Annotated in this window: 52 protein-coding genes and 2 pseudogenes; 17 read left to right on the top strand and 37 right to left on the bottom strand. The window is 68.9% G+C overall.

All coding sequences use genetic code 11. From position 1 onward, the window contains the following. A pseudogene (locus tag Q0W90_RS02935) lies at positions 1 to 615 on the top strand (hypothetical protein); the annotation flags it as partial. Here the strand turns inward: Q0W90_RS02935 and trmD are convergent. The 6 genes from trmD to Q0W90_RS02905 form a co-directional block, all read right to left on the bottom strand. Continuing rightward, complete coding sequence (gene trmD, locus Q0W90_RS02930) at positions 612 to 1,337, bottom strand: tRNA (guanosine(37)-N1)-methyltransferase TrmD (RefSeq protein ID WP_297598066.1); 726 nt, start codon at positions 1,335 to 1,337, stop codon at positions 612 to 614. The pseudogene Q0W90_RS02935 and the gene trmD sit on opposite strands and share 4 nt — an antisense overlap. 12 nt (positions 1,338 to 1,349) lie before the next feature. Next, complete coding sequence (rimM, locus tag Q0W90_RS02925) at positions 1,350 to 1,886, bottom strand: ribosome maturation factor RimM (protein ID WP_297700848.1); 537 nt, start codon at positions 1,884 to 1,886, stop codon at positions 1,350 to 1,352. A gap of 21 nt (positions 1,887 to 1,907) precedes the next feature. Next, positions 1,908 to 2,150, bottom strand: coding sequence for an RNA-binding protein (locus tag Q0W90_RS02920; protein ID WP_003878715.1), 243 nt, complete (start codon positions 2,148 to 2,150; stop codon positions 1,908 to 1,910). Positions 2,151 to 2,158: 8 nt separating this feature from the next. Next, positions 2,159 to 2,698 carry a 30S ribosomal protein S16 gene (gene rpsP / locus Q0W90_RS02915; RefSeq protein WP_297773074.1) on the bottom strand — a complete coding sequence of 180 codons (540 nt, stop codon included), beginning with the start codon at positions 2,696 to 2,698 and terminating at the stop codon, positions 2,159 to 2,161. Positions 2,699 to 2,862: 164 nt separating this feature from the next. Further along, positions 2,863 to 3,282 (bottom strand): nuclear transport factor 2 family protein, encoded by a 420-nt coding sequence (locus Q0W90_RS02910; RefSeq protein ID WP_297598260.1) that lies wholly within the window; start codon positions 3,280 to 3,282, stop codon positions 2,863 to 2,865. Positions 3,283 to 3,358: 76 nt separating this feature from the next. Then, complete coding sequence (locus tag Q0W90_RS02905; protein WP_297598229.1) at positions 3,359 to 3,835, bottom strand: carboxymuconolactone decarboxylase family protein; 477 nt, start codon at positions 3,833 to 3,835, stop codon at positions 3,359 to 3,361. 129 nt (positions 3,836 to 3,964) lie between these two features. Here Q0W90_RS02905 and Q0W90_RS02900 point away from each other — a divergent pair, with 129 nt between their 5' ends. Continuing rightward, on the top strand, positions 3,965 to 4,840 hold the full coding sequence (locus tag Q0W90_RS02900) for a D-alanyl-D-alanine carboxypeptidase family protein (RefSeq protein ID WP_297598231.1): 876 nt from the start codon (positions 3,965 to 3,967) through the stop codon (positions 4,838 to 4,840). Between the two features lie 36 nt (positions 4,841 to 4,876). On the opposite strand, the gene Q0W90_RS02895 is transcribed toward Q0W90_RS02900, so the two are convergent. From Q0W90_RS02895 to ffh, 4 genes are all read right to left on the bottom strand, one after another. Then, entirely contained in the window at positions 4,877 to 5,506 is a 630-nt protein-coding gene (locus Q0W90_RS02895; RefSeq protein WP_297598233.1) for a TetR/AcrR family transcriptional regulator, read from the bottom strand. Between the two features lies 1 nt (position 5,507). Further along, the gene (locus Q0W90_RS02890) at positions 5,508 to 7,337 is read right to left on the bottom strand and encodes an amidohydrolase family protein (RefSeq protein ID WP_297700846.1); all 1,830 of its coding nucleotides are present in this window, start codon (positions 7,335 to 7,337) and stop codon (positions 5,508 to 5,510) included. Between the two features lie 105 nt (positions 7,338 to 7,442). Then, entirely contained in the window at positions 7,443 to 8,519 is a 1,077-nt protein-coding gene (locus Q0W90_RS02885; protein ID WP_297773081.1) for an amidohydrolase family protein, read from the bottom strand. A gap of 127 nt (positions 8,520 to 8,646) precedes the next feature. After that, complete coding sequence (gene ffh / locus Q0W90_RS02880; RefSeq protein WP_297773070.1) at positions 8,647 to 10,209, bottom strand: signal recognition particle protein; 1,563 nt, start codon at positions 10,207 to 10,209, stop codon at positions 8,647 to 8,649. Positions 10,210 to 10,365: 156 nt separating this feature from the next. On the opposite strand from ffh, the gene Q0W90_RS02875 reads away from it, so the two are divergent. Both Q0W90_RS02875 and Q0W90_RS02870 read left to right on the top strand, forming a co-directional pair. Then, the gene (locus Q0W90_RS02875; protein ID WP_297598239.1) at positions 10,366 to 11,157 is read left to right on the top strand and encodes an alpha/beta fold hydrolase; all 792 of its coding nucleotides are present in this window, start codon (positions 10,366 to 10,368) and stop codon (positions 11,155 to 11,157) included. A gap of 102 nt (positions 11,158 to 11,259) precedes the next feature. Further along, positions 11,260 to 13,017, top strand: a complete 1,758-nt coding sequence (locus Q0W90_RS02870) for a DEAD/DEAH box helicase (protein ID WP_297773068.1) — start codon at positions 11,260 to 11,262, stop codon at positions 13,015 to 13,017. Between the two features lie 9 nt (positions 13,018 to 13,026). Here Q0W90_RS02870 and Q0W90_RS02865 read toward each other — a convergent pair whose 3' ends face one another. The 7 genes from Q0W90_RS02865 to Q0W90_RS02835 form a co-directional block, all read right to left on the bottom strand. Further along, positions 13,027 to 15,486: a [protein-PII] uridylyltransferase gene (locus Q0W90_RS02865; protein ID WP_297773066.1), complete on the bottom strand. Its 2,460-nt coding sequence runs from the start codon at positions 15,484 to 15,486 to the stop codon at positions 13,027 to 13,029. Positions 15,487 to 15,531: 45 nt separating this feature from the next. Next, on the bottom strand, positions 15,532 to 15,870 hold the full coding sequence (glnB, locus tag Q0W90_RS02860; protein WP_003878721.1) for a nitrogen regulatory protein P-II: 339 nt from the start codon (positions 15,868 to 15,870) through the stop codon (positions 15,532 to 15,534). Continuing rightward, positions 15,867 to 17,345: an ammonium transporter gene (locus Q0W90_RS02855; protein WP_297598253.1), complete on the bottom strand. Its 1,479-nt coding sequence runs from the start codon at positions 17,343 to 17,345 to the stop codon at positions 15,867 to 15,869. The genes glnB and Q0W90_RS02855 overlap by 4 nt, the downstream gene beginning before the upstream one ends. 101 nt (positions 17,346 to 17,446) lie before the next feature. Beyond that, positions 17,447 to 18,712 carry a signal recognition particle-docking protein FtsY gene (ftsY, locus tag Q0W90_RS02850; protein ID WP_297773063.1) on the bottom strand — a complete coding sequence of 422 codons (1,266 nt, stop codon included), beginning with the start codon at positions 18,710 to 18,712 and terminating at the stop codon, positions 17,447 to 17,449. A 52-nt stretch (positions 18,713 to 18,764) separates the two neighbouring features. Next, on the bottom strand, positions 18,765 to 22,364 hold the full coding sequence (gene smc, locus Q0W90_RS02845) for a chromosome segregation protein SMC (RefSeq protein WP_297773061.1): 3,600 nt from the start codon (positions 22,362 to 22,364) through the stop codon (positions 18,765 to 18,767). Positions 22,365 to 22,598: 234 nt separating this feature from the next. Then, positions 22,599 to 22,892: an acylphosphatase gene (locus tag Q0W90_RS02840; RefSeq protein WP_297773059.1), complete on the bottom strand. Its 294-nt coding sequence runs from the start codon at positions 22,890 to 22,892 to the stop codon at positions 22,599 to 22,601. After that, complete coding sequence (locus tag Q0W90_RS02835; protein ID WP_297698034.1) at positions 22,879 to 23,328, bottom strand: OsmC family protein; 450 nt, start codon at positions 23,326 to 23,328, stop codon at positions 22,879 to 22,881. The genes Q0W90_RS02840 and Q0W90_RS02835 overlap by 14 nt, the downstream gene beginning before the upstream one ends. 52 nt (positions 23,329 to 23,380) lie before the next feature. Here Q0W90_RS02835 and Q0W90_RS02830 point away from each other — a divergent pair, with 52 nt between their 5' ends. Continuing rightward, a complete protein-coding gene (locus tag Q0W90_RS02830) occupies positions 23,381 to 24,157 on the top strand; it encodes a PIG-L family deacetylase (RefSeq protein ID WP_297698036.1) in 777 nt (258 codons plus the stop codon). Between the two features lie 21 nt (positions 24,158 to 24,178). Here Q0W90_RS02830 and mutM read toward each other — a convergent pair whose 3' ends face one another. The 4 genes from mutM to sepIVA form a co-directional block, all read right to left on the bottom strand. Further along, complete coding sequence (mutM, locus tag Q0W90_RS02825; protein ID WP_297698039.1) at positions 24,179 to 25,027, bottom strand: DNA-formamidopyrimidine glycosylase; 849 nt, start codon at positions 25,025 to 25,027, stop codon at positions 24,179 to 24,181. Positions 25,028 to 25,042: 15 nt separating this feature from the next. After that, positions 25,043 to 25,756 carry a ribonuclease III gene (gene rnc / locus Q0W90_RS02820; protein WP_297698041.1) on the bottom strand — a complete coding sequence of 238 codons (714 nt, stop codon included), beginning with the start codon at positions 25,754 to 25,756 and terminating at the stop codon, positions 25,043 to 25,045. Continuing rightward, the gene (locus Q0W90_RS02815) at positions 25,753 to 26,352 is read right to left on the bottom strand and encodes a DUF177 domain-containing protein (protein WP_297773056.1); all 600 of its coding nucleotides are present in this window, start codon (positions 26,350 to 26,352) and stop codon (positions 25,753 to 25,755) included. Before Q0W90_RS02815 ends, rnc begins: the two co-directional genes overlap by 4 nt. A 69-nt stretch (positions 26,353 to 26,421) precedes the next feature. After that, complete coding sequence (gene sepIVA, locus Q0W90_RS02810) at positions 26,422 to 27,159, bottom strand: cell division protein SepIVA (protein ID WP_297698044.1); 738 nt, start codon at positions 27,157 to 27,159, stop codon at positions 26,422 to 26,424. A 436-nt stretch (positions 27,160 to 27,595) separates the two neighbouring features. On the opposite strand from sepIVA, the gene Q0W90_RS02805 reads away from it, so the two are divergent. After that, positions 27,596 to 28,762: a permease gene (locus Q0W90_RS02805; RefSeq protein WP_297773053.1), complete on the top strand. Its 1,167-nt coding sequence runs from the start codon at positions 27,596 to 27,598 to the stop codon at positions 28,760 to 28,762. A 6-nt stretch (positions 28,763 to 28,768) separates the two neighbouring features. Here Q0W90_RS02805 and Q0W90_RS02800 read toward each other — a convergent pair whose 3' ends face one another. The 6 genes from Q0W90_RS02800 to Q0W90_RS02775 form a co-directional block, all read right to left on the bottom strand. Beyond that, a complete protein-coding gene (locus tag Q0W90_RS02800) occupies positions 28,769 to 30,478 on the bottom strand; it encodes a thiamine pyrophosphate-requiring protein (protein ID WP_297596133.1) in 1,710 nt (569 codons plus the stop codon). Between the two features lie 112 nt (positions 30,479 to 30,590). Then, entirely contained in the window at positions 30,591 to 31,076 is a 486-nt protein-coding gene (coaD, locus tag Q0W90_RS02795) for a pantetheine-phosphate adenylyltransferase (protein ID WP_297596135.1), read from the bottom strand. A 178-nt stretch (positions 31,077 to 31,254) separates the two neighbouring features. Beyond that, on the bottom strand, positions 31,255 to 31,809 hold the full coding sequence (rsmD, locus tag Q0W90_RS02790) for a 16S rRNA (guanine(966)-N(2))-methyltransferase RsmD (protein ID WP_297596137.1): 555 nt from the start codon (positions 31,807 to 31,809) through the stop codon (positions 31,255 to 31,257). A 10-nt stretch (positions 31,810 to 31,819) separates the two neighbouring features. Next, a complete protein-coding gene (locus Q0W90_RS02785; protein WP_297773050.1) occupies positions 31,820 to 32,452 on the bottom strand; it encodes a vitamin K epoxide reductase family protein in 633 nt (210 codons plus the stop codon). After that, positions 32,449 to 33,216: a DsbA family protein gene (locus Q0W90_RS02780; protein WP_297773046.1), complete on the bottom strand. Its 768-nt coding sequence runs from the start codon at positions 33,214 to 33,216 to the stop codon at positions 32,449 to 32,451. The genes Q0W90_RS02785 and Q0W90_RS02780 overlap by 4 nt, the downstream gene beginning before the upstream one ends. A 95-nt stretch (positions 33,217 to 33,311) precedes the next feature. Continuing rightward, entirely contained in the window at positions 33,312 to 34,430 is a 1,119-nt protein-coding gene (locus tag Q0W90_RS02775; RefSeq protein WP_297773044.1) for an alpha/beta hydrolase, read from the bottom strand. 149 nt (positions 34,431 to 34,579) lie between these two features. Between Q0W90_RS02775 and Q0W90_RS02770 the strand changes: the two are divergent. Next, positions 34,580 to 34,810: pseudogene (locus Q0W90_RS02770) on the top strand (oxidoreductase); the annotation flags it as partial. 5 nt (positions 34,811 to 34,815) lie between these two features. After that, positions 34,816 to 35,661 carry an aldo/keto reductase gene (locus Q0W90_RS02765; RefSeq protein WP_297596145.1) on the top strand — a complete coding sequence of 282 codons (846 nt, stop codon included), beginning with the start codon at positions 34,816 to 34,818 and terminating at the stop codon, positions 35,659 to 35,661. Between the two features lie 17 nt (positions 35,662 to 35,678). Here the strand turns inward: Q0W90_RS02765 and Q0W90_RS02760 are convergent, their stop codons facing one another. Genes Q0W90_RS02760 through Q0W90_RS02750 form a run of 3 tightly spaced genes read right to left on the bottom strand, consistent with a single transcriptional unit; the run spans position 35,679 to position 40,260 of the window. Next, positions 35,679 to 36,392 carry an HNH endonuclease family protein gene (locus tag Q0W90_RS02760; RefSeq protein WP_297596147.1) on the bottom strand — a complete coding sequence of 238 codons (714 nt, stop codon included), beginning with the start codon at positions 36,390 to 36,392 and terminating at the stop codon, positions 35,679 to 35,681. After that, the gene (recG, locus tag Q0W90_RS02755; protein WP_297773041.1) at positions 36,389 to 38,608 is read right to left on the bottom strand and encodes an ATP-dependent DNA helicase RecG; all 2,220 of its coding nucleotides are present in this window, start codon (positions 38,606 to 38,608) and stop codon (positions 36,389 to 36,391) included. Before recG ends, Q0W90_RS02760 begins: the two co-directional genes overlap by 4 nt. A 2-nt stretch (positions 38,609 to 38,610) precedes the next feature. Next, positions 38,611 to 40,260: a DAK2 domain-containing protein gene (locus tag Q0W90_RS02750; protein ID WP_297773078.1), complete on the bottom strand. Its 1,650-nt coding sequence runs from the start codon at positions 40,258 to 40,260 to the stop codon at positions 38,611 to 38,613. Positions 40,261 to 40,594: 334 nt separating this feature from the next. On the opposite strand from Q0W90_RS02750, the gene rpmB reads away from it, so the two are divergent. Then, complete coding sequence (rpmB, locus tag Q0W90_RS02745; RefSeq protein ID WP_297596151.1) at positions 40,595 to 40,786, top strand: 50S ribosomal protein L28; 192 nt, start codon at positions 40,595 to 40,597, stop codon at positions 40,784 to 40,786. Between the two features lie 23 nt (positions 40,787 to 40,809). On the opposite strand, the gene Q0W90_RS02740 is transcribed toward rpmB, so the two are convergent. After that, complete coding sequence (locus tag Q0W90_RS02740; RefSeq protein ID WP_297698054.1) at positions 40,810 to 41,631, bottom strand: mycofactocin-coupled SDR family oxidoreductase; 822 nt, start codon at positions 41,629 to 41,631, stop codon at positions 40,810 to 40,812. 2 nt (positions 41,632 to 41,633) lie between these two features. Then, positions 41,634 to 42,524, bottom strand: a complete 891-nt coding sequence (locus Q0W90_RS02735; RefSeq protein ID WP_297596155.1) for an SDR family NAD(P)-dependent oxidoreductase — start codon at positions 42,522 to 42,524, stop codon at positions 41,634 to 41,636. Positions 42,525 to 42,619: 95 nt separating this feature from the next. Here Q0W90_RS02735 and Q0W90_RS02730 point away from each other — a divergent pair, with 95 nt between their 5' ends. Genes Q0W90_RS02730 through Q0W90_RS02715 form a run of 4 tightly spaced genes read left to right on the top strand, consistent with a single transcriptional unit; the run spans position 42,620 to position 46,346 of the window. Then, a complete protein-coding gene (locus Q0W90_RS02730; RefSeq protein WP_297596157.1) occupies positions 42,620 to 43,063 on the top strand; it encodes a nuclear transport factor 2 family protein in 444 nt (147 codons plus the stop codon). 22 nt (positions 43,064 to 43,085) lie between these two features. Beyond that, positions 43,086 to 44,276, top strand: coding sequence for a sulfotransferase (locus Q0W90_RS02725; RefSeq protein WP_297773038.1), 1,191 nt, complete (start codon positions 43,086 to 43,088; stop codon positions 44,274 to 44,276). Beyond that, positions 44,269 to 45,513 (top strand): hypothetical protein, encoded by a 1,245-nt coding sequence (locus Q0W90_RS02720; RefSeq protein ID WP_297773036.1) that lies wholly within the window; start codon positions 44,269 to 44,271, stop codon positions 45,511 to 45,513. The genes Q0W90_RS02725 and Q0W90_RS02720 overlap by 8 nt, the downstream gene beginning before the upstream one ends. A gap of 2 nt (positions 45,514 to 45,515) precedes the next feature. After that, positions 45,516 to 46,346, top strand: coding sequence for an oxidoreductase (locus Q0W90_RS02715; protein ID WP_297773034.1), 831 nt, complete (start codon positions 45,516 to 45,518; stop codon positions 46,344 to 46,346). Positions 46,347 to 46,390: 44 nt separating this feature from the next. Here the strand turns inward: Q0W90_RS02715 and Q0W90_RS02710 are convergent, their stop codons facing one another. From Q0W90_RS02710 to Q0W90_RS02700, 3 genes are read right to left on the bottom strand one after another with little or no spacing between them, the layout of a single operon-like run. Next, complete coding sequence (locus tag Q0W90_RS02710) at positions 46,391 to 47,320, bottom strand: NADP-dependent oxidoreductase (RefSeq protein WP_297596183.1); 930 nt, start codon at positions 47,318 to 47,320, stop codon at positions 46,391 to 46,393. 5 nt (positions 47,321 to 47,325) lie between these two features. Then, positions 47,326 to 48,009: a uracil-DNA glycosylase gene (locus Q0W90_RS02705; RefSeq protein WP_297596165.1), complete on the bottom strand. Its 684-nt coding sequence runs from the start codon at positions 48,007 to 48,009 to the stop codon at positions 47,326 to 47,328. Between the two features lie 41 nt (positions 48,010 to 48,050). After that, entirely contained in the window at positions 48,051 to 48,998 is a 948-nt protein-coding gene (locus Q0W90_RS02700; RefSeq protein WP_297596166.1) for a thiamine-phosphate kinase, read from the bottom strand. A 116-nt stretch (positions 48,999 to 49,114) separates the two neighbouring features. Here Q0W90_RS02700 and Q0W90_RS02695 point away from each other — a divergent pair, with 116 nt between their 5' ends. Continuing rightward, positions 49,115 to 49,699 carry a DUF3515 domain-containing protein gene (locus Q0W90_RS02695; RefSeq protein ID WP_297698062.1) on the top strand — a complete coding sequence of 195 codons (585 nt, stop codon included), beginning with the start codon at positions 49,115 to 49,117 and terminating at the stop codon, positions 49,697 to 49,699. 146 nt (positions 49,700 to 49,845) lie between these two features. On the opposite strand, the gene Q0W90_RS02690 is transcribed toward Q0W90_RS02695, so the two are convergent. Continuing rightward, entirely contained in the window at positions 49,846 to 50,991 is a 1,146-nt protein-coding gene (locus tag Q0W90_RS02690) for a D-alanine--D-alanine ligase family protein (RefSeq protein ID WP_297596170.1), read from the bottom strand. Between the two features lie 27 nt (positions 50,992 to 51,018). After that, positions 51,019 to 52,074, bottom strand: a complete 1,056-nt coding sequence (locus Q0W90_RS02685; RefSeq protein WP_297596172.1) for an NAD(P)H-dependent glycerol-3-phosphate dehydrogenase — start codon at positions 52,072 to 52,074, stop codon at positions 51,019 to 51,021. A 169-nt stretch (positions 52,075 to 52,243) separates the two neighbouring features. Here Q0W90_RS02685 and cofC point away from each other — a divergent pair, with 169 nt between their 5' ends. The 3 genes from cofC to Q0W90_RS02670 all read left to right on the top strand — a co-directional run. Beyond that, entirely contained in the window at positions 52,244 to 52,915 is a 672-nt protein-coding gene (cofC, locus tag Q0W90_RS02680) for a 2-phospho-L-lactate guanylyltransferase (protein ID WP_297773029.1), read from the top strand. Positions 52,916 to 53,002: 87 nt separating this feature from the next. Next, positions 53,003 to 55,204 (top strand): RNA degradosome polyphosphate kinase, encoded by a 2,202-nt coding sequence (locus Q0W90_RS02675; protein ID WP_297773027.1) that lies wholly within the window; start codon positions 53,003 to 53,005, stop codon positions 55,202 to 55,204. 83 nt (positions 55,205 to 55,287) lie between these two features. After that, positions 55,288 to 56,168 (top strand): NUDIX hydrolase (locus Q0W90_RS02670; protein WP_297773025.1); only part of this gene is annotated, 881 nt, incomplete at its 3' end.

The following is a 56,168-nucleotide window of genomic DNA, read 5'->3' as shown; positions in this document are numbered from 1 at the left end:
TCGGTGGCCAAGCTGTTCATCGCCGACGATCTGCTGCTGCACGAGGCCGCGGGGAAGACCTCCCTGAGCGCCGACGACCGCCAGGCGCTCGACATCATGCTGCAGTCCTCCGACGACGGCGCGGCCGAGAGGTTCTGGGGCCAGGGCGGTGGGGCCGCCATCGTCTCCGAGGTGGCGGCCCGCTACGGGCTGGCGTCCACCACCCCGCCCAGCGACGGGCGCTGGTGGAACACGATGAGCTCGGTGACCGATCTGATCCGCTATTACGAGATGCTGCTGGACGGGTCGGGGGGCCTGCCCGCCGACGAGGCCAAGATCATCGTGAGCGACCTGGCCCAGTCCACCCCGAACGGACTCGACGGGTACCCGCAGCGGTTCGGCATTCCCGACGGCCTGTACGCGGAACCGGTCGCGGTCAAACAGGGCTGGATGTGCTGCATCGGCAGCGACTGGATGCATCTGTCGACGGGCGTCATCGGGGCCGATCGCCGCTACATCATGGTGGTGCAGTCTTTGCAGCCCTCCGACGACGCCACCGCGCGGGACACCATCACCCGGGCGGTCAAGACGATATTTCCCGAGGGGCGCATCGACACGCCGGCGCGCGGCCTCTAGCGGATCGCATCGTCGCCGGGCTCACGCCAATGGCCGGGATCAAGCAGCTCCGGGCGGCGTTCGCGAGTGCGCCGCAGCGAGATCTCCCGGCGCCATGCGGCGATTCGCGCATGGTCACCGGAGAGCAACACCTCGGGGACTTCTAACCCGCGCCAGCTCGGGGGCCGGGTATAACTGGGGCCCTCCAGGCGGCGGTGCAGCGCCGGCGAGTGCGAATCATCATCGCGCGAGGCAGGATTGCCGAGGACTCCGTCGAGTAACCGCAGCACGGCCTCGATCATCACCACGGCGGCCGACTCCCCGCCCGGCAAAACATAGTCGCCGATCGAGACCTCTTCGACCCGCATCCGCCGCCCGGCATCCTCAATGACCCGCTGGTCGATGCCCTCGTAGCGGCCGCACGCGAACGCCAGGTGCTTCTCGGCGCTCCAGCGCGCGGCGGTGGCCTGCGTGAACAGGGCACCCGCCGGCGTGGGAACAACCAAAAGTGTTTCACCGGAACAGATTTCATCGAGCGCATCGCCCCACACCGGCGCCTTCATCACCATCCCCGGACCGCCGCCGTAGGGGGCATCGTCGACCGAGCGGTGCACGTCGTGCGTCCAGTTCCGCAGGTCGTGTACGACCAGCTCGACCAGACCGGACTGAATCGCCTTGCCCGGCAAGGATTGCCGCAGCGGGTCCAGGTAGGCCGGAAAGATCGTGACGACGTCGATTCTCATTTCCAAGGCCCCCTACAGATCCAGCAGGCCTTCGGGCGGATCGATCTCGACGATGCCGTCGTCCAACGACACCGAGGTGACGATCGCGGTCACGAACGGCACCAACAGTTCCCGCCCTTCGTCGCCGGCCGCACCTGTCTCGCACCGCACCGCCAGAAGCTCACCGGCCGCGGTGTGCAGCACCTCGGCGACGACGCCGACCTGTTCGCCGCCGGTGGTGCGGACGCGCAGGCCTTCGAGCTGATGGTCGTAGTAGGTGTCCGGCTCGTCGATGTCGGGCAGGTCACCGGAATCGACGACGAACACGCTGCCGCGCAGCGCGTCGGCGGCATCGCGATCCGCGACGCCCGCCAGCCGCACCAGCAGCCGTCCGCCGTGCTCGCGCGCGCTCTCGATGACACAGCTGCGCTCCCCGCCACCACGAGACAGCTTGGCGCGCAACGTGTTACCCGGCGAGAACCGGGCGGCCGGATCGTCGGTGCGGATTTCGACCACCAGTTCGCCGCTGATGCCGTGGGCTTTCACCACGCGCCCGACGGTCAACTCCAAAAGAGCTCCATGAGCAGCGGCCTACTGGTCGGTGTCCACCACGTCGACGCGGATGCCGCGACCGCCGATACCGGCGACCAGCGTGCGCAAGGCGGTCGCCGTGCGACCCCCGCGGCCGATCACCTTGCCCAAATCGTCGGGGTGGACGTGGACCTCGACCGTGCGACCCCGGCGGCTGGTCACCATGTCCACCCGAACGTCGTCGGGGTTGTCGACAATCCCGCGTACCAGGTGCTCAACAGCGTCAACGACAACGGTGCTCATCGCCGCGGTCAGCTTTCGGTCGTGGACTCGGCCTGCCCGGCGCCCTCGGCGGGCGTCTCGGCCGGTTTGGTCTCAGCAGCGGCCTCAGCGGGGGCCTCGGGGGCGGTCTCAGCAGCGGCCTCCGGGGCGGCCTCGGCGGCCTTCGCGGTCTTCTTGGCCCCTGACGCCTTCTTCTTCGGCTTCGCGGCCTCGGTGGTCGGTCCGCCCTCCGCCTCGGCCAGCGCGGCGTTGAACAGCTCCAGCTTGCTGGGCTTGGCCGGCTTGACCTTCAACCGGCCCTCGGCGCCGGGCATACCCTTGAACTTCTGCCAGTCGCCGGTGATCTTCAGCAGCTTGAGGACGGGCTCGGTGGGCTGCGCGCCCACGGACAGCCAGTACTGGGCGCGCTCGGAGTTGATCTCGATGAGGCTCGGGTCTTCCTTCGGGTGATACCGGCCGATGACCTCGATGGAGCGGCCGTCGCGCCGGGTCCGTGCGTCGGCGACGGCGATGCGGTACTGGGGATTGCGGATCTTGCCAAGCCGGGTGAGCTTGATCTTCACAGCCATGGTTAAGCGACTTCTCCTGTGTGTGTCACGCTGCAATTCAGCGATCGGGGCGGGATGCCCGGATCCGGTTTTGCCTCGCGTGTGTCTGACCACCAGTCGATGCGTAATCGATCGGCGGACAGCCGCCCATTGTGCCAGACCAGGAGCGGTGAGCTGAAATTCGCTCACATCACTTTCTGGAAGACCTTGGTCTCGACCCGCCGCGTCATCCGCCAGCCGTCGGCGGTGCGCACGAACTCGTCGTCGTACCAGAGCCCGCAGAACAGCACCTGGTCCTTGTCGCCGCCGAGCACCATCGGGTTGAAGCAGATCACCCGTGACGACGCCGCGTCCCCGTCGACGCGGACCGAGAAGTTGCCCAGCATGTGCGCATACACCGGGAAGTTGGGCAGCACCTCGGACAACCACTTCTTCACCTCCGGGTAGTGGCCCTCGATGCCGCCGAGCGCGGTGTAGTCGATGTAGGCGTCGGGGGTGAACACCTCGTCCAGGTCATCGAATCGGCGGTTGTCGATGGCGGTGGAGTAATCCACCAGAAGCTGCTGGATCTCGAGGCGGTCGGAGATTTCGGCCAGGCTCAACATGCATCGATTCAACACCGGCGTGGCGGTCGGCACCGCGGCGCCTCGCCCGGGTGCGCCGATGCGTAGTATCGCCTCGTCAATCCCCCTGTGTTTCAGCGTGTTTCGCGCTGACCGCCGCCGGCGGGGTGCGGAAGCTGATCGCCAACCGGTTGTAGGTGTTCATCAGCCCGATCGCGATCGTCAGGTCGACCAGTTCCTTGTCGTCGAAGTGCTGCGATACCGATGCGTACGCGCTGTCGGGTGCGCCGGTGGCAGATATCCGGGTGACGGTTTCCGCCCAGGCCAGGGCCGCTTGCTCGCGCCTGTCGAACAGCTCACCCGCTTCGCGCCAGACCGGAACCAAAGCGATCTTTTCGGTCGAGACCCCCAATTCGCGCAATTCCCGCGAGTGCATGTCGATGCAGTAGGCACACCCGTTGATCAGCGACACCCGCAGGTACACGCTGACCAGCAGGGCCGGCGGCAGACCCGACTGGGTCACGTACAGATGAACACCGCCGAGCGCTCTCACGCCCCGCGGAGCCACCTGGGCGTAGTCGATGCGCTCACTCATAGTCGTCTCCAGTCATCGGCGAACAGGCCCTTGACTCAACACCGATCGAACCGCACTTTATGCCGGCGAGGCGAGCCCGCGTTGTGGCGGAATAGGCGCCACGCAGGCCCGAAGTTAAACTTTGCGCCCATGCGCAAGCTCACGGCCGCAGCCGCGGCGCTGCTCGTCGTCGGTGCGTGCGGGGCAACCGTCCCCGCGTCCCGGGCCGACAGCAGCCAGCCGGTCGGCTCGATCCCCATTCCCGACGGCCCGGCGCAGACCTGGATCATCGCCGACCTGGACAGCGGTCAGGTGCTGGCCGGCCGCGACCAGAACGTGGCCCACCCACCGGCGAGCACCATCAAGACGCTGCTGGCTCAGGTGGTCCTGGATTCGGTGAGCCTGGACTCCACCGTGGTCGCCGACGTCGCCGACACCCAGGTCGAATGCAACTGCGTCGGCATCAAACCGGGCCGCACCTATACCGCGCGCCAACTTCTCGACGGCCTGCTGCTGGTCTCGGGCAACGACGCCGCCAACACGTTGGCCCACATGCTGGGCGGCCCGGACGTCGCGGTCGCCAAGATGAACGCCAAGGCGGCCTCCCTCGGCGCCACCAACACCCACGCGGCGACGCCGTCGGGTCTGGACGGGCCGGGCGGGTCGGGGTCATCGACGGCGCACGACCTGGCCGTCATCTTCCGCGCGGCGATGGCCAATCCGGTGTTCGCGCAGATCACCGCCGAGCCCTCGGCCATGTTCCCCGGCGATAACGGCGATCACCCGATCACCAACCAGGACGAACTGCTGCAGCGCTACCCCGGCGCGATCGGCGGCAAGACCGGGTTCACCAACGCCGCCCGCAAGACCTTCGTCGGGGCCGCCGCGCGCGGTGGGCGCCGACTGGTGATCGCCATGATGTACGGGCTGATCAAAGAGGGCGGACCGTCGTACTGGGATCAGGCGGCGACGTTGTTCGACTGGGGATTCGCGCAAAGCCCGCAGTCCGGCATCGGGTCGCTTTAGCACCGCGCGCAGACCCAGAATCGCATTGGGTCGCGATCATTCGTGCGATTCCGCGTCTGCTCGCGCCAAGTCCGCGTCCGGCAGCGCCGCGGTCAGCAGCGCCATCAACACCGGAATCCGCTGGGCCGCGATCTCCGGTTGGGGCAGCACCCCTTCCACCACGGCGGCCCCGTCGAACACGTTCCTCGTCAAGGTCACCAGGGCCGGGAAGATTTCCTGCGGGACGTCCTCGGCACCGGGCAGTGTCCGGAAGGCGTCGAGGATCTTCGCCTCGTACTGCGCGAGTTCGCGTTGCATGGTGTCTCTGAGCTTCTCGTCGGTGCGCGCGGCGATCACCAGTTCGTAGAACACCGCGTTGGTCGGGCCGCTGGTGATGTCCCGCAATATCGCCAGCGCCGTTTCCAGCGCCGGGCGGTCGGCGGGTATTTCGGCGACCAGCTTGGTACCCGTTTCCAACTGTCGACGCAACACCTCGGACGCCGTGGCCGCCATGAAATCGCCCATGGTGTCGAAGTGCCGAAACAGCGCCCCGACCGATACCCCGGCCCGCTTGGTGATCACCGCCGCCGACGCTCGGGCGTAGCCGATCTCCATGATGGTGGCGATGCACGCGTCGAGCAGCCGCCCGACGGTTTCCTCGCGGCGCTGTTGCTGGGTTCTGGCCATGTCAGGCGGTGACGCTCACAGGCCCCCTGCGGGCGCGCTCGCCCGCCCGCAGGTAGCGGCCCGACTTCACCGTTTTGCCGTAACCGTCGCGGAAGTGGCCTCCGCCGAACACGACCGCGCCGCCCACTCCGGTGGCGACGACGGCGCCATCGTTGCGGTTGACCATCCGGCGCAGGCCGCCGTAGAACGGCACCTCCTCTTCGTGGTAGCCGTCGACCGATTCGTCGAGACCGGCCGGGTCGATCACCACGAAGTCCGCGCGGTCGCCGCGGCGCAGCGTGCCGGCGTCGATGCCGAACCACTCCGCCAGTTCACCGGTGAGCCGGTGCACCGCCTGCTGGGTCGACAGGAACGGCACGCCCGCCCGGTGCGCGTCCTGGACGCGCTTGAGCATGCGCAGCGGAAAGTTGTAGAAGGCCATGTTGCGCAGGTGCGCACCGGCGTCGGAGAAGCCCATGTGGATGCTGGGGTCGGCGGCGAGCTTGTTGAGCTCCTTGGGCCGATGGTTGGCCACGATGGTGGTCCACCGCACGTTGCGCTCGCCGTTCTCGACCAGCACGTCGAGGAACGCGTCGAGCGGGTGCAGGCCCCGCTCGTCGGCGATCGCGCCAAAGCTCTTGCCGATCAACGACTTATCCGGGCATTCGACGATGACCGCGTCGTGGAAGTCGCGGTGCCACAACGACGGGCCCAGCTTGATGCGGTCGAATTCGCGGCGGAATTGCCGGCGGTAGGCCTCGTCGGCCAGAAGTTCGTTGCGCTGCAACTGATCGCGCAGATGCAGCGCCGCGGTGCCCGCGCCGAACTCCTCGAACACCGGCAGATCGATTCCGTCGGAATACAATTCGAAGGGCACCGGCAGGTGCTGGAACCGCACACTGGACCGCAGCAGCTTGTTGAGCACCCGGGTGCCGAACCCGAATGTGTGCACGGCGAGCGGCATCGACTTGGCATCGGCCGACACCAGCATGCTCATCCGGACTCCCTTGCCGCGACCGAAGATTCGGCTGCTGGTCAAAAAGAACATCAGCGACAGTATCGGGTTTTCCAGATTCGGTGCGCTCTGCAGGATTCGGCCGCGCTTGCGCAGGACTTTGATCAGCTTGCGCCGTTCCCGCCATGTCGCGAAGGTGGACGGCAGGGCGCGGGACCGGAAACGTTCGCCGTCGAGCTTGTCGATGGCCGCGTCCATCCCGGACATGCCGAGCACCCCGGCGTCGAGGGCCTCGTCGAGCAGCGCCGCCATCTTGTTCAGCTCGTCGCCGGTGGGCCTGACCGTGGTGTCGGTGGCCCGCTCCAGTCCGAGCACCGAGGTGCGCAGGTCCGAATGACCAAGCAGCGAGCCGACATTGGGACCGAGCGGCAGGGCGTCGATCGCCTTGACGTATTCCGACGCCGTCGACCAGGTCCTGGCCGAACTCAGCGCACCGAAGACGTATTCGCGCGGCACCGCTTCCACCCGGCTGAACAGATCGGCGGCGTCCTCGGAATCGGCGTAGACCGTCGACAGCGAGCAGTTGCCCAGCAGCACCGTGGTGACGCCGTGGCGCACCGACTCGCGCAGCCCGGGATCCAGCAGCACCTCGGCGTCGTAGTGGGTGTGCACGTCGACGAAGCCGGGCACGACCCACTTGCCGGCCGCGTCGATCACCTCGGGGCACCCGGTCTCGTCCAGTGACTCGGCCGATACGGCCACCACGACACCGTCGCGGATGCCAAGCGTGCGAATGAGCGGTGCGGCGCCGGTGCCGTCGAACCACAATCCGTCGCGAATGATCACGTCGTAGGCCATGCCGTCCTCCAAGTCGTGGGGTTGCCGGAACGCTAACATAGATAGCAATCACTCGCAATCTTTTCGGTAAAGCCGTGAAAACACCCAAACCTGCTGGTTAGTCTGCGTCACCCGGCGCCGTGAACGATGGCGACGCGGCGCTCGCTACGCCGGGGAACGGAAAATTTTCCCGCGCAGCATGATCAGATCGGGGTTGTTCAGCACGGCGGGCCCGGACCGGGGATCGCGGGAGAAGCACAACAGGTCCGCCGAGGCGCCGTGGTCGAGCCCGGGCCGCTGAAGCCAGCGGCGCGCGTCCCAGCACGCCGCCCCCAGCGCCTGCGTCGGGCTCATCCCGATGCCCTTGAGCGCTTCGACCTCGTCGGCGATGCGGCCTGGCCCCACCATGGTGCCGGCGTCACTTCCGGCGTAGATCGGCACGCCCGCTTCCCGGGCCGCCGCGATCCGCGACAGGCCCCGCGCATGCAGGTCGCGCATGTGGGCGGCGTAGACCGGGTACTTCGCGGCGGCCTCGGCGATGCCGGGGAAATTCTCGACGAGGTTGACCAGCGTGGGGACCAACGCCGTTCCGCGCTCGACCATCAGCTCGATGGTGTCGTCGGTAAGCCCGGTGCCGTGCTCGATGCAGTCGATGCCGGCGTTGATCAGGCCGGGCAGCGCGTCCTCGCTGAAGACGTGCGCGGTGACCCGCGCCCCGTGCGCATGGGCCGTTTCGATCGCGGCCTTGAGCACGTCGTCGGACCACAGCGGCGCGAGGTCACCGACGCCGCGATCGATCCAGTCGCCGACGAGCTTGATCCAGCCGTCGCCGCGGCGCGCCTCCTCGGCCACCGCCTCCGGCAGCTGCCACTCGTCTTCCAGCTCGCGCGAGAAGCCCGCCGCGTAACGCTTGGGTCTGGCCAGATGCTTTCCGGCGCGGATGATGCGGGGCAGATCGTCGCGGTCGTCGAGGCTGCGCGTATCGGTGGGCGAGCCGCAGTCCCGCAACAGCAACGCCCCGACATCGCGTTCGATCTCGGCCTGGGCGATCGCCTCGTCGAGCGGGATCTCGCCGTGATGGCCGAGGCCGACGTGGCAGTGGGCGTCGACCAGCCCGGGCACGATCCAGCCGCCGTCAAAGACGGTGTCAGCGCCGGCGACCGATTCGGTGCTGATGCGGCCGTCGACGATCCATAGGTCGATCTCGGTCTCGTCGGGCAGCCCCACACCCCGCACGTGCATGCGCACGGCGGCTAGTTTCGTCCGGTCCAATGGTGACGACCCGCTTCGCCCGGCTCCGCCGCGCTCGCGATCGTCACGGTCCAATGGTGACGACCCGCTTCGCCCGGCTCCGCCGCGCTCGCGATCGTCACGGCTTGCCCGGGAACTTCAGCTTGGACAGGTCGAAGTCGGCCAGCCCGGGCGGCAGCTCGTCGAGACCCTCGGGCATCTGCGACAGATCGGGGAACCCCGCCGGCATCCCCGGCATGGCACCGAGCGGGTTCCTGCCCTTGGGCGGCGTCGGACCCCGTCCGCCCTTCTTAGCTTTCTTTCCCGCCTTGCCCTTGCTTGCTTTGGACTTTCGCGTCGCCGACTTGCGACCCATCCCGGGGATGCCCATGCCGCCGAGCATCGATGACATCATCTTGCGGGCCTCGAAGAAGCGATCGACCAGCTGGTTGACCTCGGACACCGTGACGCCCGAACCGTTGGCGATGCGCAGCCGCCGCGACGCGTTGATGAGCTTGGGGTCCGCCCGCTCCGCGGGGGTCATGCCGCGGATGATGGCCTGCAGGCGGTCGAGCTGTTTGTCGTCGACCTGGGCCAGCGCGTCCTTCATCTGCCCGGCTCCGGGCAGCATGCCCAGCAGGTTGCCGATCGGCCCCATCTTGCGGATGGCGAGCATCTGTTCCAGGAAGTCCTCGAGTGTGAGCTCGCCGGTGCCGATCTTGAGCGCGGCGGCCTCGGCCTGTTCGGCGTCGAAGACCTGCTCGGCTTGCTCGATCAGGCTCAGCACATCACCCATGCCCAGGATGCGGCTGGACATCCGGTCCGGGTGGAAGACGTCGAAGTCCTCCAGTTTCTCGCCGGTGGAGGCGAAAAGGATTGGGACACCGGTCACCTCGCGGACCGACAGCGCCGCGCCCCCGCGGGCGTCGCCGTCGAGCTTGGTCAGCACCACACCGGTGAAGCCCACACCCTCGCGGAACGCCTCCGCGGTGGTGACGGCATCCTGGCCGATCATCGCGTCCAGGACGAACAAGACCTCGTCGGGGTTGATGGCGTCGCGGATGGCCGCGGCCTGGGCCATCAGCTGGTCGTCGATGCCCAGCCGGCCGGCCGTGTCGACGATGACGACGTCGAAATGCTTGGCCTGCGCCTCGGCGAGTCCCGCGGCCGCGACCGCGACCGGGTCGCCGGGCCCGGATTCGGGGGACGCGCCGGGGTGCGGCGCGAACACCGGCACGCCGGCGCGTTCACCGACGACCTGCAGCTGGTTCACCGCGGCCGGACGCTGCAGGTCGCAGGCCACCAGCAGCGGCGTGTGCCCCTGCCCGCGCAGCCAGGCGGCCAGCTTGCCGGCCAGCGACGTCTTACCCGAACCCTGCAGACCGGCGAGCATCACCACGGTCGGCGGCGTCTTGGCGAACGCGAGCTGACGGGTCTGTCCGCCCAGGATGCCGATGAGTTCTTCGTTGACGATCTTGACGACCTGCTGCGCCGGATTGAGGGCGCCGGACACCTCGGCGCCCTTGGCGCGGTCTTTGATCCGGGTGACGAAGGCGCGCACCACGGGCAGCGACACGTCGGCTTCCAGCAGCGCCAGCCGGATTTCGCGGGTGGTGGCCTCGATATCAGCGTCGGTCAGTCGACCCTTGCCGCGTAGCCCCTGAAGGGCACCGGTCAATCGGTCGGACAGCGATTCAAACACCCCGCCAGCCTAGTGGCACCGTACTTCGGCGCGGTCCACGCCGCCGGGCGCAGCTTGTCGCGTGGACGCCGAATGTGCGGCCTGCCGCCCGTTCGGCCGCCGACGCGCGTCGTCGTGGCTTATGTTTCGGCGAGGGGATAGCGAAGGGATGACCTGATGCTCGAGCTGATCGACAAAGGGTCCTGCACTGCCGAGCATCCGGTGCCCCTGCTCTTCGTCCACGGCGGGTGGCACGGCGCGTGGTGCTGGCAACATTTCCTGGACTTCTTCGCCGACGCCGGGTACCGCGCGGTCGCGGTGAGCCTGCGCGGGCACGGCGCCAGTCCCACGCCCAAGCCGTTGCCGAAGGTCTCCATCGCCGACTACATCGAGGACCTCCGTTCGGTGGCCGACGACCTGGGCGGTCCGATCCTGATCGGCCATTCCCTGGGCGGCTTCGTGATCCAGCGCTACCTCGAAGACCGAACGGCCCCGGCCGCGGTGCTGGTGGGCTCCGTGCCGCCGCAGGGCGTGCTCACCCTGGCGTTGCGGGTGTGGCGCCGCCGGCCGTCGATGACGATGGAATCGTGGAGCGATCCCACGCTGCTGAAATTCCTCGCCACCCCGGCGCTGGCCCGCGAGTACCTGTTCTGCGCCGACACGCCCGAGGACGTCGTCGAAGCCTGCCGGCAACGCGCCGGGGCCGAGAGCGTGCGCGCCGCCATGACCGATCCGATCATCCGCCGAGTCAGAACCAAGCGGGTGACGACGCCGATATTGGTCCTGGGCGCCGAGTACGACGGTTTCGTCAGCGTCCGCGAGGTGCGTAACACCGCGCGGGCCTACCGAACCGAGCCGGAATTCTTTTCCATGGGCCACAACATGATGCTCGAACCGGGCTGGGCCGACGTCGCCGAACGCATCCGCGAATGGATGCAACCCCATGAGGCGGTGACGCGAACACGATAGCGGCCCGAGTCGCTACAACACCGAAAAGCGTTGGCGTGCTAGATTTCACAGCCGCCACTCAATCGAGCTGGCCGTGTCGAACAGCAACGATTGGGGGGGCGTGTGTCGATGCCGGCCAGCAGCATCCAGGCGCGCACCGACACCGACCACAGCGACGACAGCCGCAGCGGGGCGCTGCGCGGCTGGCAGCGCAGGGCGCTGGTGCGCTACCTCGCCGCCCAGCCGCGCGACTTCCTGGCGGTGGCCACCCCCGGATCCGGCAAGACGACGTTCGCGCTGCGGGTGGCGGCCGAACTGCTCGGGCAGCGCACCGTCGAGCAGGTCACCGTCGTGGTGCCCACCGAGCACCTCAAGGTGCAGTGGGCGCAGGCCGCGGCGCGGCACGGACTCGCCCTGGACCCGAGGTTCTCCAACAGCAACCCGCGGATCGCGCCGGAGTATCACGGCGTCATGGTCACCTACGCTCAGGTCGCGGCGCATCCGACGCTGCACCGGGTGCGCACCGAGCAGCGCAGGACGCTGGTCATCTTCGATGAGATCCATCACGGCGGTGACGCCAAGACCTGGGGCGATGCCATCCGCGAGGCCTTCGGCGACGCCACCCGCCGGCTCGCGTTGACGGGCACGCCCTTTCGCAGCGACGACAGCCCCATCCCGTTCGTGACCTACGAGGCCGGTGCCGACGGGGTGCGGCGCTCGCAGGCCGATCACACCTACGGCTATACCGAAGCCCTCGCCGACGGTGTGGTCCGGCCGGTGGTCTTCCTCGCCTACTCCGGGGAGGCGCGCTGGCGGGACAGCGCCGGCGAAGAGCACGCCGCGCGGTTGGGCGAACCGCTGTCCGCCGAGCAGACCGCGCGGGCGTGGCGCACCGCGCTGGATCCCGCCGGCGAATGGATGCCCGCGGTGATCGCGGCGGCCGACCAGCGGCTGCGTCAGCTGCGCATGCACATCCCCGACGCCGGCGGCATGATCATCGCGTCGGACCAGACCGCGGCCCGCGCCTACGCCACCCTGCTGACCAAGATCACCTCGGAGACGCCGACGCTGGTGCTCTCCGATGACCCCGGTTCGTCCGCGCGCATCAGCGAATTCGCCGCGAGCACCGGCCGGTGGCTGGTCGCGGTGCGCATGGTCTCCGAAGGCGTCGACGTGCCGCGGCTGTCGGTCGGGATCTACGCCACCAGCGCGTCGACGCCGCTGTTCTTCGCGCAGGCCATCGGCCGGTTCGTGCGGTCGCGCCGCCAGGGCGAAATCGCCAGCATCTTCGTGCCGTCGGTGCCGAACCTGCTGCAGCTGGCCAGCGAGCTGGAGGCCCAGCGCAATCACGTGCTCGGCGAACCGCACCGGGTATCCGAGGGCGATCCGCTCGACGGCGATCCCGCCACCAAGACGCAGGATGAGAAGAGCGATCTCGACAAGGGGTTCACCTCGCTGGGCGCCGACGCGGAACTCGATCAGCTCATCTTCGACGGGTCGTCGTTCGGCACCGCCGCTCCGGCCGGCAGCGACGAGGAGGCCGATTACCTCGGCATCCCCGGGCTGCTCGACGCCGAGCAGATGCGCGCCCTGCTGCACCAGCGTCAGGAAGAGCAGCTGCAGAAGCGGGCCCACCTGCCCAGGGAAGCCGGGCCGACCGGCGAGGCCCCGTCGGCGACGGTGCACGGGCAGCTTCGGGAGCTGCGCCGCGAGCTGAACACCCTGGTCTCGATCGTCCATCACCGGACCGGCAAGCCACACGGCTGGATTCACAGCGAACTGCGGCGCCGTTGCGGCGGCCCGCCGATCGCCGCGGCGAGCCGCGAGCAGCTGCGGGCGCGCATCGACGCCGTGCGGCAGCTCACCGCCGAGCAGTCGTGAGCATTCGGCTCAGTCGCCGACGGGTTCCTCGAGCACTTCGACCGCCGGACCACCCAGCGCGGCGAGCAGGCTCTGCTCGACCGCGTCTCGCGCGCGGTGCCCGGCGTCGGCGGCCGTCACGCAGAAGACGTCGGCCGCCGTCGACCCGAACGTGTTGACCTTCGCCCAGACGATGTCGGTTCCCGCGCGCTCGAGCGCCTGGGTCAGCAGGGCGAGCAGCCCCAGGCGGTCCATGGCGCGGACTTCGACGATCAACTGATCGACGCTGGCCGTATCGACCCACAGAATTCGGGGCGGGGCGGTCGAACGCGTCACGGGCACCCCGACCTGAACCTCGCCGGCCCGTGTCGCCCCCACGCCGGTGTCGCTGTCGCGCTTCTCCAGCGTCCCCAACACGTCGACATCACCGGCCAGCGCGCCGGTGAACTGCTGGCGCAGGAGACCCGCCTCCGGCGGTGAACCGAACAGCGGCGACACCACGAATTCGACGATCGCGAAACCCGCGTCGGTGCTGGCCGACGCCGAATGGATGCGCAGCGAGTTCAGCGCCAGCACAGCGGCGGCCTTGGAGACGAGTCCCCGCTGATCCGGCGCGGCCATCACGACGTCCAGCCGCTCGCCGCCGCTGGGCTTGATTTCCACGTGGACAGCGCGATCGGCAGCAAGCGAAAGGTATTGGGGCGCGGCAGGTTCGGCTTTCGGGAGCGGCTCCCCCGCCATCACCAGCCGGCAGCGCCAGACCAGCTCCTCGATCAGGGACGCCTTCCATTCGCTCCACACCCCAGGGCCGGTGGCCTTGGAATCGGCTTCGGTCAGCGCATGCAGCACTTCGAGCAGAAGCGGGTCTCCACCGAGCGTTTTCGTCACGCGCTCAATGGTTTTGGGATCGTTCAGATCGCTTCGGGTCGCCACCACCGGCAGCAGCAGGTGGTGGCGGACCAGCTGCGCCAGCAGCTCCGCGTCGGTGGGCGAGATCCCCAGCCGAGGCCCGATATCCAGGGCCAGCCCCGCACCGAGCACGCTGTGATCGACGCCGCGGCCCTTGCCGATGTCGTGCAGCAGCGCGCCGAGCGCGAGCAGGTCGGGCCGTGCCACGCGGGTGGCCAGCGGCGCGGCGTTGACGGCCGTCTCGATGACGTGGCGGTCCACCGTCCATTTGTGCGCGACGTCGCGCGGCGGCAGGTCGCGGATCGCATCCCATTCGGGTAGCAATCGACCCCACAGCCCGGTGCGGTCGAGCGCTTCGATGGTGGCTACCGTCGTCGGCCCCGCGGACAGCACAACCAGTAAGTCGTCCAACGCCTCCCGCGGCCAGGGAACCGGCATTTCGGGCGCGGCGGCGGTCAGGCGGCTCAGCGTGGCGGCGCCGATCGGCAACCCGGTGTCGGCCGAGGCGGCGGCCACCCGCAGCACCAAGCCCACGTCGGTGTCGGGACGCGCGTCGCGGGCGAGCACGATCTCTCCCGCATACTCGACGACACCCTCGTCCAGGGGGCGGCGCTTGGGCCGGCGCACCAACGCCGACACCCCGCGGCGCGGTAGCGCGTTCTCGGCGGTGCGCAGCCCCGTCTCGGCGTGGTAGGCGATGGTGCGCCCGGCGTCAGACAGCTTGCGGGCCAAGTCGAATCGGTCGCCGATGTGCAAGGCGGCGCTGAGTTCGTCGCCGTACTGCGCCAGCAACTGATCGCGTCCGTGCCCGGACACCCGGTGCAGCTCGGTGCGCACGTCGAGCAGCGTCAGGTGGGCATCGTCCAACGAGCCCCCCGGCGATTCCGGGCGGGCCATACCGTGGCGATCGATGAGCTGGGCCACGCCCAGCGCGTCCAGCAATTGCACATCGCGAAGGGCGCCGCGGCCCGATTTCAGGTCCGGCTCGGCGCGCTGCGCGATCCGTCCGCAGCGCTGCCAGCGGGCCTGGGTCATCTCGACGAGCTCGTCCATCCGGGAGCGAATTGCGCTGCGCCACTGTCGTCTGGCACCGGAGATCAATTCCTCTGACAGCCGCGCGTCGCCGGCGATGTGGCGCGCGTCCAGCATGCCCAGGGCCGCGATCATGTCGGCGTTGGCGACACCCAGGGCCCCGGAGACGGTCCGCACGCTGTGGTCGAGCCGGACGTTGGCGTCCCACAGCGGATACCACAGCCTGTCGGCAACCTTGCCCAACACGTCGTCGGACTTGTTGTCGTGCAACAGCATCAGATCCAGATCCGAATACGGCAACAGCTCATGGCGGCCAAGCCCGCCGATGCCGACGATCGCGAAGCCGCTGTCGTCGTCGATCTCGATCTCGGCCGCCTTGGCCATCAGCCACGATTCGTGCAGATCCAGCCAGGCATGGCGCAGTTCGGCGGCGTGCAGCTTGCTGCCCTCGGCCAGCAGTTGGCGACGCGAGACGGCCAAATCGACTGCCCCGCCGGCGCTTCCTGTCCCCGCTACGTGCCCGGACGGATCGGAGCCGTTCGGGGTCATGCCCGCGCGGCCCGCCCGGGTCGAATCAGCGATTGACGAAAAGTGTCACAGCGCATCGGTTCCGCGCTCGCCGGTGCGCACGCGCACAATGGTTTCCACGGGACTGACCCACACTTTGCCGTCACCGATCTTGCCGGTGCGCGCCGCCCGGACGATGCTGTCCACGACCTTGTCGACGATGGAGTCGTCGACGACGACCTCGATCCGCACCTTGGGCACGAAGTCGACGGAGTATTCGGCGCCGCGGTAGACCTCGGTGTGACCCTTCTGCCGTCCGTAGCCCTGGATTTCGCTGACCGTCATCCCCAGGACACCCGCGTCCTCGAGGCTGGTCTTCACGTCATCGAGCGTGAACGGCTTAACGATCGCGGTGATCAGCTTCATGACTGCTCTGCCTCCACTTTGTCGCCCACTCGCTCCTCCTTCACGCCGTTGCGGGTATCCGCCACAGCGACCCGGGGCGGAAGAACCGAGCCGGTAGCCACGGCGAAATCGTAACCACTCTCGGCGTGCTCGGCCTCGTCGATACCCGCGGCTTCGGCCTCTGGGTTGAGACGAAGCCCGATGGTGTACTTCAGGATCAAAGCCAGGATCAGCGTAACCACCCCAGAGTAGATGAGAACGCTGAACGCGCCGATCGCCTGCCGCTCGAGCTGGGCCCAGCCGCCACCGTAGAACAAACCCTTGGACACCCCGGTGACGCCGTTGATGGCCGGGCTCTCCGGCGCGGCGAGCAGGCCCACCAGTAGCGTGCCGGCCAGACCACCGACCAGGTGCACCCCGACCACGTCGAGCGAGTCGTCGAAGCCGAACTTGAATTTCAGGCCGACCGCCAGCGCGCACACCACCCCGGCGACCAGACCCACGGCAAGCGCACCCAGGACGTTGACCGACGAGCAGGACGGTGTGATGGCGACCAGGCCCGCGACGATGCCGGACGCCGCTCCCAGCGTCGTCGCCTTGCCGTCGCGGATGCGTTCGGTGAGCATCCAGCCGAGCATCGCGGTGGCCGTCGCGACCGTGGTGGTCATGAAGGTCGTCCCGGCGACGCCGTTGGAGCTGGTGGCCGATCCGGCGTTGAACCCGTACCACCCGAACCACAGCAATCCGGCGCCGAGCATCACGAACGGCAAATTGTGCGGCCGGAACAGCGTGGTGGGCCAGCCGCGCCGCTTCCCCAGCACGATCGCCAGCATCAGGCCCGCCACACCGGAATTGATATGGACCGCGGTCCCGCCGGCGAAGTCGATCGCGTGCAGCTTGTTGGCGATCCAGCCGCCGTGCTCGGAGGCGAAGCCGTCGAACGCGAAAACCCAGTGGGCGACCGGGAAATAGACGAACGTCGCCCACAGGCCGGCGAACACCAGCCAGGCGCCGAAGCGCAGCCGGTCGGACACCGCGCCCGAGATCAGGGCGACGGTGATGATCGCGAACATCAGCTGGAATGCCACGAACACGGTCGCGGGCAGGGTGCCGGCGAGCGGAATGTCCGTTGCCGCAGTCCCTTTGCTCGGATCGGCGGCTGCTGCGTTGACGCCGATGAGGCCCTTCAGACCCCAAAACGAGGTTGGCTTTCCGACGACGCCGCTACCGGCGTCGTCGCCGAAGGCGAGCGAATAGCCGTAGAGCACCCACAGCACGGTGACCACGCCCATCGCGCTGATGCTCATCATGAGCATGTTCAGCACGCTTCTGGCGCGCACCATACCGCCGTAGAAAAACGCCAGACCCGGCGTCATCAACAGCACCAGCGCGGAACTGGCCAGCATCCAGGCGGTATCGCCGGTGTTGGGCTGGCCCAGTATCGGGTATGTCACTCGCAATCTCCTCCGGTCGGGCCGCAACGGGATGTCGGACATGCGTCCGATGACCTGATCCAGAAGATTGCGCAATGGTTGTTTCGGCAATGGTGCCGGCGTGTTTCAGCGGGATTAACGTCCCGCTCGCCGCGTCGGGGGCGTCAGCCAAGCAGCGCGTCGACGAAGGCGGCCGGTTCGAACGGCGCGAGGTCGTCGGGGCCCTCGCCGAGCCCGACCAGCTTGACCGGCACTCCGAGTTCCTGCTGGACCCTAAAGACGATGCCGCCCTTGGCCGTTCCGTCCAGTTTGGTCAGGACGGCACCGGTGATCTCGACGACCTCGGCGAATACCCGGGCCTGGGCCAGCCCGTTCTGCCCGATGGTGGCGTCGAGCACCAGCAACACCTCGTCGACCGCGGCGCGGCGCGTCACCACGCGCTTGACTTTGTCGAGTTCGTCCATCAGGCCGACCTTGGTGTGCAGCCGGCCCGCGGTGTCGATGAGCACCACGTCGACGCCCGCGGTGATGCCCTTGTCGACGGCGTCGAACGCCACCGATGCCGGGTCGGCGCCTTCGGCCCCGCGCACCACCTCCGCACCCACCTGCGACGCCCAGGTTTGCAGCTGATCGGCGGCCGCGGCCCGGAAGGTGTCGGCGGCGCCCAGGAGGACGCGTCGCCCGTCGGCGACCAGGACCCGGGCCAGCTTGCCGACGGTGGTGGTTTTCCCGGTGCCGTTCACGCCGACGACCAGCAGCACCGAGGGATGGTCGGCGTGCGGCAGCGCCCGGATCGAGCGGTCCATGCCGGGCTGCAGCTCCGTGATCAGCACGTCGCGCAGCACGGCCTTGGCGTCGGCCTCGGTGCGCACGTCGCTGCCGGCCAGCCGGCTGCGCAGCTGGGAGATCACCGCTTCGGCGACCACCGGGCCCAGGTCGGCGACGAGCAGGGTGTCCTCGACGTCCTGCCAGGCCTCTTCGTCCAGGTCGCCGCCGCCGAGCAGGCCCAGCACGCTGCGGCCGAACGCGTTCTGCGACCGGGCCAGCCGGCCGCGGAGCCGCTCGAGGCGGCCCTCCGGCGGCGCGATCTCCTCGAGGTCGGGGGCCGCCGGGGTTTCGGGCTCGGGTTCGGGGAGCTCGACGTCGGAGATGGTGCGCCGCGGCGCGTCGCGCGGAACGGCGGCGTCGTCGCCCACCGCGGGCAATCCGGTGGTGTCGAGCCGCTCGGCCGGCGGGGCGGTCGGGGTCTGGCTGAAGGTGATGCCCGAGGACGCGGTGTATCCGCCGGAGCGGTCGATCGCGCCGGGTTCGGTCCGGGTCGAGAAGCTGATCCGGCGCCGGCGGCGGTACCGCAGCAGGCCTGCGACCAGCACGACCAGGACGGCTAGAACTATCAGGACCGCGAGCGCGATCCAAAGACCTTGGGACACGCTGACATTGTTTCAAGCGGTGCGGTGCCGCCCGGCCACCGGCCCTGGCTGATCAGGTCGTGACCAGTTGCTCCACCTGCTGGCCGCGCATCCGCTGGGAGATCACCGCGGTGATGCCGTCGCCCTGCATGGTCACGCCGTAGAGCGCGTCGGCGACCTCCATCGTCGGCTTCTGGTGCGTGATGATGATGAGCTGCGAGCGCGCCCGCAGCAGCTCGAACAGCGAGATCAGGCGACGCAGGTTGGTGTCGTCGAGGGCCGCCTCCACCTCGTCCATGATGTAGAACGGTGACGGGCGGGCCCGGAAGATCGCCACCAGCATCGCCACCGCGGTCAGCGCCTTCTCGCCACCGGACAGCAGCGAGAGCCGGGTGACCTTCTTGCCCGGCGGACGGGCCTCCACCTCGATGCCGGTGGTGAGCATGTCGCCCGGATCCGTGAGCCGCAGCCGGCCCTCGCCGCCGGGGAACAGCACGGTGAAGACCTCGGTGAATTCGCGCTCCACGTCGGTGTAGGCCTCGCTGAACACCTGCAGGATGCGGGCGTCGACCTCGTCGACCACGCCGAGCAGATCCTTGCGGGCGGCCTTGACGTCCTCGAGCTGGGTGGACAGGAAGTTGTAGCGCTCCTCGAGCGCGGCGAACTCCTCGAGCGCCAGCGGGTTGACCCGGCCCAGTTCGGCCAGCTCGCGCTCGGCCCGCTTGGCCCGCCGCTCCTGGGTGGCCCGGTCGTAGGGAATCGGCGCGGGCGCGAAAACCTGCTCGCCGCGCTCCTTGGCCTGCTCGTACTCGGCCATCTCCAGATCGGTCGGCGGCAGCTGATTCTCCGGACCGTATTCGGCGATCAAATCGGCCGGTGCCATGCCGAATTGTTCGAGCACCATCTGCTCGAGCTGCTCGATCCGCATCGCCGCCTGGGCGTTGGCCACCTCGTCGCGGTGCAGCGAGTCGGTCAGGGCGGCCACCCGGGCGCTCAGCGCGTTCACCTCGTCACGCACCGCCGCCATCGCCGTCGCACGCCGCTGGCGTTCGGCGGCCAGGCCGTCGCGGATCGTGGACGCGGCATCGACGACCCCGGTCAACCGCTGCGCCAGCAGCCGGCCGGCGTCGGCCACCGCCGCCGCCACCGCGGCCGCGCGCAATCGCGCCTCACGCGCCTGCTGGGCGCGGAGCCGGGCTTCCCGTTCGGCGGCGGCCGCACGGCGCAACGAATCCGCCCGCCCGCGCACCGCGTTCGCGCGCTCCTCGGCGGTGCGCACCGCGAGCCGCGCCTCCACCTCGACGCTGCGCGCGTTTTCGGTGGCGGCGGCGATCTGCTGACGGTTCACCGGTTCGTCGGCCGGCGCCTGCTGGGTGTCTTGGGCGTTGCGCAGCCGGGTTTCCAGTTCGGTGACTTCGGCGACGGTCTGAGTCCGGCCCGCTTCGAGCTCCTCGCGTTGCCGCAGCAACCTGCTCCACTCGTCTTCCGACGTGCGGGCTTCCTGACCGAGCCGGCCCAGCTGCTCATACATCCCCGAGATGGCGCTGTCGGATTCGTTGAGGGCTGCCAGCGCCTGCTCGGCGGAATCCTGACGGGCGGCCTGCTCGGTCAGCGCGCCGGAGAGCGCCGCGCTCAGCTGAGCCACCCGGGCTTCCGCGGCGGTCAGCTCGTCACCGGCCTTGTCGATTTCCGAGGTCACCTCCAGCGTGGACAGCTTGCGGTCGGAGCCGCCGCTCACCCAGCCGGCGCCCACCAGGTCACCGTCGAGGGTGACCGCGCGCAATCGGGGATGCGCGGCCACCAGCGCCAGCGCCCGGTCCAGGTCGTCGACCACCGCCACGCCGGAGAGCATGGCCGTGACGGCCCCCCGCAGCCGCGCGGGAGCGTCGATCAAGTCGAGCGCCCACAGCGCGCCCGCCGGGGCGGCGTCGGGCGCGGGGTGATCGGCGGGCCAGTCACCCAGCACCAGCGCGGCGCGGCCGCCGTCGGCCTGTTTGAGCGCGGCGACCGCGGAGCGGGCGGCGCCGAAGCTCTCGGCGGCCAGCGCGTCGGCCGCCGATCCCAGCACCGCGGCCAGCGCCGCTTCGTAGCCCGAGCGAACCTTGACCAGCTTGGCCATCGGCCCCAAAAGTCCTGTGCCGGAATGATTTTGGGTAAGCCAGGCGGCGCCGTCCTTGCGCTCGAGCCCCACGGCGAGCGCGTCGATGCGGGCTCGCAGCGAGGCCACCTGGCGTTCGGCGTCCCGCTCGGCGGACTGCAGTTCGGCCACGCGTGCGTCGGCCAACCGCAACGCGGCCACGGTGCGCTCGTGGTGCTCGTCGAGGCCCATCTCGCCCTGATCGAGTTCGCCGACGCGCCCCTGCACGGTTTCGAATTCGGCCTTGGCCTGCTGCGCGCGGGCGGCGGCCTGTTCGATGCGTTCGGACAGGCGCACGACGCTGTCGTCGATCGACTCGACGCGCGCCCGCATCGTTTCCACCTGACCGGCCAGCCGCGCTAGACCTTCACGCCGATCCGCCTCCGCGCGTACCGCCGCCATGTGGGCCCGATCGGCCTCGGCGGCTTCGCGCTCGCGTTCGGCCAACTCGGCGCGGGCACCATCGAGCCGGGTGCGCGCCGTGCCCAATTCGGCCAGCAGCCGCTGCTCGGCGACCGCGACCTGCTCGGCCTCGGCGTCCAGGTCTTCGGGATTTCTGGGGTCGGTGTCGCTGGTCGCGACCGGCTCCACGTCGAGGTGCTGAGCCCGCTCGCTGGCGATGCGCACCGTGGCGGCAACCCGTTCGGCCAGCGCGGACAGCGCGAACCAGGTGTGCTGCACCGATTCGGCGCGACCGGAGAGTTCGCCCACGGCCGTTTCGTGCGCGGTGAGCTCCTCGGAGGCCAGGGCCAGCCGTGAGGCGGCCTCGTCGTGCTCGCGCCGCATGGCGGCCTCGGCCTCGAAGATGGCCTCGCGTTCGCCCTTGCGGTTGACCAGGTCGTCGGCGGCCAGCCGCAACCGGGCGTCGCGCAGGTCGGCCTGGATCGTCTGGGCGCGACGGGCCACCTCGGCCTGGCGGCCCAACGGTTTGAGCTGACGGCGCAGTTCGGTGGTCAGGTCGGAGAGCCGAGCCAGGTTCGCCGACATCGCGTCGAGTTTGCGGAGGGCCTTTTCCTTGCGCTTGCGGTGCTTGAGCACACCGGCGGCTTCTTCGATGAACGCGCGGCGGTCTTCGGGCCGCGATTGCAGGATCTCGTCGAGCTTGCCCTGCCCGACGATGACGTGCATCTCGCGGCCGATCCCGGAGTCGCTCAGCAGTTCCTGAACATCCATCAAACGGCAACTGCTGCCGTTGATTTCGTATTCACTGGCGCCGTCGCGGAACATCCGCCGGGTGATCGAGACCTCGGAGTATTCGATGGGCAGCGCGTTGTCGGAGTTGTCGATGGTGACGGTGACTTCGGCGCGGCCCAGCGGGGCGCGCGACGAGGTCCCGGCGAAGATGACGTCCTCCATCTTGCCGCCGCGCAGGGTCTTGGCGCCCTGCTCCCCCATCACCCAGGCCAGGGCGTCGACGACATTGGATTTGCCCGAGCCGTTGGGCCCGACCACGGCGGTGATACCCGGCTCGAAACGCAGAGTCGTCGGCGAGGCAAAGGACTTGAAGCCCTTCAGCGTCAGACTCTTGAGGTACACGGCGAGCCAGACTACCGCTCAAATCGCCCCGGGCAGCTGCACCGAGGGGTGTCGGCCGACCCGAAATAAGCCCGTGGTTTCCGCGGGCGACGCACTGGTCACAATGGTCACATCAGCCACGGGAAGAAGACGCATTGCGCCTTCTGAAACGTGATAGCGGCGGCGCTCGCACGTTCGCGCGTTGCACATGGAGGCTTACACGATGCCGCTGTGGCTGGTGTGACGCGGCGGGCTTCAGCGCTCGACGAAACCCTCGAAACGCTCCTGCGGCTGCGACCAGTCGGCCACGACCTCGTCGACACGGCCGGGCTGGGTGGGCCATGTCGCACCGCCTCGCAGCAGGTCCAGCAGTTTGTCGCCGGCCTGCCGCGCCCCCTGGGCGACCACCAGCACGGAGCCGTCGGCCTGGTTGGCCGCATAGCCGGTGAGGCCCAGCTCCAACGCCCGGCAGCGCGTCCACCAGCGGAAACCGACCCCCTGGACGTTGCCGTACACCTGGGCGGTGAGCCGGGCGTCAGGGTCCGACATCGTTGGCTCCGGAGTTGGCTCCGGAGTTGGCCTCGGAGGCGACCTCGAAGGTGACGGTGGTGCCGGACTTCAGGGTGCGCCCGACAGTGCACACCTGGTCGACGGCCCGGTTGACCACGACCAGCAGGCGCTCCTTCTCGTCGGCGGCCAACGCCGACAGGTCCAGCTGCAGCGTCTCCTCGAGCAGCGGATAGCGTTCCTGCTCGCGGTCGGCGGCGCCGGACACCCTGATGACCGCCTTGTAGTCGTCGCCCAGCCGGCGGGCCAGCGGCATATCGCTGGACATCCCGCTGCAGGCCGCGAGCGCGATCTTGAGCAGCTCGCCGGGTGTGAACACGCCGTCGACGTCCTCGGAGCCGACGAGTACCTGCGCTCCCCGCGAGCTGTATCCCGTGTAGCGGCGAGTTCCGGTGCGTTCCACCCATAGTTCGGCCATGGCTCATTTCTACCGGGCACCCGCGTCGTGACGCGCGGGCATACTGCTTTGCATGGCCACCGTCGTCGCGTTCCACGCCCACCCGGACGACGAGGTCGTGCTCACCGGTGGCACCCTCGCGCGGGCCGCCGCCGCCGGGCACCGCGTCGTCGTGGTCACGGCGACCGACGGGCGGGTCCACAACGAGGACGACAACCGTCTGGGCGAATTACGGTCAAGCGCAACGATTCTCGGGGCACAGCGGGTTGAGTGCCTCGGCTACGCCGACAGCGGCTACGGCCCGCTGTTCTATCCGGATCCGCCCGGACGTATTCGATTCGGGCGGGCGGACCTCGACGAGGCGGCGGGGCGGCTGGCCACCATCCTTCGCGATGAGGACGCCGATCTGCTGCTCAGCTACCAGCCCAACGGCGGCTACGGCCATCGCGATCATGTGCAGGTGCATCACGTCGGCAAGCGAGCCGCCGAACTCGCCGCGACCCCCCGGGTGCTCGAGGTGACGATGCCGCGCGAAATGCTGCTTCGGGTCAGCGATCTCGCGCACCTGTTGCGCCTTCCCGGACCGTACGAACGCGACATTGTCCGCGGCGTGTACGCCCCACGCGCGACAATCACGCACCGGGTCAACGTCTTTCGCTTCGCCCGCCAGAAGCGAGATGCTTTTGCCGCGCACCGTTCCCAGATCGGCCGTTCCGGTCTGGCGGCGCGCGCGTACGGCCTACTGCTGCGGTTACCGCCCCAGGTGTTCGGTGCGCTGTTCAGCCACGAGTGGTTCGTGGACCCGGCGCTGCCCGCCGGGACACCGCGCCGCCGCGACATCTTCGAGTGATCCCGCGGCACCGAAGGCCACTCAACGTCGCGGGCGCGGTTGACACTTCGGGCAATAGAACGACGAGCGGTTCATGAATTTCTCCCTGCGCATCACCGCGCCGCAGCGGCGGCAGCTTTCGCCTTCCCGCCCGTAGGCGTCCAGTGAGCGGTCGAAATACCCGGATTCACCGTTGACGTTGACGTACAGCGAATCGAACGAGGTCCCGCCTTTGGCCAGCGCATCGCGCATCACGTCGGCGGCCGCGTCCAGCACGGCGGTCAACTGCGCGCGGCTCAGCGTGGCGGCGATCCGCGCCCCGTGCACCTTGGCCCGCCACAGCGCCTCGTCGGCGTAGATGTTGCCGATGCCCGACACCACCTGCTGATCGAGCAACTGCCGCTTGATCTCGGAGTGCTTGCGCCGCAACACTTTCACGACCGCATCGGCGTCGAACCGGGGGTCCAGCGGATCGCGCGCCAGGTGCGCGACGGGCTCGGGCACCACGCTGCCGTCCACCTCGACCAGGTCGGCGAGCATCCACCCGCCGAAGGTGCGTTGGTCGGCGAAGCTCAGCACGGTCCCGTCGTCGAGCAGTGCGGAGATCCGGACGTGGTCGGCGCGCGGCACCGTACCGAGCAGCATCTGCCCGCTCATGCCGAGGTGCACGACGAGCGCCGCGTCGCTATCGAGCAGCAGCCACAGGTACTTGCCGCGCCGATCGGTGCCGGTGATCGACTCGTTCAACAGCCGGGCAGTGAGGTCCGCGGGTCCCGCTTCGTGGCGACGCACCGCGCGCGGGTGATGCACCCGGACGGCGGTGATCGTCTTGCCCACGACGTGGGCCTGCAGGCCGCGGCGCACCACCTCGACTTCGGGCAGTTCGGGCATCTAGACGGTCACCATCTAGATGGACGTCGTCCCCGCGGTGTCCAGCGCCTCCAGCGCTTTCCAGGTCGCCGCCGCGGCCTTCTGCTCGGCTTCCTTTTTGGAGCGGCCCACGCCCGAGCCGTATTCGGTGTCCGCCACCACGACCACCGCGGTGAATTCCTTGTCGTGATCGGGGCCGGTGGAGGTGACAACGTAGGACGGCGCACCCATGCTGCGGGCCGCGGTCAGCTCCTGCAGGCTGGTCTTCCAATCCAGCCCGGCCCCCAGCGTGGGCGCGGCATCCAGCAGCGGGCCGAACAGCCTCAGAATCACCTCGCGCGCCACGTCGATCCCGTGCTCGAGGTAGATCGCGCCCAGCAGCGATTCCATGCCGTCGGCCAGGATGCTCGACTTGCCCGCGCCACCGGTGTTCGCCTCCCCGCGCCCCAGCAACAGGTGCACCCCGAGGCCGCCCTCGCACAGCTTTCGCCCGACATCGGCCAGCGCCTGGGTGTTGACGATGCTGGCCCGCAGCTTGGCCAGGTCCCCCTCGCTCCGGTCGGGGTGGCGGTGGTAGAGCTCGTCGGTGATGGTCAGGCCCAGCACGGCGTCGCCCAGAAATTCCAGCCGCTCGTTGGTCGGCAGCCCGCCGTGTTCGTAGGCGTAGCTGCGATGCGTCAATGCCAAGGACAGCAGCCCGTCGGCCAGCTCAACCCCGAGGGCGTCGAGCAGAGCCTGCCGCGAGCTCACTGCTCACCCCGCGACTCGTCCGCCTCTGGCGTGAACATGCCCGCCAGCTTGGCCCACCGCGGATCGATGAGGTCGTGGTGATGGCCGGGCTCGGCGGCCAGGGAAACTCCGCATTCGGGGCACAGCCCCGGACAGTCCGGCGTACACACGGGCGAAAACGGAAGTTCCAGTCCCACGGCGTCGACGATGGACTGCTCGAGGTCGACGATGTCGTCGACGATATGGCCGACCTCGTCCGCCTCGGTGGTCGCCTCGGTGGCGCTGTCCGGGTAGGCGAACAGTTCGGTCAGCCGCACGTGCACCTGGCCGTCGAGCGGGGTCAGGCAGCGCGCACATTCGCCGGCGGTGGGCGCGGTCACCGTCCCGGTCACCAGGACGCCCTCGGACACCGACTGAACTTGTAGGTCCAAGTCCAGGGGGGCGCCGGCCTCGATCGCGATCATGTCCAAGCCGATGCGCGCCGGGCTGGGCACGGTCTTCCGCAGAGTCACCATCGCGCCGGGCCGCCGCCCGAGCCGGGTGATGTCGAACGTCATCGGCCCGGATAGCCGTGGCGCGGCGCCGCGAGTCGACGATGTGCTGTGCCGGCGCGTCATATCAGAAATCCTACGGCGCCGGCCGCACAATTCCAGGGCGCGCCCGCCCGGTGAACGGGCCGCGAAACGCTAGCGGACCGCGTAGTCGTGCGTTCCGGCCGCCGTCCGCAGTTGGTGGCGGCCACGCCCCACCGACCGAAGGGTGCCGTTGAGGAATTCCTCGAACTCGGCGAGCTTGTTGTCGACGTAGATGTCGCATTCGCCCCGCAGCCGGTCGGCCTCGGCGTGCGCCGAGTCGATGAGCCGGGTGGCCTCGGCGTTGGCCGCCTCCACCACGCTGTTCTGCGATACCAGGCGTTGCTGTTCTTTGATGCCCTCTTGCACGGCCTTCTCGTAGGAGATGTTGCCGTTTTCGAGCAGCCGGTCGGCTTCGGCCTGGGCGCGGCCGACGCTGGCCTCGTACTCGCGTTTGGCCGCGGTGGCGATGCGAATCGACTCCTCGCGCGCCTCGCCGACCATCCGTTCGCTGTGCTGGCGCGCTTCGCTCACCATCCGGTCGGCCTGCGCCTTCGCGTCGGACAGCAGCCGGTCAGCCTCGGCGCGGGAGTGATTGAGCATCGCCTCCGACTCGGTGGTCGCCGAGGAAACCATGGACTCGGAGTGCGTCTTGGCGTCCTGCAGCATGGAATCGCGGGCGTCCAGCACGTCCTGGGCGTCGTCCAGTTCGCCCGGAATCGCGTCCTTGATGTCGTCGATCAGCTCCAGTACGTCACCGCGGGGCACCACGCAGCCGGCCGTCATCGGGACGCCGCGGGCTTCTTCGACGATGGCGCTCAATTCGTCCAGCGCTTCAAACACTCGATACACGGCCGTACCCTCCTGGCGTCTGCAAAACTCCTGTTGTTACCAGTGTGCCTGGTGATGTCCCTGTGACAGTGGTGGCGACGCCGGTGTGTCGGGTATTTGCCCGTTCGCGGCGCCCTAGACGCCCCGGCGCGCCGGTCCCGGCGTGGCCGTGATGAGTGAATTTCATGCGAAAGCGCCCGTTCACGCTGTTTTCGCGGCGGCGGCGGCCGCGCGAGATCGTCCGTCCATATTCGTCGCCGGGCCCCGCCGCCGCGACGTTTGCCCTGGTGCGGGTTTTGCGTCGACGCGCCCGGGCCCGACTGTTTGCCAGCGATTCTAGGGTGGGAGAAGCCGCCACACCATCGCGGCCCGCGCCGTGATACCCCCGAGGGGTATACTCCGACGCGTCGGAACGGACACACCGCACGCCAACGGCTCACCGCAGGAGGTCGCAGTGATGACGGTGCTATCGGCGGTCGGGCACGCCTTGACGCTTGCGGGCTCGATGACCTGGGAAATCCTGTGGGCGCTGATCGTGGGATTCGCCCTCTCGGCGGTGGTGCAGGCCGTCGTGCGGCGCTCGACCATCGTGGCCCTGATGGGTGACGACCGTCCGCGCACCTTGGCGGTGTCCGCCGGGTTGGGCGCGGCATCCTCGTCGTGCTCGTACGCCGCGGTGGCCCTGGCGCGATCGCTATTCCGCAAGGGGGCGAACTTCACCGCGGCGATGGCGTTCGAGATCGGTTCCACCAACCTCGTCGTGGAATTGGGCATCATCCTGGCGCTGCTGATGGGCTGGCAGTTCACCGCCGCGGAGTTCGTCGGCGGCCCCTTGATGATCGTGGTGCTCGCCGTCTTGTTCCGGCTGTTCGTGCGTTCGCGACTCGTCGACGCCTCCCGCGAGCAGGCCGAGCGCGGAATCGCCGGGTCGATGGAAGGCCATGCCGCCATGGACATGTCGATCAAAGGGGACGGCTCGTTCTGGCGACGGCTCTTCTCCCCACCGGGCTTCACCTCGGTCTCGCACGTGTTCGTGATGGAGTGGCTGGCGATCCTGCGCGACCTCATCCTGGGCTTGCTGATCGCGGGGGCCGTCGCGGCGTGGGTGCCCGAAAAGTTCTGGCAGAGCTTCTTTTTGGTGGATCACCCGGTCTGGTCGGCGCTGTGGGGCCCGATCGTGGGCCCGGTCGTGGCGATCGTGTCCTTTGTGTGCTCGATCGGCAATGTTCCGCTGGCCGCGGTGCTGTGGAACGGGGGCATCAGCTTCGGCGGTGTCATCGCGTTCATCTACGCCGACCTGTTGATCCTGCCGATCCTGAACATCTACCGCAAGTACTACGGCGCCAGGATGATGCTGACGTTGCTGGGCACCTTCTACGCCGCGATGGTCGCCGCCGGATACCTGGTCGAATTGATCTTCGGCACAACCAATCTCATTCCCGCCCAGCGCACCGCGACCGTGCTGGAGGCGTCGATCTCGTGGAACTACACGACCTGGCTCAACATCGCCTTCCTGGCGCTCGCGGTCCTACTGATCGTCGGGTTCGTCACCTCCGGGGGCCTGCCGATGCTGCGCATGATGGGTGGTTCCCCCGACGCCGAGGAACCCGCGCATCGCCCCTGACGCGCCTCAGGGTTGCGGCAACCGCACGTCGAGCACCGTGCACCGGCCTTCGTCGGCCTCGGCGAGCGCCCATCCGAGGGCCTCACGCATCTCGGCCGGCGTGGTCACGCCGCGTCCGCTGCCTCCGCAGGCCCGCGCGAGGGCGGCGTAGTCGGTGTCCGGCGTGAGTCGTGTCTCGGGAAAGTCGTTCTCCCGCACCGATATTCCATCCTGGTACAACTCCATCACGGGCAACTTGGAGGCCAGATACGAGTGATTGTTCAGGACCACCGTCACGAAGGGCGCACCATGGCGATGCGCCGACCACAACGCGGCGGTGGGCACGCCGAAGTTAAACGAACCGTCACCGCATATCGCGACGACGGGCGCCTCCGGCCGGGCGAGTTTGACCCCGAAGGCACCTCCGAGCGCCCAGCCCAATGCCGGTGCGCCCGTGTCGAAGAAGTACCCCGGTGGCCGCTGTATCTGTCGGGCCACGGCGGGCCGGTTGGTCACGGCCTCCTGGACGACCACGGCGTTTTCCGGCAGCGCGCCGCCCAGCGCGGCCAGCATCGCGTCGGGTGCGTCCGCCGGGCGATCGGACGCGGCCCGGCGGACCGCATCCCGGCGGCATTGCGCGACATCGGATTCGGCCGCCTGCCGCCGCGCGCTCCACTTCTCGCGTCGCTCGTCGGTGGCCAGCCGCAGCAGGGTCTGTTCGAGCAGCAACAACGTCACCCGGGTGTCGGCGGTCAACGCGATCTCGACCGGGTAGGACCATAGCGGCATGCTCGCCTTGACCGGGTCCGCGTCGATCTGCACCACGCGCGCATCGGCGGGCGGGGCCAGCTGCGCGGGCACCCAGGGCACTTCGCAGTCCAGCAGCAGCACGGTGTCGGCGGTTTCCAGCGGGGCCGCGTCGCCCACCATGTGCAGCGGGTGCCCGAGCGGCAGGTTGGCGCGGTCGCCCTGGTCGATCACCGGCGCACCGAGCAATTCGGCGATGCGGGCCAGCACGGTCGCGGCCCCCGGTTCCGCGGCCGTCCTGGAGGTGACGATGACGACCCGCTGCCCGGCGACCAGGATGCCCGCCAGCCGGCCCAGCGCCCCCGGGTCCGGGCCGGGCGGTATCGCCGGCGGCAGCCGGCGCGGCAACGCGCGGCTGCCGGGCTCCATCAGGGCTTCGCGCGGCAGCATGACGTAGGCGGGCCCGGACGGGCTGGATTGGGCGACCTGGAATGCCCGCCGGACGATCGGGGCCAGCTCGCGGCCGCGCGGTACCTCCATGTGCCATTTGGCGTAGTTGCGCACGACGCCCGGCTGGTCGAGTTGCTCCTGCTGCCAATGGATGTAGGTGTCGCGGTGGCCGCGGACCTCCGGCGCCGAGCTGTAGGGGGTGCGCCCGGCGAACACCACCACCGGAGTCCCGTTGCGCTGAGCGTTGTGCAGCTGACAGCCCAGGTTCAGCGTCCCGGCATCGACGTGCACCATGACCGCCTGCGGTCGGCCGCTGGCCATGTGATGGCCGATGGCGGCCGCCAAGGCGACGCTCTCGTGGACACACAACACCGCCCGCGGGCTCGGTGTGCCGGCCGCGCGCGCCGCCGCCAGCGCCTCCTGGATCGGGGCGGAATCCGTTCCGGGATTGATGAAGAAGTGCGCGACTCCCTCGTCGGCGAGCAGGGCGATCAGATCGGCCGCGGCCTCGGGGACGTCGAAGAGATTCTCTACCGTCATGGCTGCCGTTCTCCTATCGACGTCGGCGACCTCGCGAAACCCCCTCTTGACGAATCAGATCTTCAAAATACGTTCCGCGCCGGCGTAGGTGATGTGTTCCGGTCGACCGGGCTCAACGTGTGCGCCCGGAACGCTTTTCGCGCAAGCGGCGGTTGACCGGTTCGGGCAGTAACTCCGACACGTCACCGCCGAGCATCGCGACCTCTTTGGCCAACGACGACGACACGAACGAATACCGGGGCGCGGTCGCGACGAAAAAGGTGTCGACCCCGGCGACGTGTTTGTTCATCTGGGCCATCTGCAGCTCGTATTCGAAGTCGGTGCCGGTGCGCAGCCCCTTCACGATGGCGGTCATCCCCCGCGACCGCACGAAGTCGACGACCAGGCCTTCTCCGGCCTCCACCCGCAGATTGGGCAGATGCGTCGTCGATTCGTTGATCATCGCGATCCGCTCGTCGAGGTCGAAAAGGCCCTTCTTGGCGGGATTGATCAGGATCGCCACCACCACCTCATCGAACTGAGCCGACGCCCGCTCGAAGACGTCGATGTGGCCCAACGTCACCGGGTCAAACGAGCCCGGGCACACCGCGCCGCTCATGACGCGCGCCGGCGACAATGCAGAGCGAAGCGATGCGGAGGAGCGGCGCGCATGTCGCGCGCCGGCGACGATGCAGAGCAAGCGATGCGGAGGAGCGGCGCCATGACGCGCGCCGGCGACGATGCAGAGCAAGCGATGCGGAGGAGCGGCGCCATGACGAATGACGGTACACGCCCACTCACAGCCGTTCGGCCAGCTCCAAACGGGTGTCGCCGTAAACCCGTTGCGGCCACATCGACCAGCCGGCCGGCCAGCGCAGCGGCGCACCGCCGGCCGCGCGCTCGAGCACCGCGACGCCGCCCTCACGCACCCAGCCATGCGCCGTCAACGCCGCCAGCACCGCCTCGACCTCGGCGGCCCCGACGTCGTAGGGCGGATCGGCCAGGACAAGATCCACGGCGGACGCGGTGCCGGCCGCCAGCACGGCCGCCACCGCTCCCCGGCGCAGCGTCGCACCGCTCAGGCCCAGGGTGTCGATGTTGCGCGCGATGACGGACGCGGCGCGCGGGTCGGACTCCACGAAGAGCGCGGTGGCGGCCCCTCGGGAGAGGGCCTCGAGTCCCAGGGCGCCCGAGCCCGCGTACAGGTCCAGCACCGCAAGGCCGCTCAGCTCGCGGCGCGCGGTCAGGATGTTGAACAGCGACTCGCGGACGCGGTCGGTGGTGGGCCGGGTGCCCCGGGGCGGGACCGCGATGCGCCGGCCCCCGGCCACGCCGCCGATGATCCGGGTCACCTGCCAATACCTACAGCAGCGTCGACCAATAGTCCCAGAACCGCGCCATGCACAGGAGAAACACCGCGGTGAACCACAGCGCGGCGATCGACCACCGCCATTCGTGGACCACCCACGCCAGACCGGATCGCCGGTCCCCCATCACCGGGCGATACGCGATCGAGGCGACCACCACCAGCAGTGACATGGTGACCGCCCACACCACCATGCAGTACGGGCACAACGCGCCGATGCGATACAGGCTCTGGAAGATCAACCAGTGCACGAACACCACGCCGGCCAGCACCCCGACCGTCAATCCCACCCAATACCATTGGGGCAGAGTCACTTTCGTCAACGCCAGCAGCCCGGTGACGATCACCACGGTGAAGGCCACCAGGCCGAGCAGCGGATTGGGGAATCCCAGCAGCGACGCCTGCGGCGTGATCATCACCGAGCCGCACGACAGGATCGGGTTGATGTTGCAGGACGGCACATACGACGAGTCGAGCAGGATGTCGATCTTCTCGACCGTCAGGGTCATCGACGCAATTAGGCCGACCACCCCGGCGATCAGCAGCCACCAGGCGCTGAGCGGCGGTACCCGGGCCGGGGTCAGATCCCCGCTGGGATCGGCGGATTCTGTCGACACCGCACCGGTCACATGGCGGCCGGCGCGACCGCGCCGTCGAGGCCCGGGATGTTGCCCACGATCTCTTTGATCTTGCTGACCAACGCTTCGGGTGTCGACGGGTCGTAGTCCTCGCCGTTGATCTTGATGGTCGGCGTGGCCTTGATCTGCGCGGCGGCCGCTTCGCCGCTGACCTTGTCCAGGTACTTGCCACTGTTGATGCAGTCCGGCACCTTGCCCACGACGCCGGCCTGACGCGCGATTTCGATCAACCGCGCGTTGTCCGGGAAACTCTTGCCGGTTTCGCTGGGCTGAATGTCGGTGGTGAACAGCGCGGTATGGAAGCGGCGGAACGCGTCGACGGATTCGTCGGCGACGCAGCGGGCCGCGGCGCCGGCCCGCGACGGGTAGTTCTGGTTCCTCGAGCTGTCCAGGATCGACACCATGGAGTAATCGGCCGCGATGGCCCCGACGTCGATGAGCCGAGACACCGTCGGCCCGAAGGTGCGCTCGAAGTTACCGCAGGCCGGGCACAGGAAGTCCTCGTAGAACGTCACCACGGCCTTGGGGTTGTCGCTGCCGGGCTGGGTGACCAGCTTGCTCGACGTCACCCGCACCGTGTCCCCCGCACCGGTGGTGGCGGGCTTCTTGTGGTGCGACGTCACGATGTAGAAGACGAGGACGACCGCGAAGATCACAACGAACGCGGTACCGCCGATCTGGACGAGTCGGCCGGATTTACCGCCGGAGGCCGACTTCATGTCGAATCGTGGGGGGCGTTTGGGTTTGTCGGCCACAGGTTCCCTGATCTTTCGGTACTCGAGTTGTCGGTCTGCCGACCAAGCGGTCGGACAAGGCGCCTCTAGATTACCGACGCCCGCCGCTCAGCGACTCAGACCCGGCTCAGGTGCGCGCGCAGCGCCGAGATCAACTCGGTCGTCGCCACCATGCTGTCGCCGCCCAGCTGGAACAGACTGGCGAAGCCATGGGTCAGTGAGCCCAGGTAACGCAGGTCGACCGCGGTCCCGGCGGCGCGCAGCGCCTCGGCGTAGCTTTCGCCCTCGTCGCGCAGTGGGTCGAACCCCGCGATCGCGATCAGCGCGGGGGCCAGTCCGGCCAGCGATTCGGCCAGCGCCGGCGAGACGCGCGGATCCGTCCGGTCGAGATCCGAACGCCGCAGATACTGGGATTCGAACCAGTCGATGTCCCGTTTGGTCAGCAGGAAGCCGCGCGAGAAAAGGCTCAGTGACCGGGTCTGCGCGGTGAAGTCGGTCCGCGGATAGAGCAGCCATTGCAGCACCGGCGCTGGGCCGCCGTCGTCGCGCGCCCGCTGGCTCACGACGGCGGCGAGGTTGCCGCCGGCGCTGTCGCCGCCGACCGCGACCCGCCCCGGGGTCGCGCCCAGCTCGCCGGCGTGCTCGTACGCCCACGTGAACGCCGCGTACGCGTCCTCGATCGCGGCCGGCGCGGGGTGCTCGGGAGCCAGCCGGTAGTCGATCGACAACACGTGGACGCCGGCATCACGGCAGGTCAGCCTGCACAGCGTGTCGTGAGTGTCCAAGTCACCGATCGACCAGCCGCCGCCGTGGTAGAAGACCAGCAGGGGCGCCGCTTCGCCGTCGGCCGGACGATAGTGCCGCGCCGCGATTGCACCGGCCGGGCCGGGCAGCGACAACTCGTTGACGTCGACGTGGATCTGCGGACCGGGGAAGCCCACCGTGGACTCGCGCATCTGGGCGCGCGACGCCTGCGGGTCGTCGCCGACCACCAGCCCGTCGATGCCGACGGCGCGCAGGCCCGACAACATCAGCTGCAAGGTCGGATCGAGGGTGTTGCCGTCGATGATGACCGAACGGCCGCGGACCAGCGCTCGTCGCACCGCGGTCGGGATCCACGGGATGACCTTGACTCCGACGCTGGTGACGGCGCCCTGGATGCGACTGGCCAGGGGAACCGATGCGCGTGGCGCTCCGGTGTGAACGCCTGGTGCGGCAGACAGCGGCTTGGTCATGGGCAACCCCCTTTTGAACAACGTGGTACCCGCTCAACGGTGAAGGTTATTCCACCCACCGCCCGCCGCATCGAGCGGAAGACCGGCCGAGCGGCCGCCAATTCCGGTGTGCCGCGCGACTAACTGTACGTGGTGGCGCACTCGGTACCGAGCGGCCCGGATGGACACCTGCCCAGGAGTTGATTAGGTTGCATTTGCTCCCTCGGTAATATCGTGGTCCCCAAGCCGGTGAAGCCTTCACGGATTGCGAGCAATTTCGACGTGTTTCGATTTCGAACTCAGCGCCTCGGACTCGGCGCCGAAACGGCGTCGATCTCCTCGCCCGATGACGGACCCGGCTCGGCGCACAATCTCGAACCTTTAATTCCACAGGCAGGTGAATGAATTGACTGGCGAGTCGGGCTCCGCCGCACCCTCAATTGCTCTCAACGACGAAAACACGATGCCGGCCCTGGGCCTGGGCGTCGCGGAATTGTCGGACGACGAGACCGAGCGCGCGGTGTCGGCGGCGCTGGAAGTCGGCTGCCGGCTCATCGACACCGCCGCGGCCTACGGCAATGAAGCCGCCGTCGGGCGCGCTATCGCCGCCTCCGGGATCCCCCGCGCCGAGCTGTTCGTCACCACCAAGCTGGCCAACGCCGACCAGGGATTCAAGGGGGCGATGGACGCCTGTAGCGCCAGCCTGGAGCGACTCGGGCTCGATTATGTCGACCTGTACCTGGTTCACTGGCCGGCCCCATCGCTGGGCAACTACGTGAACTCCTTCGGCGGCATGATCCAGAGCCGCGGCAACGGTCATGCCCGCTCGATCGGCGTCGCCAACTTCACCGAGGAGTACCTGACGACGGTCATCGACCTCACGTTCGTCACCCCGGCGGTCAACCAGATCGAGCTGCACCCGCTGCTCAACCAGGAAGCGCTGCGCAAGACCAACGCCGAGCACAACGTCCTGACCCAGTCCTACACGCCACTGGCGCTGGGCAAGTTGATCGACAACCCGACGGTGAACTCGGTCGCCGCCGAATACGGCAAGACCGCGTCACAGGTGCTGCTGCGGTGGAACCTGCAGCTGGGCAACGCGGCCGTCTTCCGGTCGGCCAATGCCGAGCACATCGCCACCGACATGGACGTGTTCGATTTCGAGTTGGCCGCCGAGCACATGGACGCGATCAACGGCCTCAACGACGGCACCCGGCTGCGACCGGACCCGGAAACCTATTCGGGCTCATAGCGGCCCGTCATCGACCATCACCCCGCGGGGCAGGTCGCGGCGGCCTGACGCAGGACGCCGGTCGACGCCTGATCCACGGGCAGTGAATAGCCGCGCAGCACGGCGATGAATTGCATGGCGTACTGGCAGGCGAACGCGGTGTTCGGCGGCATCCACCGCGCCGGCGGCGAATCGCCCTTGTCCTGATTGGCCGGCCCGTCCACGGCCAGCAGGTTGGCCGGATCGTTGGCGAAGCGCAACCGCTCGGGCCTCGGCCAGCCGTAAGCGCCCATGTCCCAGGCGTAGGCGAGCGGGACGATGTGGTCGATCTGGACCGATTCGCCGACCTTGGGTCCGCGGGTAAAGTCGATGGTCTTGTTGGTGTACGGGTCGTGCAGCGTGCCGGTGGCCACGGCGTCCGGGCACCGCTTGATCGACACATACGTCTTGTCGACGAGATCGCGGTCGAGGATGTCGTCGCGGGTGTCGCACCCGTTGTGCCCCAGCGGGGCGTCGTTGTCGTCGTCCCAGGCGTCGCCGAACGCCGCCCGCAGGTAGTCGTAGCGGTGCAGCCGCACCGGCACCACCGCGACGCCCGCGAGCACATCGGCGCCGGCCTGCACCGTCGGAACATCAGCGCGCGCAGCGTATTCGGCGGAATGCCTGGTGGCCGAGGACCCGACCGTCTGGTAGGCCACCACCACCGCGAGCGCCGCGGCCGCGGCCAACCACAACAGCACCTTGCGGTTCAAGATTTGTCCAGGTATTCGATGCGGTCGGTGTCGGTGAATCGAGCGGCCAGCACGGCCAGTCCGGGGTCTGAGCCGTCCTCGGCATAGGTCCGGACGGCGAAGTCCCGGGCCGCCTCGATGTACTCCAGGTGGTCCGCCAAAGACAGCAGCCGCAGCGTGATCGCCTTACCGGACTGGTTGCGGCCCAACACATCTCCCTCGCGGCGCTCCTTGAGATCCAGGTCGGCGAGGGCGAAGCCGTCCAGCGTCGCGGCCACCGCACACAGCCGCCGGCCGGCCGAGGAGTCCGGCGAGGCCCAACTGGCGAACAGGCACAGGCTCGGGTGCTGGCCGCGGCCGATCCGGCCGCGCAGCTGATGCAGCTGGCTGATGCCGAACCGGTCGGCGTCCATCACGAGCATGACGGTGGCGTTGGGGACGTCGACACCCACCTCGATGACGGTGGTGCACACCAGCACATCGATCTCGCCGGCGCGAAAGGCCGTCATCGCCGCGTCCTTCTCGTCGCCGGGCAACCGCCCGTGCATCAGCCCCAGCCGCAGGTTCGCCAGCTCGCCGGAACGCAGTCGGGCGTAAAGACCTTCGGCGGTTTCCGGCGCCTTGGCATTCTGCTCCTGCGTGCCCGCATCGTCGCTCTCGTCGATGCGGGGCGCCACCACGTAGGCCTGTCGCCCGGCGGCGACCTCTTCGCCGATGCGCCGCCAGGCGCGGCCCAACCATGCGGGCTTGTCCTTGACGAAGATGACGTTGCTGGTGATCGGCTGGCGCCCGCGCGGGAGCTCGCGCAGCGTCGACGTTTCCAGGTCCCCGTAGACGGTCAGCGCGACGGTGCGCGGAATCGGCGTCGCCGTCATCACCAGCAGGTGCGGCGTCACACCCGGACGGGCCTTGGCCCGCAACTGATCTCGCTGCTCGACACCGAAGCGGTGTTGTTCGTCGACCACCACCATGCCCAGGTTGTCGAACTCCACCGCGTCCTGCAGCAGCGCGTGGGTGCCGACGACGATGCCGACCTCGCCGCCGGCGATCTCGGCCCGAATCTGCTTCTTCTGCGCGGCGGTCATGGAACCGCTGAGCAGCGCCAGCCGGGTGCCATGGTCGGCGCCGCCCAGCTGGCCTGCCATCGCCAGCGGGCCGAGCACGTCGCGGATCGATCGAAGATGTTGGGCGGCAAGCACTTCCGTCGGAGCCAGCAGCGCGCACTGATAGCCGGCGTCCACCATCTGCAGCATCGCCAGCACCGAGACGATCGTCTTACCCGAGCCCACCTCCCCCTGCAACAGACGGTTCAGCGGGCGATTCGACGCGAGCCCGTCGGACAACACGCCGAGCACGTCGCGCTGCCCCGCGGTCAGCTCGAATGGCAACCGCCCCAACAGTTCCGCGGCCAATCCATCGGGGCGGGGCGGCGCCGGGGGCCCCGACTCCGAAAGCTCGCCGTGGCGGCGGGCCACCAGCGCCCATTGCAGCCCGACGGCCTCGTCGAAGGTCAGGCGCTCGCGTGCCCGCTGCCGCCGGGACTCGCTTTCGGCGAGGTGGATGTCGCGCAACGCCTGATCCTCGGGGACCAGGCCGAATCTCGCGCGCAGCTCCTCGGGCAGTGGATCGGGCACCGGGTCGAGGACGTCGAGCACCTGGCGCACGCAGGAGAAGATGGTCCAGCTCTGCAACTTCGCGCTGGCGGCATAGATCGGGAAGAAGTGGCGCTGGTACGCGTCGGCGATATCTTCGCCGGTGGTGGCGTGCGAGGCGTTCGCGATGCTCTTGAGGGACACGGTGCCGCGGTTCTTCCCGTCCGGCGTGTCGAGAAGGAGAAACGCCGGATGCGTCAGCTGCATGACGTTCCTGAAGAACCCGACCTCGCCGGAGAGCATCACCTTGGTGCCCTTGGTCAGGTCCTTTTTGATGTAGTTCGCGTTGAAGAACGTCGCGGTCACCTTGCTGCGCCCGGTGCCGAGCGTGATGCGGTGACACACCTTCTTCGGGGTCTTCTTCATCGGGAACGTCTCGGTGTCGGCGATCGTGTCGATGATGGTGATGTGCTCACCCGCCGGCGGCCGTTCGTCGTCGGCGCCCCAGCGGCTCGCGCCCTCGGTGTAGCTGCGCGGGTAGTGGCGCAACAGGTCGTCGACGGTCCGGATGCCGAACACCTCGTCGAGGAGCTCGACAACCTTGCCACCAACGACGTAGTCCAGCCGGTCGGACAGCGCCGCCATCGCTATTCGACCCCGATCAGCAGCGTGTCACCGTGATGGCCGGTGCGGTAGGTGACCAGTTCGGTCCCCGGGTGGTGGTCGTGCATGTGCTCTTCCAGGATGTCGCAGACGGCGCCGGCGTCCCCGTCCGTCTCGATGCCGGCGCCCAGCAGCACGGTCACCAGGTCGCCGCCCGAGGCCAGCAACAGATCGAGCAGGCCGATCGCCGCCCCGACCGCGTCGGTGGCCACGATCAGCACCTCGTCTCCCGCGATCCCCAGGCCGTCTCCGGGATGGCAGCGGCCCGCCCAGGTCAGCGCGCTCTCGGTCGCGATGCGCACCGAGCCGTGCCGTGCCGCGCCGGCGGCGCGGGCCATGGTGTAGCCGTCGTCGACGGCCTGCCTGCCGGTTTCGTGCACGGCCAGCGCGGCCAGCCCCTGCACCATCGACCCGCTCGGAATCGGCACGACGTCGATCCCCCAGCCGATGGCCGCGGTGCATCCGGCGACCAGCTCCTCGGCGGCCACGTAGCCGTTGGGCAGCACCATCACCTGTGCGGCGCCGGTGTCGACGACGGCCCGCATCAGCTGGTGCGCGCTGATGTTGGTCACGGGTTCGTGCGCGGCGGGGTCGCGTTGCAGCACGCAGGCGCCTTCCCCGGCGAACAGGTCGGCGGCGCCGTCGCCGTCGACGACGGCCAGCACCGCCCGTTCCCGCACCCAGCCACCCGGGGGCAATCCGGGGGCGCCGGAACTCAGGGCCGAGATGACGATGCGGCTGAGTTGTCCCGCTGCCAATCCCGCCTCCACGGCGGCGCCGGCGTCGTCGGTGTGCACGTGCACCGAGTACGTGTGCCGGGCCGACGACGGCGCGGACGCGATGCCCACCGAATCGCCCAGGTCCGCCAACCGGTCCCGCAACGCGTTCGCCGCCGCGGGCTCGCAGCCGTCGAGTCGGTACATCACCTCGAATTGGGGCGCCGGGCGCGGCGTGGCGACTTCCGTTTGCTGCGCCCGCGGCGAGAGCTCGTAGACCGTGCGGGCCGGCGCCTGCCCCGTGATGGTGGTCCGCAACGCATCCAGCAGGACCAACAGACCCCGCCCACCGGCATCCACGGCACCGGCGTCGGCCAGCACGGCGAGCTGCTCGGGGGTCTTTTCCAGCGCGACCACCGCCGCGTCACCGGCGGCGATGACGGCCGGCGCGAGCCCGTCCCCGGCGCCGGCGCACTGCTGTACGGCGGTGGCGGCGGCCCGCAACACCGAGACGATGGTCCCCGGGACCTCCTCGCCCCCCATCGAGGTGATGACCAGCTCCCCGCCGCGCTGCAGCGCGGCGCCCAGGGCGACGACGTCGACGTGGGGCAGGTCACCGCCGGCGTCGGCCGCGGCGGTCGCGGTGACGTCGGCGATGCCGCGCAGGATCTGCGACAAGATCACCCCGGAGTTGCCGCGGGCGCCGTTCAGCGCGCCGGCCGACAGCGCCGCGGCGGCTCGGGCGGCACACGCCGAGCCGCCCTCCGCGTTCAGCTCCGCCAACGCCGAACGCATCGTGAACAGCATGTTGGCGCCGGTATCGGAGTCGGCGACCGGGAAGACGTTGAGCCGGTTGATCTCATCGATGTGGGTGATCAGGTCGCTGACGGCCGTGTGCGCCCAGTCCCGCAGGGTCATCGCGTCCAACAGACGATCCTGCGTGGTCCACGAAGTGGCCAGGGGTACCCACCTCCTCTGCGCCTCGGTGCCTCGTCGGTCGCCTCCCGGCGCCCGGCATCCGGTGGGCGCCAGCGTAGCCCGGCGACACGCGCGACGGCTGCCGGTGACCACCACCCGCCCGGCGGGCCGAACCGGCCCATCGAGCCTAGCCAGAGGGGGCGACAGTGGGGGTGACCGTTTTGGTGGTTGCCACCACAGTCGGTATCCTCAGTGGGGCCTGGGTGAGCCCGGGCTGCCCCGGCCACGTGTCAGACCGCCGAGCCGGACCCCCGAGATCTGAGGAGCTTGAACAATGGCCGCTGTGTGCGACATCTGCGGGAAAGGCCCCGGCTTCGGCAAGTCGGTGTCGCACTCCCACCGCCGCACCAGCCGCCGGTGGGACCCCAACGTCCAGACCGTGCACGTCGCCCGTCCGGGCGGCAACAAGCAGCGCCTCAACGTCTGCACGTCCTGCATCAAGGCCGGCAAGGTCGCCAGGGGCTAGTCCGGGCTGAGACCCGCCGCCGCTCACATGACGACGTGGCCGGCGTCGACCGGTATCGACACCCCGGTCACGTAGCGCGACCGCGGGCCGGCCAGCCACAGCACCGCCTCGGTGACGTCCTGCGCCTCGACCAGCGGCACCCCGGGCAGCAGCATCTGCGAGACGGCCGGGTTCGGATTCTCCGTCATCCGGGTCACCACGAAGTCGTTGAGAATCATCGGTGTCGCGACCCCGCTGGGGTGTATCGAGTTCACTCGAATCTTGTGTGGCGCATAGGCATTCGCCGCCGAACGCATCAGACCCACCACACCGTGCTTGGACGCGGCGTAGGCGAACATCGCGGCGCTACCGTCCCCGCCGCGACCGGTCAGGCCCTGCGAGGAACTGACCAGCACCACCGAGCCGCCCCGGCCCTTGCGCACGATCGAGGGAACCGTCGCCAGCATCGTGTGCCACACACCCTTGAGGTTGATGTCGACGATCGTGTTGAACACCGGTTCGGACTCGGGCTCGGTGACGCCGATCGCCACCACCCCGGCGTTGGCGACGACGACGTCGACATCGCCGAGTTCGTCGATGCCCGCCTGCACCCCGGCCTGCAGCCCCGCGAGGTCGCGGACGTCGGCGATCACCGGAACCGCCTTGCGGCCCGCGGCCCCGACCAGCTGCACGGTTTCGGCAAGCTCGGTTTCGGTGGCCAGGGCGTAGGGAATCGCCTCGAGGTCGGCGCAGATGTCGACGGCGATGATGTCGGCGCCCTGCTCGGCCAGTGCGACGGCGTGGCTGCGGCCCTGGCCGCGCGCGGCGCCCGTGACGACGGCGACGATGTTGTCGAATTCACCCATGATCAGACCTCCAGTGTCGTGCCGGTCGCGTGTTCGGCGAAGGCCACCAACCGCGCCGCCGTGTCGTAATCGCAGGCCAGCGGCGTCCGGCCGATGAGCACCGGGCCGCCGCGCAGCCCGAACCTGCCGCTGACCCCGACGTAGCTGCCCGGCGGGATCGGTTCGCTGATGCAGTACAGCGTGGGCGCCGCGCCCTCGTCGATGTCGTTGGCCAACCGGTCGGCCACCACCTTGACCGTCTTGTGGGCCAGCGACATCAGCGGCGAGTCGCCCACGTTCGAGAGGTTGGAGGCCACCCAGCCCGGGTGGGTGAGGTGGGTGACGATCGGCGAGTCGGCCGCGCGCAACCGCCGGTCCAGCTCCAGCCCCCACAGCATGACCGCGAGCTTCGACTGCGCGTAGGCGCCCAGCCTCGTCCACTTGTGTCGGCGCAGGTGCAGGTCGTCCAGGCGCAGCGTCGCCGACCGGTGCGCGTCGGAGCCGACGTTGACGATCTGCGAACGCACGTTGGGCAGCAGCAGGTTGGTCAGGGCGAACGGTCCGAGCAGGTTGGTGCCCAGCGTCATCTCGAATCCGTCGACCGTGTCGGTGCGGCTCTCGGTCAGGGCGCCGGCGTTGTTGATCAGGATGTCGACCGGCCCGTCGATCAGGTCGCAGAAGGCGCGCACCGACGACAAGTCGGCGAGGTCGAGGTTGACCACGGATGTCGAGCCGCCCATTTCCGCCGCTCGTTGCGCGCCGAGCTCGGTGTTGCGCACCGCGAGGATCACGTGCGCGCCGGCCTTGGCGAGCGCGCGTGAGGTGCCCAGCCCCACCCCGTTGGTCGCCCCGGTCACGATCACGCGTTTGCCGGTCAGATTGCCGAGCCTGCTCGGCGTCCACGGTAGGGTCACGGCGACTAAGAATAGTGGTCACTTCTATGTAAGTTGGGCCGGTTCTGCCAACATATCGGAAGCACAGCGGACAGACTTCCCCGAGGCGGTTCGACATGAGTGACAGCGCCACCGAGATCACCAACCTCATCTACACGTATGCGCAGCTTCTCGACGGCGGCGACCTGGACGGGGTGGCCCGGCTCTTCGAGCACGGCCGCATCTGCGGCGTGGAGGCCGGGCCGCCGGAAACGGTGTTCGCCGGCTCGGCCCGGGTCCGCGCGATGTACGAGATGGCCACGCGCATCTACGACGACGGCACCCCGAAGACCAAGCACAACACGACCAACGTGCAGCTGTATATCGACGAGGCGCAGGGCACCGCGACAAGCACGTCCTACTACTGCGTCACGCAAGCCACCCCCGACCTGCCGCTGCAGGTCATCGTGACCGGGCACTACAAGGACACCTTTCAGCGGCGCGACGGCGCCTGGTGTTTCGACAGCCGCACCATGTTCGTCGATCAGGTGGGCGACGTCAGCCAGCATCTGAAGTTCTGACCGAGTCGAAAGTTCTGCCCCCGTGGAATCCCTCAGCGTCTTCGAGCCGGCCGCCGTCATGGCCGACGCGCAACGCAAGGAAGAGCTCACCGATTGGGGCCCCGGTGATTTCGACGGCCCGCTGGCCGTGCTGCTGGCCGACTATGCGCGCGCCGATCTCAACGCTATCGGCGCCCACATCCTGCGGTCGGGCATCGTGCACAGCCTGCGGATGCGGCTGCGCGCGCAGGAGTGGATCCGCCGTCATCCGGAGATCCTCGACGAGCCGGTGGCCGCGCCCATCGTCGTCGTCGGGATGATGCGCAGCGGGACCACGTTGCTGCAGCGACTGCTGGCGGCCGATCCGCGTTTCGTCTGCGCGTACGGATGGGAGGTCGTCGAGGTCGCGCCGCGGCTGAACCATCGGTTCGCCGGGGTCGATCCGCGCATCGCCATCAGCCAAGCGCGAGAAGCGAAATCGCGCGAACTGGCGCCCGAACTGTTCTCCATCCACCCGATGTACGCCACCGAGGCCGAGGAGGAGATCGTCTTTCTGGCGGACGCCTTCTTGTCGCACGTCCCCGAATCCGGCGCACACCTGCCCCACTACCGGTCCTGGCTCGACGACCAGGACTTCTCCCCCGCCTACGGCTATCTGCACCGCATGCTGCAGTTCCTGCAGTGGCAAAAGCGGCGACAGGGCCGCCGGGGCCAACGTTGGGTGCTCAAATCGCCGGCGCACCTGGGATATTTGGACCTGCTGCGCACGCAATTCCCCGATCTGCACGTCGTGCACATGCATCGTGATCCGCGCACCACGATCGCGTCCGGCGCCAGCCTGAACGCCACCCTGCATGCGATGCACGCCGACGACGTCGACGTGCACCGGGTGGGCGCGCAATGGTTGGCGCGGATGGGCTGGACCAATGACCGGGCGATGACGACCCGCGACGGCTGGTCTGACGACGGTGACCGGGTCACCGACATCGGGTTCGATGAGGCGGTGGCCGACCCGATCGGGCAGGTGGCCCGCGTCTACGACACGATCGGGCTGCCGCTGACCGCCGAGGCCGAGGATGCGATGCGGCGCTGGCTGCGTGAGCGTCCGCGCGAGGCCACCCGCCCGCCCTACGGGCTGGAGAACTACGGCCTGCTTGCCGAGCAGGTCGACGAGCGGTTCACGTTGTACAACAAGCGTTTTGGACAGTTTATCGGAGGAACAGCACATGCCTGACGACCCGGTCGCGACGGTATCCCAGCACGAACAGGAACTGGCCGCGCTCGACCTGATCGAGCATCCCACCGTCAGGGCCGCCTACCGGACCGTGGCGGAGACCTGGCTGGGCCGCGCCAGGGCGTCGGACGCGATGCGCGAACGCTTCGACGACGCGTTCGCCGAGGTGATGTTCTCGGCGGCGGTGTGGTCGTCCAACCAGGACAAGCTGCGGCCGAAGGTCAGCTGCATCACCCGGCTGGCGCACCCCGTGGACGGCCGCCGCATCCCCGGATCGCGTTGGGGCATCGACAATCCCGACAGTGTGTACCGGGTGATCCCGATCTCCGGTGACGAGCGCTACGAGATCCACGGCCGGGTCGGCGAACACCGGATGACCGAGAACTACTTCACCCTCTGGGACGCGAACATGGGCACCGTCGATGTGCTCAACGGCCGCACCATGCGGGTCGACTCCGACGGCGGCTTCACCATCACCGTCGACTCCGAACCCGCCAACGGCCGGCCCAATCATGTGCGGACCTCCCCCGCGGCACACGAGTTCTACATTCGCGACGTGCTGCTGGACTGGGGCCACGACGACCCCAACCACCTTGAGGTGCAACGACTTGGCGGCCCACCGGCAGCGCCCGCACGTACCCTCGACGAGCAGGCCGAGGCAACCGCGGCGATGATGGATTACTTCGCCAACTTCACCGGCAAGCTCAGTCACGGTGTGTACAAGATGCCGGCCAACCGTTTCGACCTGGCCTGGTCGGCCGACAAGGTCGGCGCGATGCGCAACCAGGTGTACGTGATGGGCCGCGTCGATCTCGCCCCCGACGAAGCGTTCGTCGTCGACCTCAATGACGGTGGCGCCGAATACTTCACCGTCCCGCTCAGCAATATCTGGGGTACCACGCTCGAGCTCGTCGACCGCACCGGCAGCCTCAACAAGGCGCAGTCGCTCGCCAACGAGGACGGCACCTACACGTACGTGATCTCGCCCGTCGATCCCGGCGTGGCCAACTGGATCGACTCGGACGGCCTGCGCGAAGCCATCCTGACCCTGCGCATGGCGGAGTTCGGCGAGAACGGTCCCCGCCAAGACCTCGGCGCCCGGGGCCGCGTTGTCACACTGGACCGGCTCGACGCCGAGGTGCCGCACTTGGCGCGGGTGAGCCCGCAGCAGCGGGCCGCCCAACTCGCCGACCGCCGAATGGCTTATCTGCGGCGCCTACCGGAAGGGACGATCTAGCGATGTCACGCTGGCTGATCACGGGATGCTCCACCGGCTTCGGTCGCGAAATCGCCCGCGCGGCCCTGGAAGCCGGCCACAGCGTGGTGGTGACGGCGCGACGGGCCGGGGCCGTGCAGGACTTCGCCGACGAGTTCGGCGAGCGGGCCCTTCCCGTCGCCCTGGACGTGACCGACGGCGGCCAGGTCGCGGCCGCGGTGGCGACCGCCGAAAAGGCCTTCGGCGGAATCGATGTCCTGGTCAACAACGCCGGACACGGCTACCTGTCCGCGGTGGAGGAGGGCGAGGACGCCGAGGTGCGAAAGCTGTTCGACGTGAACTATTTCGGCGCCGTCGACATGATCAAGGCGGTGCTGCCGGCCATGCGCACCCGGGGGTCGGGGCACATCATCAACATCTCCTCGATGACCGGCCTGGTGGCCAATCCGCCCAACGCCTACTACTCGTCGACCAAGTTCGCGCTGGAGGCGGTCACCGAGGCGCTCGCCACCGAGGTGCGCCCGCTGGGCATCAAGGTGACCGCCATCGAGCCGGGTGCCTTCCGCACCGATTGGGCGACCAGGTCCATGAAGGAATCGGACGCCCCGATAACCGATTACGCCGACGTGGCGGCGCGCAAGGACCTGATCAAGCAGTTCGCCGACCACTTGCCCGGCGATCCGCGCAAGGTCGCCGAGGCGGTGCTGATGGTGACGAAGCTCGACGAACCGCCGCTGCGGCTGCTGCTGGGCCGCGACGTGCTCAAGGCCATGCGCGACAAGATCGCCGCCTTGTCGGCGTCGATCGACGAATGGGAAGCCGTCACCAAGGACGTGAATTTCCCCGGCTCGTAGGCCCTGGGTAAACGCTTTACCGCCGACGGGATGCGCGGCTTCCGTCAGTCTCGCACGACGAGGACCGTCTTCCCGGCGCGGCCGCCACGCTCCCGGCTTTCGTACGCCTCCCGGCCCTCGCCGAGCGGGAACGTCTGGGCGATCGCGACGCGCAACCGGTCGCCATCGACCAGCGCGGCGAGCTCGGTCAGCTGATCCCGATTCGGTCTGACGATGAAGAAGGTTGCGCTGACACCGAACTCGTCGGCCCTGCCGTCCGGCGGCGGTGCCGACAACGTGATCAGACGGCCACCGCGGCGCAGCACGCCGAATGACCTGTCCAGCGTCTGGCCACCGACAGTGTCGACGACGACGTCGTAGGCGGCGCCGGTTTCGTCGAATGCCCCGGTGCGCGTGTCGATCACGCGCTGCGCGCCGCAGCCGCGAAGAAGGTCGGTGGTGTCGCTGCGCACGGTCGCGGTCACCTGCGCACCCAGGAGCACGGCCAGCTGAACGGCCAACAGGCCCACTCCCCCGGCACCGCCGTGCACCAGGACGGTCTCTCCCGGTTGCACCGCCGCGTGATCGACCAGAGCCTGCAGCGCGGTCAGGCCGGCCAGCGGCAGCGCAGCGGCGACGGTGTGGGAGACCGTCAACGGCTTGGCGGCCAGGTCCGCCGCGGGTACGGCGACGAAATCGGCCGCGGCGCCGTCACGGTCGAACTCGATCAGTCCATAGACCTCGTCGCCGGGTACGAAGTCGGTGACGCCGTCGGCGACCGCGGAAACCACGCCGGACACCTCGTGGGACGGGATCACGGGTACGCGGCTGACGCCGTTGCGAGTCCAGGTTTCGTCCCACGTCAGCTCGTCGAAGGTGATGGCGGCGGCGTGGACGGCCACCAAGACCTCCCCGGCTGCCGCGGCCGGCACGGGCGCCCGCTCGATGACCAGCTGCTCCGGACCACCGCGCCGGTGCGCCCGCAGCGCGGCCATCTCGTTCAGGGCAGTCGCCAATCGATCGAGTCCGCGCCCATTTCGGCCAGCAGCTCGTTGGCTCGGCTGAACGGACGGGAGCCGAAGAATCCCCGCGACGCCGACAGCGGCGAGGGATGGGGTGATTCGATGGCGACGCAATTTCCTTGGGCGAGAATTGGTTTGAGTGTTGATGCGTCACGGCCCCACAGGATGGCCACCAGGGGCAGCGAGCGTGCGGTCAGCGCCCGGATGGCGCACTCGGTGACCGCTTCCCAGCCCCTGCCCCGGTGCGAGGCCGGATTACTGGGGCGCACCGTAAGCACCCTGTTCAGCAGCAGCACGCCGCGCTGCGCCCAGGGCGTCAGGTCACCGCACGAGGGCGGGGGGTGGCCCAGGTCCGCGGCGTACTCCTGAAAGATGTTGGCCAGGCTGCGGGGCAGCGGCCGCACCTCGGGTGCCACCGAAAAGCTCAGCCCCACAGCGTGTCCGGGTGTCGGGTAGGGGTCCTGCCCGACGATCAACACCCTGACCTGGTCGAAGGGATAGGTGAACGCGCGCAACACATTCGGTCCCGCGGGCAGATACCTGCGCCCGGCCGCGATCTCGTCCCGCAGGAATCGCCCCATCTCGGCGACCTGCCCGGCCACCGGCTGCAGCGCGCTCGCCCAGCCCGGCTCGACCAGTTCACTCAACGGGCGCGCCGTCATCATCGGCCCTTCGCGATCGGGTAAACGGTCACCGCGCCACCCTAGTACGACTGCCAGCCGGCGTGGCCGCTCCACTCCCGATCGTCGACGAGCACCCGGGCCGGCCCGTCGAGAACCCGCCCGATGATGCGCCATCCGGCCGGCGCGGGTCCGGCGAAACACGCCACCAGCGCGTGGTCTTCGCCGCCCGCCAGCACCCACGGCCAGGGATCGGTGCCCGCGGCGGCCGCCGCCGCGGCAAGCGCGTCGCGGTCGGCGACCAGTGCGGCCGTGGACAGGTCGACGCCCACCCCCGACGCCTCGGCGACATGCCGTAGGTCGGCGATCAGGCCGTCGGAGACGTCGATCATCGCCTGCGCTCCCCCGGCCGCGGCCACCGCGCCCTGACCATAGGGCGGCTCGGGCACCAGATGCCGACGCCGCAGCTCGTCGAACCCACCAACCTTGTTGTGCCACAATGAAAACCCCGCCGCCGAGCGGCCCAAATCTCCGGTTACGGCGACCAGCGAGCCGGGTTTGGCGCCCGATCGCCGCACCGGCTCGCGGCCGTCCAGGTCGCCCAGCACCGTCACCGAGATCACCCACTGCGGGCAGCTGACCAGGTCACCGCCGGCGATGCCGGCGCCGATGCGCTCCGCCTCGTCCCACATCCCGTCGACCAGCGAGTCCACCGCCGCCGCCGGCGTCTCACCCGGCGCGCCGAACGCGACGACGAACGCCGTGGGCCGCGCGCCCATCGCCTCGACATCCGCGGCGTTCTGGGCGATCGCCTTGCGGCCGATGTCGTGGGGCGTCGACCAGTCCAGCCGGAAATGCCGATCCTGCACCAGCATGTCGGTCGACACCACCGCGCGGCCATCGCCGGCCGCCACCAGCGCCGCGTCGTCACCCGGCCCGAGCACGACCGCGGCCGGCTGCCGGCGGCCAGCCACCAGGCGGTTGATGACGGCGAACTCGCCGAGTTGCTGCAGCGTCGATTCGTCCTGCACGCAACCCACGATAGGGCTCCCCACGCGCGGACCGCGCCGGTGCGGGACCCAGCGGCCAGGCGGGCCGTTTGCGGTCCGAGAATAATTGCCCAACCGGGTGAGCGAAGGCGATAGTGATGAGCAGACAGGAGGTGCGGGCGGTGGCAACCGAGTCGGACGCCGACGGCGGGCCGCCGCGCGCGGTGATCATCGTCGCGGTCGCGCTGGCCGTCGCGACGATCGGCGTGATCCTTGCCATCGCGGCAACCCGTGAGGCGCCACCGCACCCGGTGGCCGTTCCCGCCGCCCCGGCGCCGCAGGCCGAGAGCGCCGCGTGCCGGGCGCTGATGGATGCGCTGCCGCAGCGCCTGGGTGATTATCAGCGGGCCGCCCTCGAACAACCGGAACCGGTGGGCGCGGCGGCCTGGCGGTCCGGGCGGGGCGGTGACCCCGTGGTGCTGCGCTGCGGGTTGGACCGCCCGGCCGAATTCGTCGTCGGCGCTCCGATCCAGGTGGTCGATCGGGTGCAGTGGTTCCAGGTGCGTTCCGATCAGCAATCCGCCGGTGACGCCGGCAGATCCACCTGGTACGCGGTGGACCGCGGAGTCTATGTGGCGCTCACGCTGCCCACCGGGTCGGGCCCGACACCGATCCAGCGCCTTTCCGAGATGATCGAGCAGCGCATCGCGGCGGCGCCGATCAACCCCGGGCCGGCCCGTTAGCCCCATATTGGCGACCCGCCGCGCTGGCGATCGCCACTGGTCCGATGGTGGCGACCCGCTGCGCCCGGCTACGCCGCGCTGGCGATCGCCACTGGTCCGATGGTGGCGACCCGCTGCGCCCGGCTACGCCGCGCTGGCGATCGCCACTACCGCAGACCCACGCCGCGGGCCAACGCCGTCTCGACCATCGTCGCCAGCAAGGTCGCGTAGTCCACGCCGCTAGCCGCCCACATCCGCGGGTACATCGAGATCGTGGTGAATCCGGGCATCGTGTTGATCTCGTTGAGGACCGGCCCGTTTTCGGTGAGGAAGAAATCCACCCGGGCCAGCCCCTGACAGTCAATGGCCTTGAACGCACGGATCGCCAATTGACGCACGGCGTCGGCGACCTCGTCGTCGACCTTTGCGGGCACGTCCAATTCGGCTGCGTCATCAAGGTATTTGGTGGCGAAGTCGTAGAACGAATCCTCGCGGCCCCGCACGCCAGCCACCCGAATCTCACCCAACGCGCTGGCTTGCACTGTGCCATCGGGCATTTCGAGCACACCACACTCCAGCTCACGACCAACGATCGCGGCCTCGACGATGACTTTGGGATCGTGGCGGCGCGCTTCGGCGACGGCCGCGTCCAACTGGTCCCAACTCGATACCCGGCTCACACCGATCGAGGAACCGCCCCGCGCGGGCTTGACGAACACCGGCAACCCCAGCCGCTCGCACTCCTCGGACCGCAGCCCCGAGCGCGACGGGCGCAGCACCGCGTAATCGCCGACCGGCAACCCCTCGGCGGCGAACAGCTTTTTGGTGAACTCCTTGTCCATCCCGGCGGCGCTGGCCAACACACCCGCCCCCACGTACGGCACGCCGGCGAGTTCGAGCAGCCCCTGAATGGTGCCGTCCTCCCCGTAGGAGCCGTGCAGCACGGGAAACACCACGTCGACGGACGCCAGGACCTCACCGGCACCGGGTGGCAGGGAAGCCAATTGGCCGCCGCCGCGCCGCGGATCGGCCGGCAGCGCCAGTTCGGTTCCCGACTCGGCGGTCACCTCGGGCAGTCGCCGGTCGGTGATCGCCAGCGCGGCCGGGTCGCCGTCGGTGAGCACCCAGGAACCTTCCGGGGTGATGCCGATCGCGACGACCTCGAAACGCTCCGGGTCGAGGTTGCGCAGGATGCTGCCCGCCGAGACACACGAGATGGCGTGCTCGTTGCTGCGTCCGCCGAAGACGACGGCGACGCGCGCCCGGTCACCTCGTGAGCTGGGGTGCGGCGTCGACCGGTCGCGGGCATTCACAATCACAAGAGGCTACCGGGTGGCAGTTCACTCGGGCTTTGTGCTGCGGCCCAACAGCAGCGCCATCGCCTCGTCGACCGACAGCCCCTTGTGGCAGACCCGGTGGACGGCGTCGGTGAGCGGCATTTCCACGTCGTAACTGGCCGCCAGCGCCAGCACCGCCTCGCAGGACGTCACGCCCTCGACGACGTGCCCGTCGCCGCCGCCGGGCGTACCGGAACGAACCGACTCGATGGTCGCTCCGCGGCCGAGCCGTTCACCGAACGACCGGTTGCGTGAATGCGGCGAGCTGCACGTGGCCACCAGGTCGCCCACCCCGGCCAGCCCGGCCAGCGTCGCGCCCTTGGCGCCGAGCGCTATCCCCAGCCGCATGATCTCGGCCAGGCCCCGGGTGATGATCGCCGCCGCGGTGTTTTCCCCGAGCCCCACACCGGCCGCCATCCCGCAGGCGAGCGCGATGACGTTCTTGCACGCCCCGCCGATCTCGGTGCCGACCACATCACTGTTGGTGTATGGGCGAAAGTATCCGCTGTTCAGCATGCGCTGCAGGGCGACGGCCCGGCCCGAGTCGCTGCAGGCGACCACCGTGGCGGCCGGCTGGGATTCGGCGATCTCGCTGGCCAGGTTCGGTCCCGATATCACCGCGACCTGAGCGGGGTCGACGCCGGTCACCGAGACGATCACCTGACTCATCCGCATCAGGGTGCCCAGCTCGATGCCCTTGGCCAGGCTGACCAGGGTCGCACCCGCGCGCAGCAGCGGCGCCCAGCGCTCGAGATTGCTCCGCATCGTCTGCGCCGGCACCCCGAGCAGCACCGTTGACGCGTCGCGCAGCGCTTCGGCGGCGTCGGCGGTGGCGTGGACGCCCGGTGGCAGCGACATCCCGGGCAGATAGTCCGGGTTCGATCGGGTGGCGTTGATCCGCTCGGCGAGCTCGGGTCTGCGGGCCCACAGCGTGACCTCTGTTTCGGGTCCCCCGGCCTCGACGAGCACCTTGGCCAGCGCCGTGCCCCACGCCCCGGCGCCCATGACCGTGACGGCGCCCGTCGAACCGGCGTTCAACCCGGCATGCGTGCTGGCCATGTACCACCCCCTGTCCGTGGTCGGTGTCGCTCACGCGGCACGTGCAGCCGCTACACCCTAGATCAGCGACGGACCGGGCGTCACGCGCGCCAGCGTGTCCCCCGCGCGCCGGGGTCGTGACGCCAGCTCGCGCGCACCGCGTGCGCCGTCGCTGGCAGGATGACATCTCATGAGCGGCACACGAGCCGACGGCGCAGACAGCGGCGCGGGCAATGTGGGGGATGTCGCGTTGATCATCGCCGTCAAGAGGTTGGCCGCGGCCAAGACCAGACTGGCGCCGGTTTTCTCGGCGCGCACCCGTGAGAGCGTGGTGCTGGCCATGCTGATGGACACGCTGACCGCGGCGAGACGAGTTGGATCACTGGGCTCGATCACCGTGATCACCCCCGACGACGCCGCGGCCGCCGCGGCCGCGGAGCTGGGTGCCGATGTGCTGGCCGACCCGACGCCCGACGGCCATCCCGATCCACTGAACAACGCGATCGCCACCGCGGAGCGCGCGGTGGGGAGTTTGTTTTCCAATATCGTTGTGCTGCAAGGTGATTTACCTGCGCTGCAAACCCAGGAGCTGACCGAGGCGGTCGCGGCCGCACGGGCGCACCGGCGCAGCTTCGTCGCCGACAGGCTGGCGACGGGAACCGCGGCGCTCTTCGCGTTCGGAAGCCCGCTCGATCCCCGGTTCGGTTCCGATTCGTCGGCGCGGCACCGCAGTTCGGGTGCGATCGAGTTGACCGGCGCATGGCCCGGCCTGCGGTGTGACGTCGACACTCCCACCGACCTCGCCGCCGCCCGCCACCTCGGGGTGGGGGCGGCGACGGCCCGGGCCATCGCCGTGCACTGATTTCGGTCATGATGGGTGATGTGTCCTGAGGGTGAACGTCGGCCCAACGGCGAATGGATGTCCCGCGAGCGCTAGCAGCACCGGCGCGTGATGAGCGATGATCGCAGGGTGACGGAAATCGAAGCTGAGACGCGAGCCGACGAGAATTTGTGGCATTCAGGCGACTCGGCCGTGGCGGCACCGCCGGCTGCGACCCCGACCGTGATGACCGATCTGCCGGAGGAGCGTTACCTCAACCGGGAACTGAGCTGGCTGGACTTCAACGCCCGCGTGCTGGCGCTGGCCGACGACAATTCGTTGCCGCTGTTGGAACGCGCCAAGTTCCTGGCGATCTTCGCCTCCAACCTCGACGAGTTCTATATGGTGCGGGTCGCCGGCCTCAAGCGCCGCGACGAGATGGGGCTCTCGGTGCGCTCCGCCGACGGTTTGACGCCACGCAAGCAACTGGCGCTCATCGGGGAGCAGACCCAGCGAATCGCCACCCGGCACGCGCGGGTGTTCCTCGATTCGGTGCGGCCGGCACTCGCCGAGGAAGGCATTCACATCGTCACGTGGGCCGATCTCGATCAGGCCGAGCGCGACGAACTCTCGAGCTATTTCACCGAACAGGTCTTTCCCGTCCTGACGCCGTTGGCCGTCGACCCCGCGCACCCGTTCCCGTTCGTCAGCGGGCTCAGCCTCAACCTGGCGGTCATGGTGCGCCAGCCCGAGGACGGCGGCCAGCACTTCGCCCGAGTCAAGGTGCCCAACAACGTCGATCGCTTGGTCGAACTCGCCAGCCTCGAATCGGGCCGGAGCGCCGCCGCGGGTGACGGACGGTCCGTCGTCCGCTATCTGCCGCTGGAAGAACTGATCGCGGCCTTCCTTCCTCTTCTGTTCCCCGGCATGGAAATCATGGAGCATCACGCCTTCCGGATCACCCGCAACGCCGACATGGAGGTCGAGGAAGACCGCGACGAGGACCTGCTACAGGCGCTCGAACGCGAATTGGCGCGGCGGCGGTTCGGTCCGCCGGTGCGACTCGAGATCGCCGACGACATGACCGAAGGCATGCTGGAATTGCTGCTGCGCGAACTCGACGTGCATCCCGGCGACGTCATCGACGTCCCCGGCCTTCTCGACCTTTCGTCGTTGTGGCAGATCTACGACCTGGACCGCCCGGCGCTCAAGGATCCGGCGTTCGTTCCCGATACCCACCCCGCCTTCGCCGACCGCGAGTCCCCCAAGAGCATCTTCGCCACGTTGCGCGAGGGCGACGTGCTGGTGCATCACCCATACGACTCCTTCTCCACCAGCGTGCAGCGATTCATCCAGCAGGCCGCCGCCGATCCCAACGTGCTGGCGATCAAACAGACGCTGTACCGCACCTCCGGTGATTCGCCGATCGTTCGCGCGCTGATCGAAGCGGCCGAGGCCGGCAAGCAGGCCGTGGCGCTGGTCGAGATCAAGGCACGCTTCGACGAACAGGCCAACATCCGCTGGGCGCGCGAACTCGAACAAGCGGGCGTGCACGTGGTTTACGGGCTCGTCGGGCTCAAGACGCACTGCAAGACCTGCCTGGTGGTGCGTCGCGAAGGCTCGGCGATCCGGCGCTACTGCCACATCGGGACCGGCAACTACAACAGCAAGACCGCGCGACTGTACGAGGACGTCGGCCTGCTGACGGCCGCCCCCGACATCGGCGCGGACCTCACCGATTTGTTCAATTCGCTTACCGGATACTCGCGTAAGGTCTCCTACCGCAATCTGCTGGTGGCGCCGCACGGAATTCGCACCGGCATCATTGAACGCGTCGAACGCGAGATCGCCGCGCACCGCGAACGCGGGAACGGCAGAATCCGTCTCAAGATGAACGCATTGGTCGACGAGCAGGTGATCGACGCGCTGTATCGGGCGTCGCAGGCGGGTGTGCGGGTCGAGGTGGTGGTGCGCGGCATCTGCGCGCTGCGCCCGGGCGCCGAGGGCTACTCCGAAAACATCTTCGTGCGTTCCATTCTGGGCCGTTTCCTGGAACACTCGCGGATCATCCACTTCCGCAACATCAACGAATTCTGGATCGGCAGCGCCGACATGATGCACCGCAATCTCGATCGGCGCGTGGAGGTGATGACTCAGGTCAAGGACCCCAAGCTCACCGCGCAGCTGGACGAATTGTTCGAATCCGCACTGGACCCGTCCACGCGGTGCTGGGAGCTCGGGCGCGACGGGCAATGGACCGCGTCGCCGCACGAGGGCCATACCGTGCGCGACCACCAAGTATCGTTGATGGAGCGGCATCGCAGTCCCTAGACCTGTGCGGTGTTTCCGGTTGTTTCCGGGCCGCAGCGTGATTGAACGTGCGACTCTGACCGAATTGACCTGCAGGAGTTGAGGTGCCGCACCCGAACTCGTCCGACACTCGGCGCTCTGGAAGCCGAATCGTCCATGCCGCGGGAGCGGTCCTGTGGCGACCGGGCAGCCCCGACACCGCCGATCGCCATGTGGAGATCGCCGTCATCCACCGCCCCCGCTATGACGACTGGTCACTGCCCAAAGGCAAGGTGGACCCCGGCGAGACCGCGCCCGTGGCGGCCGTGCGGGAGGTGTACGAGGAGACCGGCCAACGCGCGACCCTCGGCAGGCGACTCAACACGGTGAGCTATCCGATCGAGGCAGGTGTCAAAAAAGTCCTTTACTGGTCGGCGCGCGCCGTCGGCGGCGAATTCATGCCGGGCGACGAGGTCGACCGGCTGCTCTGGTTGCCGGCGGCCGAGGCGATGCAGAAGCTCGACTACGCGCAAGACCGGAAAGTGTTGCGCCACTTCAACAAAAAGCCGACCGACACCCATACAGTACTGGTGGTCCGGCACGCCACCGCCGGGCGCAAGTCGCGCTTCTCCGGCGATGACACCAAGCGGCCGCTGGACAAACGGGGACGCGCACAGGCCAAGGCGCTGGTTCCGCAGCTGCTGGCCTTCGGTGCCTCGCAGGTGTATGCGGCGGACCGGGTCCGCTGCCACCAGACCGTGGAACCACTCGCCGCGGAGCTCGGCTTGACCGTGCACAACGAGCCCACCCTCACCGAAGAGGCCTACGCGAAAAACGCCAAACGCGGCCGCCGCCGGATGCTGGATATCGCCGAGGAGCAAGGCACACCCGTTGTCTGTACACAGGGCAAGGTGATTCCGGACCTGATCGCGTGGTGGTGTGATCGCGATGGAGTGCGGCCGGACAAATCGCGCAATCACAAAGGCAGCGTCTGGGTGCTGTCGTT

The sequence above is a fragment of the Mycobacterium sp. genome, from assembly GCF_025933915.1.
In the GTDB taxonomy this organism is placed as follows: Bacteria; Actinomycetota; Actinomycetes; order Mycobacteriales; family Mycobacteriaceae; genus Mycobacterium.
This window is presented reverse-complemented; position numbering and strand designations above follow the sequence as displayed.

What these genes read in the sequence shown, in the direction of transcription:
- Q0W90_RS02865 (WP_297773066.1), bottom strand. Translation starts at nt 15,486, where the DNA reads ATGACCCCGAACGGCTCCGATCCGTCCGGGCACGTAGCGGGGACAGGA.
- Q0W90_RS02855 (WP_297598253.1), bottom strand. Translation starts at nt 17,345, where the DNA reads ATGTCCGACATCCCGTTGCGGCCCGACCGGAGGAGATTGCGAGTGACA.
- Q0W90_RS02740 (WP_297698054.1), bottom strand. Translation starts at nt 41,631, where the DNA reads ATGGGTGAATTCGACAACATCGTCGCCGTCGTCACGGGCGCCGCGCGC.
- Q0W90_RS02800 (WP_297596133.1), bottom strand. Translation starts at nt 30,478, where the DNA reads ATGACGGTAGAGAATCTCTTCGACGTCCCCGAGGCCGCGGCCGATCTG.
- Q0W90_RS02890 (WP_297700846.1), bottom strand. Translation starts at nt 7,337, where the DNA reads ATGTTAGCGTTCCGGCAACCCCACGACTTGGAGGACGGCATGGCCTAC.
- Q0W90_RS02900 (WP_297598231.1), top strand. Translation starts at nt 3,965, where the DNA reads ATGCGCAAGCTCACGGCCGCAGCCGCGGCGCTGCTCGTCGTCGGTGCG.
- Q0W90_RS02830 (WP_297698036.1), top strand. Translation starts at nt 23,381, where the DNA reads ATGGCCACCGTCGTCGCGTTCCACGCCCACCCGGACGACGAGGTCGTG.
- Q0W90_RS02875 (WP_297598239.1), top strand. Translation starts at nt 10,366, where the DNA reads ATGCTCGAGCTGATCGACAAAGGGTCCTGCACTGCCGAGCATCCGGTG.
- Q0W90_RS02815 (WP_297773056.1), bottom strand. Translation starts at nt 26,352, where the DNA reads ATGACGCGCCGGCACAGCACATCGTCGACTCGCGGCGCCGCGCCACGG.
- Q0W90_RS02920 (WP_003878715.1), bottom strand. Translation starts at nt 2,150, where the DNA reads ATGAGCACCGTTGTCGTTGACGCTGTTGAGCACCTGGTACGCGGGATT.
- rpmB (WP_297596151.1), top strand. Translation starts at nt 40,595, where the DNA reads ATGGCCGCTGTGTGCGACATCTGCGGGAAAGGCCCCGGCTTCGGCAAG.
- cofC (WP_297773029.1), top strand. Translation starts at nt 52,244, where the DNA reads ATGAGCGGCACACGAGCCGACGGCGCAGACAGCGGCGCGGGCAATGTG.
- recG (WP_297773041.1), bottom strand. Translation starts at nt 38,608, where the DNA reads ATGGCGGCGCTGTCCGACCGGCTGGACTACGTCGTTGGTGGCAAGGTT.
- rpsP (WP_297773074.1), bottom strand. Translation starts at nt 2,698, where the DNA reads ATGGCTGTGAAGATCAAGCTCACCCGGCTTGGCAAGATCCGCAATCCC.
- glnB (WP_003878721.1), bottom strand. Translation starts at nt 15,870, where the DNA reads ATGAAGCTGATCACCGCGATCGTTAAGCCGTTCACGCTCGATGACGTG.
- Q0W90_RS02885 (WP_297773081.1), bottom strand. Translation starts at nt 8,519, where the DNA reads ATGCACGTGCGGGGTGTGGGGCTGCCCGACGAGACCGAGATCGACCTA.
- Q0W90_RS02910 (WP_297598260.1), bottom strand. Translation starts at nt 3,282, where the DNA reads ATGTTGAGCCTGGCCGAAATCTCCGACCGCCTCGAGATCCAGCAGCTT.
- Q0W90_RS02685 (WP_297596172.1), bottom strand. Translation starts at nt 52,074, where the DNA reads ATGGCCAGCACGCATGCCGGGTTGAACGCCGGTTCGACGGGCGCCGTC.
- trmD (WP_297598066.1), bottom strand. Translation starts at nt 1,337, where the DNA reads ATGAGAATCGACGTCGTCACGATCTTTCCGGCCTACCTGGACCCGCTG.
- Q0W90_RS02730 (WP_297596157.1), top strand. Translation starts at nt 42,620, where the DNA reads ATGAGTGACAGCGCCACCGAGATCACCAACCTCATCTACACGTATGCG.
- Q0W90_RS02710 (WP_297596183.1), bottom strand. Translation starts at nt 47,320, where the DNA reads ATGGCCGCGCTGCGGGCGCACCGGCGCGGTGGTCCGGAGCAGCTGGTC.
- Q0W90_RS02835 (WP_297698034.1), bottom strand. Translation starts at nt 23,328, where the DNA reads ATGGCCGAACTATGGGTGGAACGCACCGGAACTCGCCGCTACACGGGA.
- Q0W90_RS02705 (WP_297596165.1), bottom strand. Translation starts at nt 48,009, where the DNA reads ATGACGGCGCGCCCGTTGAGTGAACTGGTCGAGCCGGGCTGGGCGAGC.
- Q0W90_RS02695 (WP_297698062.1), top strand. Translation starts at nt 49,115, where the DNA reads ATGAGCAGACAGGAGGTGCGGGCGGTGGCAACCGAGTCGGACGCCGAC.
- Q0W90_RS02895 (WP_297598233.1), bottom strand. Translation starts at nt 5,506, where the DNA reads ATGGCCAGAACCCAGCAACAGCGCCGCGAGGAAACCGTCGGGCGGCTG.
- coaD (WP_297596135.1), bottom strand. Translation starts at nt 31,076, where the DNA reads ATGAGCGGCGCGGTGTGCCCGGGCTCGTTTGACCCGGTGACGTTGGGC.
- Q0W90_RS02715 (WP_297773034.1), top strand. Translation starts at nt 45,516, where the DNA reads ATGTCACGCTGGCTGATCACGGGATGCTCCACCGGCTTCGGTCGCGAA.
- Q0W90_RS02905 (WP_297598229.1), bottom strand. Translation starts at nt 3,835, where the DNA reads ATGAGTGAGCGCATCGACTACGCCCAGGTGGCTCCGCGGGGCGTGAGA.
- Q0W90_RS02840 (WP_297773059.1), bottom strand. Translation starts at nt 22,892, where the DNA reads ATGTCGGACCCTGACGCCCGGCTCACCGCCCAGGTGTACGGCAACGTC.
- Q0W90_RS02720 (WP_297773036.1), top strand. Translation starts at nt 44,269, where the DNA reads ATGCCTGACGACCCGGTCGCGACGGTATCCCAGCACGAACAGGAACTG.
- Q0W90_RS02750 (WP_297773078.1), bottom strand. Translation starts at nt 40,260, where the DNA reads ATGACCCTGCGGGACTGGGCGCACACGGCCGTCAGCGACCTGATCACC.
- mutM (WP_297698039.1), bottom strand. Translation starts at nt 25,027, where the DNA reads ATGCCCGAACTGCCCGAAGTCGAGGTGGTGCGCCGCGGCCTGCAGGCC.
- Q0W90_RS02805 (WP_297773053.1), top strand. Translation starts at nt 27,596, where the DNA reads ATGACGGTGCTATCGGCGGTCGGGCACGCCTTGACGCTTGCGGGCTCG.
- Q0W90_RS02775 (WP_297773044.1), bottom strand. Translation starts at nt 34,430, where the DNA reads ATGACCAAGCCGCTGTCTGCCGCACCAGGCGTTCACACCGGAGCGCCA.